This is a genomic window from Streptomyces sp. NPDC052682 (genome assembly GCF_040678435.1).
Taxonomy (GTDB): Bacteria; Actinomycetota; Actinomycetes; order Streptomycetales; family Streptomycetaceae; genus Streptomyces.
On the sequence record NZ_JBFATS010000003.1, the window covers coordinates 56,634 to 111,470 of the forward strand.

General features: G+C 71.5%; 55 protein-coding genes, 2 tRNA genes, 1 pseudogene and 1 riboswitch (2 of these 59 running past the window's edge). Of the genes and pseudogenes, 27 read left to right on the forward strand and 31 right to left on the reverse strand.

Going from position 1 to position 54,837, the window contains the following annotated elements:
* A protein-coding gene (locus AB0K80_RS05095) for a class I SAM-dependent methyltransferase (protein WP_365665955.1) crosses the window boundary here: on the reverse strand, nt 1-355 show its 5' portion. The gene continues 416 nt to the left of window position 1, outside the view; only the first 355 of its 771 coding nucleotides appear in the window; its start codon is at nt 353-355; the stop codon falls past the left edge of the window.
* 100 nt (nt 356-455) lie between these two features.
* On the opposite strand from AB0K80_RS05095, the gene AB0K80_RS05100 reads away from it, so the two are divergent.
* Complete coding sequence (locus AB0K80_RS05100; RefSeq protein WP_365665956.1) at nt 456-1,094, forward strand: CGNR zinc finger domain-containing protein; 639 nt, start codon at nt 456-458, stop codon at nt 1,092-1,094.
* Here AB0K80_RS05100 and sodX read toward each other — a convergent pair.
* The gene (gene sodX / locus AB0K80_RS05105; protein ID WP_365665958.1) at nt 989-1,435 is read right to left on the reverse strand and encodes a nickel-type superoxide dismutase maturation protease; all 447 of its coding nucleotides are present in this window, start codon (nt 1,433-1,435) and stop codon (nt 989-991) included. The genes AB0K80_RS05100 and sodX overlap by 106 nt on opposite strands.
* A 141-nt stretch (nt 1,436-1,576) precedes the next feature.
* On the opposite strand from sodX, the gene sodN reads away from it, so the two are divergent.
* The 3 genes and pseudogenes from sodN (at nt 1,577) to AB0K80_RS05120 (ending at nt 3,425) form a co-directional block, all read left to right on the forward strand.
* Nucleotides 1,577-1,972, forward strand: coding sequence for a superoxide dismutase, Ni (sodN, locus tag AB0K80_RS05110; protein ID WP_365665960.1), 396 nt, complete (start codon nt 1,577-1,579; stop codon nt 1,970-1,972).
* A 311-nt stretch (nt 1,973-2,283) separates the two neighbouring features.
* Entirely contained in the window at nt 2,284-2,676 is a 393-nt protein-coding gene (locus tag AB0K80_RS05115; protein WP_365665962.1) for a helix-turn-helix transcriptional regulator, read from the forward strand.
* Between the two features lie 40 nt (nt 2,677-2,716).
* Nucleotides 2,717-3,425 (forward strand): annotated as a pseudogene (locus tag AB0K80_RS05120) (VOC family protein).
* An 18-nt stretch (nt 3,426-3,443) separates the two neighbouring features.
* Here the strand turns inward: AB0K80_RS05120 and AB0K80_RS05125 are convergent.
* From AB0K80_RS05125 to AB0K80_RS05145, 5 genes are all read right to left on the reverse strand, one after another.
* A complete protein-coding gene (locus AB0K80_RS05125) occupies nt 3,444-3,734 on the reverse strand; it encodes a hypothetical protein (protein ID WP_365665963.1) in 291 nt (96 codons plus the stop codon).
* Between the two features lie 27 nt (nt 3,735-3,761).
* Complete coding sequence (locus tag AB0K80_RS05130; protein WP_365665965.1) at nt 3,762-3,998, reverse strand: hypothetical protein; 237 nt, start codon at nt 3,996-3,998, stop codon at nt 3,762-3,764.
* A 26-nt stretch (nt 3,999-4,024) separates the two neighbouring features.
* Nucleotides 4,025-4,651 (reverse strand): GNAT family N-acetyltransferase, encoded by a 627-nt coding sequence (locus tag AB0K80_RS05135; RefSeq protein WP_365665967.1) that lies wholly within the window; start codon nt 4,649-4,651, stop codon nt 4,025-4,027.
* Nucleotides 4,652-5,417: 766 nt separating this feature from the next.
* Nucleotides 5,418-6,581 (reverse strand): family 2 encapsulin nanocompartment cargo protein polyprenyl transferase, encoded by a 1,164-nt coding sequence (locus tag AB0K80_RS05140; RefSeq protein ID WP_365665969.1) that lies wholly within the window; start codon nt 6,579-6,581, stop codon nt 5,418-5,420.
* A gap of 99 nt (nt 6,582-6,680) precedes the next feature.
* Nucleotides 6,681-8,087, reverse strand: a complete 1,407-nt coding sequence (locus tag AB0K80_RS05145) for a family 2B encapsulin nanocompartment shell protein (RefSeq protein ID WP_365665971.1) — start codon at nt 8,085-8,087, stop codon at nt 6,681-6,683.
* 303 nt (nt 8,088-8,390) lie between these two features.
* On the opposite strand from AB0K80_RS05145, the gene AB0K80_RS05150 reads away from it, so the two are divergent.
* On the forward strand, nt 8,391-8,981 hold the full coding sequence (locus AB0K80_RS05150) for an N-acetylmuramoyl-L-alanine amidase (protein ID WP_365665973.1): 591 nt from the start codon (nt 8,391-8,393) through the stop codon (nt 8,979-8,981).
* 22 nt (nt 8,982-9,003) lie between these two features.
* On the forward strand, nt 9,004-9,900 hold the full coding sequence (locus tag AB0K80_RS05155; RefSeq protein WP_365665975.1) for a pyridoxal-phosphate dependent enzyme: 897 nt from the start codon (nt 9,004-9,006) through the stop codon (nt 9,898-9,900).
* Here the strand turns inward: AB0K80_RS05155 and AB0K80_RS05160 are convergent, their stop codons facing one another.
* A complete protein-coding gene (locus AB0K80_RS05160) occupies nt 9,901-11,499 on the reverse strand; it encodes a Na+/H+ antiporter (protein ID WP_365665977.1) in 1,599 nt (532 codons plus the stop codon).
* Nucleotides 11,500-11,559: 60 nt separating this feature from the next.
* Between AB0K80_RS05160 and AB0K80_RS05165 the strand changes: the two genes are divergently transcribed.
* The 3 genes from AB0K80_RS05165 (at nt 11,560) to AB0K80_RS05175 (ending at nt 13,662) form a co-directional block, all read left to right on the forward strand.
* A complete protein-coding gene (locus AB0K80_RS05165; RefSeq protein WP_365665979.1) occupies nt 11,560-11,820 on the forward strand; it encodes a UBP-type zinc finger domain-containing protein in 261 nt (86 codons plus the stop codon).
* Between the two features lie 256 nt (nt 11,821-12,076).
* Nucleotides 12,077-12,490 carry an anti-sigma regulatory factor gene (locus AB0K80_RS05170; protein WP_166002247.1) on the forward strand — a complete coding sequence of 138 codons (414 nt, stop codon included), beginning with the start codon at nt 12,077-12,079 and terminating at the stop codon, nt 12,488-12,490.
* A gap of 17 nt (nt 12,491-12,507) precedes the next feature.
* Nucleotides 12,508-13,662, forward strand: a complete 1,155-nt coding sequence (locus AB0K80_RS05175) for an RNA polymerase sigma factor SigF (protein ID WP_365665981.1) — start codon at nt 12,508-12,510, stop codon at nt 13,660-13,662.
* Between the two features lie 39 nt (nt 13,663-13,701).
* Here AB0K80_RS05175 and AB0K80_RS05180 read toward each other — a convergent pair whose 3' ends face one another.
* Nucleotides 13,702-14,142 carry a hypothetical protein gene (locus AB0K80_RS05180; RefSeq protein ID WP_365665983.1) on the reverse strand — a complete coding sequence of 147 codons (441 nt, stop codon included), beginning with the start codon at nt 14,140-14,142 and terminating at the stop codon, nt 13,702-13,704.
* A gap of 116 nt (nt 14,143-14,258) precedes the next feature.
* Here AB0K80_RS05180 and AB0K80_RS05185 point away from each other — a divergent pair, with 116 nt between their 5' ends.
* The gene (locus AB0K80_RS05185) at nt 14,259-15,227 is read left to right on the forward strand and encodes a diacylglycerol kinase family protein (RefSeq protein ID WP_365665985.1); all 969 of its coding nucleotides are present in this window, start codon (nt 14,259-14,261) and stop codon (nt 15,225-15,227) included.
* A 322-nt stretch (nt 15,228-15,549) separates the two neighbouring features.
* Nucleotides 15,550-15,807, forward strand: a complete 258-nt coding sequence (locus AB0K80_RS05190; protein ID WP_003992873.1) for a WhiB family transcriptional regulator — start codon at nt 15,550-15,552, stop codon at nt 15,805-15,807.
* Between the two features lie 201 nt (nt 15,808-16,008).
* Here AB0K80_RS05190 and AB0K80_RS05195 read toward each other — a convergent pair whose 3' ends face one another.
* Nucleotides 16,009-17,475, reverse strand: a complete 1,467-nt coding sequence (locus AB0K80_RS05195; RefSeq protein WP_365666588.1) for a PAS domain-containing sensor histidine kinase — start codon at nt 17,473-17,475, stop codon at nt 16,009-16,011.
* 449 nt (nt 17,476-17,924) lie between these two features.
* Nucleotides 17,925-18,578: a TetR/AcrR family transcriptional regulator gene (locus AB0K80_RS05200; RefSeq protein WP_365665987.1), complete on the reverse strand. Its 654-nt coding sequence runs from the start codon at nt 18,576-18,578 to the stop codon at nt 17,925-17,927.
* Nucleotides 18,579-18,673: 95 nt separating this feature from the next.
* On the opposite strand from AB0K80_RS05200, the gene AB0K80_RS05205 reads away from it, so the two are divergent.
* Nucleotides 18,674-19,426 (forward strand): SDR family oxidoreductase, encoded by a 753-nt coding sequence (locus tag AB0K80_RS05205; protein ID WP_365665989.1) that lies wholly within the window; start codon nt 18,674-18,676, stop codon nt 19,424-19,426.
* Between the two features lie 122 nt (nt 19,427-19,548).
* Nucleotides 19,549-20,334 (forward strand): glucosamine-6-phosphate deaminase, encoded by a 786-nt coding sequence (gene nagB, locus AB0K80_RS05210; protein ID WP_365665991.1) that lies wholly within the window; start codon nt 19,549-19,551, stop codon nt 20,332-20,334.
* Between the two features lie 456 nt (nt 20,335-20,790).
* Here the strand turns inward: nagB and AB0K80_RS05215 are convergent, their stop codons facing one another.
* From AB0K80_RS05215 to AB0K80_RS05230, 4 genes are all read right to left on the reverse strand, one after another.
* Nucleotides 20,791-22,317, reverse strand: coding sequence for a glycoside hydrolase family 3 protein (locus AB0K80_RS05215; RefSeq protein ID WP_365665993.1), 1,527 nt, complete (start codon nt 22,315-22,317; stop codon nt 20,791-20,793).
* A 7-nt stretch (nt 22,318-22,324) separates the two neighbouring features.
* The gene (locus AB0K80_RS05220) at nt 22,325-23,155 is read right to left on the reverse strand and encodes a carbohydrate ABC transporter permease (protein ID WP_365665995.1); all 831 of its coding nucleotides are present in this window, start codon (nt 23,153-23,155) and stop codon (nt 22,325-22,327) included.
* Nucleotides 23,152-24,147, reverse strand: coding sequence for a sugar ABC transporter permease (locus AB0K80_RS05225; protein WP_365665997.1), 996 nt, complete (start codon nt 24,145-24,147; stop codon nt 23,152-23,154). Before AB0K80_RS05225 ends, AB0K80_RS05220 begins: the two co-directional genes overlap by 4 nt.
* Before the next feature lie 77 nt (nt 24,148-24,224).
* A complete protein-coding gene (locus AB0K80_RS05230; RefSeq protein WP_365665999.1) occupies nt 24,225-25,490 on the reverse strand; it encodes an extracellular solute-binding protein in 1,266 nt (421 codons plus the stop codon).
* A gap of 345 nt (nt 25,491-25,835) precedes the next feature.
* Between AB0K80_RS05230 and AB0K80_RS05235 the strand changes: the two genes are divergently transcribed.
* The 6 genes from AB0K80_RS05235 to AB0K80_RS05260 all read left to right on the forward strand — a co-directional run bounded on the left by AB0K80_RS05235 (nt 25,836) and on the right by AB0K80_RS05260 (nt 32,963).
* Entirely contained in the window at nt 25,836-26,600 is a 765-nt protein-coding gene (locus tag AB0K80_RS05235; protein WP_365666001.1) for a GntR family transcriptional regulator, read from the forward strand.
* Between the two features lie 201 nt (nt 26,601-26,801).
* Nucleotides 26,802-27,068: a DUF3311 domain-containing protein gene (locus AB0K80_RS05240; protein WP_365666003.1), complete on the forward strand. Its 267-nt coding sequence runs from the start codon at nt 26,802-26,804 to the stop codon at nt 27,066-27,068.
* The gene (gene mctP, locus AB0K80_RS05245) at nt 27,065-28,693 is read left to right on the forward strand and encodes a monocarboxylate uptake permease MctP (RefSeq protein WP_365666005.1); all 1,629 of its coding nucleotides are present in this window, start codon (nt 27,065-27,067) and stop codon (nt 28,691-28,693) included. Before AB0K80_RS05240 ends, mctP begins: the two co-directional genes overlap by 4 nt.
* An 84-nt stretch (nt 28,694-28,777) precedes the next feature.
* A complete protein-coding gene (locus tag AB0K80_RS05250) occupies nt 28,778-29,284 on the forward strand; it encodes a GNAT family N-acetyltransferase (protein WP_365666006.1) in 507 nt (168 codons plus the stop codon).
* A gap of 78 nt (nt 29,285-29,362) precedes the next feature.
* Nucleotides 29,363-29,441, forward strand: a riboswitch (cobalamin riboswitch).
* Between the two features lie 145 nt (nt 29,442-29,586).
* Nucleotides 29,587-31,953 (forward strand): ribonucleoside-diphosphate reductase subunit alpha, encoded by a 2,367-nt coding sequence (locus AB0K80_RS05255; protein WP_365666008.1) that lies wholly within the window; start codon nt 29,587-29,589, stop codon nt 31,951-31,953.
* Nucleotides 31,953-32,963: a ribonucleotide-diphosphate reductase subunit beta gene (locus AB0K80_RS05260; protein ID WP_365666010.1), complete on the forward strand. Its 1,011-nt coding sequence runs from the start codon at nt 31,953-31,955 to the stop codon at nt 32,961-32,963. Before AB0K80_RS05255 ends, AB0K80_RS05260 begins: the two co-directional genes overlap by 1 nt.
* Here AB0K80_RS05260 and AB0K80_RS05265 read toward each other — a convergent pair.
* The gene (locus AB0K80_RS05265; protein WP_365666012.1) at nt 32,876-33,115 is read right to left on the reverse strand and encodes a hypothetical protein; all 240 of its coding nucleotides are present in this window, start codon (nt 33,113-33,115) and stop codon (nt 32,876-32,878) included. The genes AB0K80_RS05260 and AB0K80_RS05265 overlap by 88 nt on opposite strands.
* A 93-nt stretch (nt 33,116-33,208) precedes the next feature.
* Here AB0K80_RS05265 and AB0K80_RS05270 point away from each other — a divergent pair, with 93 nt between their 5' ends.
* A complete protein-coding gene (locus AB0K80_RS05270; protein ID WP_365666014.1) occupies nt 33,209-34,171 on the forward strand; it encodes a helix-turn-helix domain-containing protein in 963 nt (320 codons plus the stop codon).
* Between the two features lie 2 nt (nt 34,172-34,173).
* Here AB0K80_RS05270 and AB0K80_RS05275 read toward each other — a convergent pair whose 3' ends face one another.
* The 10 genes from AB0K80_RS05275 to AB0K80_RS05320 all read right to left on the reverse strand — a co-directional run bounded on the left by AB0K80_RS05275 (nt 34,174) and on the right by AB0K80_RS05320 (nt 44,289).
* Nucleotides 34,174-35,553 (reverse strand): cytochrome P450, encoded by a 1,380-nt coding sequence (locus tag AB0K80_RS05275; RefSeq protein ID WP_365666016.1) that lies wholly within the window; start codon nt 35,551-35,553, stop codon nt 34,174-34,176.
* The gene (gene cyc1, locus AB0K80_RS05280; protein ID WP_365666018.1) at nt 35,550-36,635 is read right to left on the reverse strand and encodes an epi-isozizaene synthase; all 1,086 of its coding nucleotides are present in this window, start codon (nt 36,633-36,635) and stop codon (nt 35,550-35,552) included. Before cyc1 ends, AB0K80_RS05275 begins: the two co-directional genes overlap by 4 nt.
* Before the next feature lie 283 nt (nt 36,636-36,918).
* Complete coding sequence (gene def / locus AB0K80_RS05285) at nt 36,919-37,569, reverse strand: peptide deformylase (protein ID WP_365666020.1); 651 nt, start codon at nt 37,567-37,569, stop codon at nt 36,919-36,921.
* 72 nt (nt 37,570-37,641) lie between these two features.
* Nucleotides 37,642-38,622 (reverse strand): hypothetical protein, encoded by a 981-nt coding sequence (locus AB0K80_RS05290; RefSeq protein WP_365666022.1) that lies wholly within the window; start codon nt 38,620-38,622, stop codon nt 37,642-37,644.
* Between the two features lie 139 nt (nt 38,623-38,761).
* Complete coding sequence (locus AB0K80_RS05295) at nt 38,762-40,006, reverse strand: HD domain-containing protein (RefSeq protein ID WP_365666024.1); 1,245 nt, start codon at nt 40,004-40,006, stop codon at nt 38,762-38,764.
* Nucleotides 40,003-41,367, reverse strand: coding sequence for an HD-GYP domain-containing protein (locus tag AB0K80_RS05300; protein ID WP_365666025.1), 1,365 nt, complete (start codon nt 41,365-41,367; stop codon nt 40,003-40,005). The genes AB0K80_RS05295 and AB0K80_RS05300 overlap by 4 nt, the downstream gene beginning before the upstream one ends.
* Before the next feature lie 185 nt (nt 41,368-41,552).
* Complete coding sequence (gene rsrA, locus AB0K80_RS05305) at nt 41,553-41,891, reverse strand: mycothiol system anti-sigma-R factor (protein ID WP_365666027.1); 339 nt, start codon at nt 41,889-41,891, stop codon at nt 41,553-41,555.
* A complete protein-coding gene (gene sigR, locus AB0K80_RS05310) occupies nt 41,888-42,577 on the reverse strand; it encodes an RNA polymerase sigma factor SigR (protein ID WP_365666029.1) in 690 nt (229 codons plus the stop codon). Before sigR ends, rsrA begins: the two co-directional genes overlap by 4 nt.
* A 256-nt stretch (nt 42,578-42,833) precedes the next feature.
* On the reverse strand, nt 42,834-43,463 hold the full coding sequence (locus AB0K80_RS05315; protein ID WP_365666031.1) for an alpha/beta family hydrolase: 630 nt from the start codon (nt 43,461-43,463) through the stop codon (nt 42,834-42,836).
* A gap of 10 nt (nt 43,464-43,473) precedes the next feature.
* Nucleotides 43,474-44,289, reverse strand: coding sequence for an SOS response-associated peptidase (locus AB0K80_RS05320; protein ID WP_365666033.1), 816 nt, complete (start codon nt 44,287-44,289; stop codon nt 43,474-43,476).
* A 50-nt stretch (nt 44,290-44,339) separates the two neighbouring features.
* On the opposite strand from AB0K80_RS05320, the gene AB0K80_RS05325 reads away from it, so the two are divergent.
* The 4 genes from AB0K80_RS05325 (at nt 44,340) to AB0K80_RS05340 (ending at nt 47,967) form a co-directional block, all read left to right on the forward strand.
* On the forward strand, nt 44,340-45,062 hold the full coding sequence (locus AB0K80_RS05325; RefSeq protein WP_365666034.1) for a M50 family metallopeptidase: 723 nt from the start codon (nt 44,340-44,342) through the stop codon (nt 45,060-45,062).
* A 120-nt stretch (nt 45,063-45,182) separates the two neighbouring features.
* A complete protein-coding gene (gene aroA / locus AB0K80_RS05330) occupies nt 45,183-46,499 on the forward strand; it encodes a 3-phosphoshikimate 1-carboxyvinyltransferase (protein WP_365666036.1) in 1,317 nt (438 codons plus the stop codon).
* Between the two features lie 11 nt (nt 46,500-46,510).
* Nucleotides 46,511-47,521 carry a ribosome small subunit-dependent GTPase A gene (gene rsgA, locus AB0K80_RS05335; RefSeq protein WP_365666038.1) on the forward strand — a complete coding sequence of 337 codons (1,011 nt, stop codon included), beginning with the start codon at nt 46,511-46,513 and terminating at the stop codon, nt 47,519-47,521.
* A gap of 122 nt (nt 47,522-47,643) precedes the next feature.
* A complete protein-coding gene (locus AB0K80_RS05340; RefSeq protein WP_188183305.1) occupies nt 47,644-47,967 on the forward strand; it encodes a multidrug efflux SMR transporter in 324 nt (107 codons plus the stop codon).
* Between the two features lie 16 nt (nt 47,968-47,983).
* Here the strand turns inward: AB0K80_RS05340 and AB0K80_RS05345 are convergent, their stop codons facing one another.
* Nucleotides 47,984-48,592, reverse strand: coding sequence for a TetR/AcrR family transcriptional regulator (locus AB0K80_RS05345; protein WP_365666039.1), 609 nt, complete (start codon nt 48,590-48,592; stop codon nt 47,984-47,986).
* 289 nt (nt 48,593-48,881) lie between these two features.
* Between AB0K80_RS05345 and hisN the strand changes: the two genes are divergently transcribed.
* The 3 genes from hisN to AB0K80_RS05360 all read left to right on the forward strand — a co-directional run bounded on the left by hisN (nt 48,882) and on the right by AB0K80_RS05360 (nt 50,699).
* Nucleotides 48,882-49,682, forward strand: a complete 801-nt coding sequence (hisN, locus tag AB0K80_RS05350) for a histidinol-phosphatase (RefSeq protein ID WP_365666041.1) — start codon at nt 48,882-48,884, stop codon at nt 49,680-49,682.
* Nucleotides 49,683-49,804: 122 nt separating this feature from the next.
* Nucleotides 49,805-50,206, forward strand: a complete 402-nt coding sequence (locus tag AB0K80_RS05355; RefSeq protein ID WP_365666043.1) for a CBS domain-containing protein — start codon at nt 49,805-49,807, stop codon at nt 50,204-50,206.
* Between the two features lie 76 nt (nt 50,207-50,282).
* Complete coding sequence (locus tag AB0K80_RS05360) at nt 50,283-50,699, forward strand: Fur family transcriptional regulator (protein WP_365666045.1); 417 nt, start codon at nt 50,283-50,285, stop codon at nt 50,697-50,699.
* A gap of 131 nt (nt 50,700-50,830) precedes the next feature.
* Here the strand turns inward: AB0K80_RS05360 and AB0K80_RS05365 are convergent.
* The 4 genes from AB0K80_RS05365 to AB0K80_RS05380 all read right to left on the reverse strand — a co-directional run.
* Nucleotides 50,831-50,904: transfer RNA gene (locus AB0K80_RS05365), tRNA-Met, on the reverse strand.
* 106 nt (nt 50,905-51,010) lie between these two features.
* On the reverse strand, nt 51,011-52,828 hold the full coding sequence (locus AB0K80_RS05370) for a tetratricopeptide repeat protein (RefSeq protein WP_365666047.1): 1,818 nt from the start codon (nt 52,826-52,828) through the stop codon (nt 51,011-51,013).
* Between the two features lie 206 nt (nt 52,829-53,034).
* Nucleotides 53,035-53,108, reverse strand: a tRNA-Met gene (locus tag AB0K80_RS05375).
* Between the two features lie 44 nt (nt 53,109-53,152).
* Nucleotides 53,153-54,837, reverse strand: partial view of a UPF0182 family protein gene (locus AB0K80_RS05380; protein WP_365666049.1) — the 3' portion only. The gene runs 1,276 nt beyond the window's last position; the window shows 1,685 of its 2,961 coding nt (coding positions 1,277-2,961); its start codon lies off the right edge, out of view — the gene reads right to left on this strand; its stop codon occupies nt 53,153-53,155.

The window sequence follows — 54,837 nt, forward strand, 5'->3', positions numbered from 1 at the left end:
AGGAGTCGTACGGGAGCTTCGCCGGCCAGTGCGGGTCCGTCAGGTCGGCGGTGACGAGGGTGACCCGGTCGTCGGCCGCGAAGGTGCCCTCGGCGATGGCCAGCAGCGCGGGGTCCAGGTCGACCCCGGTACTGGTGGCGTCGGGGAACCGCCGGAGCAGCCGGGCGGTGATGCTGCCGGTGCCGCACGCCAGGTCGAGCACGCGCGGGGCGGTGCCCACCAGGGCCTCCACCATGTCGAGCGTGATCCGGAACCGTTCCTCCCGGTCCGGCAGATACCACTCCTGCTGCCGGTCCCAGCTCTCCTGCCAGGCGTGCCAGTCGGCGGTGGCCGTGGTGGTGTCCGCGTCCGTCATCGAGCCCCTCCCTCGCGTCCGTACCGTAATACCCTGGAAGCGCAGTCAGCTGTTACCTGACCGTACGCACGACCATAAGGCCCCTTCGTAAGGACTACAAGTGGAACTGGCCTATTACTCGGACTATGCCGTGCGCCTCGTCAACACCGAGGAACCGGCCCGGGGCAAGGACTCCCTGACCTCCATCGAGGCGGTCCGCGACCTCTTCGGGGGCAACCAGTCGGCGGCCCGCCGGGCCACCGAGGCCGATGTGACGCGGTTCCGCTCGGTCCGGGCCCGGCTGCGCGCGGTCTTCGAGGCGGCGGACAGCGGCGACGAGACCCTCGCCGTGGACCTGCTCAACTCGCTCCTGCTCGAGTTCCCGGTGAGCCCGCAGATCTCCGGCCACGACTTCCGCGACGACGACGGCCGCCCGCTGTGGCACATGCACCTGGCGGACCACCCCTCGAACGCGACGGCGGGCTACGCGGCGATCGCCGCGATGGGGCTGGCCTTCCATCTCACCGAGTACGGCGTGGACCGCCTGGGCCTGTGCGAGGCGGCCCCGTGCCGCAACGCCTACCTCGACACCTCCACCAACCGCTCCCGGCGCTACTGCTCGGACCGCTGCGCGACCCGCGCCAACGTGGCCGCCTACCGGGCCCGCAAGCGCCTGGAGGCGGCCCGCCCCAGCCGGTCCGAGAAGACGGGCCGGGCCGCCGAAAGCGCCCAGCCCAGCAGCGCCAGCGGCGAGCGCTGATCCGGCTTGCGCGGCCGGTAGCGGAAGCGGACCCTGCCCAGCACCAGGTCGTCGGGGACGACCCCGTAGTCGGTGCTGTCGCCGCCGGCGTAGGAGTTGTCGCCGAGCACCCACCAGCCGCCCTCGCGCCGCTCGGCGGCCCGCTTGACGACGAGCAGGTCCTGCTGGAAGGGGTGGCGCAGGACGATCACGTCCCCGGGCCTGATCCGGGCCCCGTAGTGCACCAGGAGCAGGTCCCCGTGGTACAGCGTGGGCACCATGGAGGGTCCGGTCACCTCGGCCACCCCGAAGGGCGCCGCGGCCCCGCCCCGCTCCGGCTCCTGCGACAGCTCCGGCCTCACCCGGCACCTCCCGGTCGTTCCTCCACCAGTCTCAGTCTCACCCCGGACTTTTGTCCTAAGCCCATGGGGGCACTCGCCAAAACCGGTCGCCCACGGAGTAATGTCCCCCCTGAGAAGACGATCACGAGGAAGGATTGCTTCATGCTTTCCCGCCTGTTTGCCCCCAAGGTCACGGTCAGCGCGCACTGCGACCTGCCCTGCGGTGTCTACGACCCGGCCCAGGCCCGCATCGAGGCGGAGTCGGTGAAGGCCATCCAGGAGAAGATGGCCGGCAACGACGACCCGCACTTCCAGACCCGTGCCGCGGCCATCAAGGAGCAGCGCGCGGAGCTCGCGAAGCACCACGTCTCCGTGCTGTGGAGCGACTACTTCAAGGCCCCGCACTTCGAGAAGTACCCGGAGCTGCACCAGCTGGTCAACGACACCCTGAAGGCCCTGTCGGCCGCCAAGGGCTCGACCGACCCGGCCACCGGCCAGAAGGCGCTGGACTACATCGCCCAGATCGACAAGATCTTCTGGGAGACCAAGAAGGCCTGACGGCCGACCCGTGCGCGGCGACCGGCGATCGGTGCACCATCGCGAGGTCGGTGGGCATGGCGAGGGGCCCGGCCGGACACCCGGTCGGGCCCTTCGGCGTTCCCGGGGCCGCCCGGCGGAAGCACAGCGCCGCCTGCCGAACCCCGTGACGCAGGACGACGACCACGGCGACGGCGACGTCCAGCTCACCGCGGTGATGATGTGGTCCATTGCTGCATGCAGACAGCCGGGGGCCGCTGCGCGGGGAACCCCCGGCGAAGCCCGTTCGTGGTTCACGCAGGCGACTGGTGAGAACATGCGATCCTGCTGTGATGAGCCTGGAGGACCTGGTCCGGCTGCGGCAGGCCCGCGACCGGATCGACCGCGAGTACGCCGAGCCCCTCGACATCCCCGCGCTCGCGCGCACGGCCCTGATGTCGCCGGGGCACTTCCAGCGCAGCTTCCGCGCCGCGTTCGGGGAGACTCCGTACGGCTACCTCATGACCCGCCGTATCGAACGGGCCAAGGCCCTGCTGCGCCAGGGTGACATGACGGTGACCGAGGTGTGCCACGCGGTGGGGTGTACCTCCCTCGGTTCGTTCAGCGCGCGCTTCACGGAGCTGGTCGGCGAGACCCCGAGCGCGTACCGGGCCCGCGAGCACCAGGACGGCGCGGGCGTCCCCGCGTGTGTGGCGCGGGCGCACACCCGCCCCAGGCGCGGATGATCCGCCCGGGCTCCCCCGCCCGCGGCCTACGATCATGTCCATGAGCATCCGCTGGACGTACGCCTTCGTCGACCGGCCCCGGGAGCGCTTCGCCGCCGCCTGCGACTTCTGGACCGCCGTCACCGGCACCCGGCCCTCCGAACGGCGCGGCGGGCACGACGAGTTCGTCACCCTGGTACCGGAGGGCACCGACGCGTGCGTCAAGCTCGCACCTGGACTTCTGCGTGGACGACGTACCGGCGTTCGCCGCGACGGCGCTGCGGCTCGGTGCGGACATGGTCGCCGACCTCGGAACGCTGGCCGTCCTGCGCTCCCCCGCCGGGCAGCAGTTCTGCGCGGTGCCCTGGCAGGGCGAGTCGGTGCGGCCGCCCGTCGTACGGGGCACCCGGCTGGACCAGGTGTGCCTCGACATCCCGCCCTCCGCCTACGAACGGGACGTCGCCTTCTGGACCGCCCTGCTGGACGGCTGGGAGTCGCTGCCCGGTGCGCTCCCGGGGTTCCACGTGGTCAAGCCGCCGCCGGGGCTGCCCGTCCGGGTGCTGCTGCAACGCCTTCAGCAGGAACGGCCCGTCTCCGCGCACCTCGACCTCGCCTGCTGGGACATCGGGGCGGCGCGGGACCGGCACGAGCGGCTGGGCGCGGTGTTCGTGGGCGGCTTCGCCTCCTGGGTGGTGCTGCGGGACCCGGCGGGCGGCACGTACTGCCTGACCGGTCGGGACCCGCAGACGGGCGTGCTGCCGCGGGGATGAGGGCCCCCGGAACCCTGGTCAGCGGGCCGTCACATACGCGCACGCCACGACGACGCCGCGGTCGCCGGGGGTGCCGTCGCCCGGGCACAGGGTGGCGTAGTCGCCGTACCTCATGGGCTCCGGCAGCCCGTCCTCCGGCCCGGGCCGGGCGTCCGGCTCAACGAGCTCCCACCGGAGCCGCTGCGGCTCTGCCTCGTCCTGCAGCCACAGGGTGAGCCCGCCGGCGACGACCACCAGGGCCGCCCACACGCCCACGGCCCACCGCCACACCCGGCGCCGCCGGTCCCCCACCATCTCCCTGCCCCCCACGTCCACCCTCGACCGCGCCGCCTCACCTCAGGAGGGGTTCGCGGCGGCCGCTCCCGGCTTCTGTTCCCGTTCCGTCCCGGGCGCCGTCCCGGCCGGGGCGGGCTCGGCGCCTTCGGCGTCCTGCTCGGCGTACGCCTTGCACTCGGGGTTGCGGCACGGGCCGGACACCCACACCGGGACCCACGCGCCCAGCGTCTTGTGGCGCCGGACCACCGTCTCCACCGGCTGTCCGCAGACGGGACAGACGTGTTCCTCGCTGCCCATGCCCCCAGCGTAGGCCGGGAGGGGGCTCAGCGCTGCCCGCCGGACGGCCGGGGCTCGCGCCACATGGGCCACATCCGCGGGCCGTCCGGCAGGTCGAGGGGCTCGCCGACGAGTTCGTATCCGAGGCGTTCGTACAGCTTGCGGCTGCGGGCGTTGCTCGCCTCCAGGTAGGCGGGCAGCCCCTCGCGGTCGCAGCGGTCCAGGACGTGCTGGATGAGGGCGGTGCCGAGGCCCTCGCCCTGCCGCCCGGGGGCCACACCGATCATCCACAGGTACGCGTGGGCGCGCCCCGCGGGGTGGACGCCGGCGGTCAGCCGGGCGATCAGCTCGACCCGCTCGTTGTCCGGGTCCACCTCGGCGCGCAGCCGGGCGGGCCCTTCGTCGTCGTCGGCGTGCTCGGCGCCGGGCCCGTGCTCGGCCGCCGGTACGGACATCCACAGGGCACAGGCCGAGCCGTCCTCGGTCACGTCGACGCGCCCGTCGTCGAGCACGATGTCGGTGAAGGCCGCCATGAGCTTGGGATGGGCCGTACGGCGGTGCTCCGTGCCGGGGAACACCCAGCGGCTGACCGGATCCTCGTGGAAGGCCTCGTCCAGCAGCCGGACGACCAGGTCCCGGTCGTCCTCGCCCGCCGTCCGGATCGCCACACCCATGTCCCGCCCCTTCGTCCGTCTCAATTGGCCTTGATCGTAAGGCCGTTGCAGCCTAGCCGGGATCGCGGACGCCCGGCGCGGCCCTATCCGGCCGAGCCGGGCGGACGGAGAGGGACCCAGGTGAGGCGGCGGACAGCAAACGGGCGGGTCCCGCACCTCGTGGGGTAGTGCGGGACCCGCCGGGCCGGAGCGCCAGGGCCGTACGGGGTCAGGGGCCGCACGGCCCCGGCACTCCGGGGTCTTTCGAACCGGCCGGTTCCCGAGGCATTCCTGAACCGGGCCGATCTGGGGGCCCTGCCGGGCCCTGCTGCTACCAGGACCTTCAGGTCCTGGCCGACCTGTGGGGCCCGCCCCGCAAGGCCCTTCGGGCCCTCGGCCGGTCTGGTCCTGTGCGACCTGTGCCGACCTGCCTGGCCTTACGGCCCCGCCACCCTGCGGGCCTTTCCGTCCCCGGCCGATCTGCCCGGGCCCTTCCGGACCCTGGCCGACCGGCCGAGCCTTCCCAGGCCCTGGTCGGCCGGCCGAGCCTTCCGACCTGGCCGACCCCCCGGCCCTCTCAGGCCTTCCAGACCCCACCGACCAGCCGAGCCGTGCCACTCCGTCGGCCTGCAGGGCCTTTCGGGCCTCCGCCGACCTGCGGCCCCCGCAGGGTCCCGCGCCCCCTCCGCAGCCGATCAGAGACCTCCCTGGCCTCCCCCGGCCTGAGCCGTCTCTCGGCCCGACCGGCTGCGGAGGGGCCCGGCCTTCGCCGGGCGGACGCGGTCGGTCAGCTGCTGCGGCGGGTCACGTACTCGGCGAGGGCCAGCAGGCCCCCGGCCGCCTCCGGGTCGGGCACCGCGCGGGCCAGCTGCCGCATGGCCCGGGCCATCCGGTCGGCGGCCTGGTTCTGTGCCCAGTCCCGGCCGCCCGCCCGCTCGACGGTCAGGGCGAGGTACTCCAGGTCCTCCGCGTCGTCCTCCTTGTCACTGGGCGCTTCGTACAGCGCGGCGAGTTCTGCTGCGGCCGGGGTCCCCGAGGCGAGGGCGGCGACGACCGGCAGGGACTTCTTGCGGGCGGCCAGGTCCGCGCCGGCCGGCTTGCCGGTGCGGTCCGGGTCGCCCCATATGCCGATGACGTCGTCGATGAGCTGGAAGGCGAGCCCGGCCTCCCGGCCGAACGCGTCCAGCGCCGTCACGTCCGCCTCCCCCGTGCCCGCGTACAGGGCACCGATCGCGCAGGCGGTCCCCAGCAGCGCGCCCGTCTTGGCCTCGGCCATGGCGAGCACCTGGTCGAGGGTGACCTCGTCCGGGCGGCACCGCTCCAGGGCGGTGTCCGCGTGCTGCCCCGCGCACAGTTCGACGACACAGCCGGCAAGCCGGGCGGCGGCGGCCGGGGCCGCCGGGTGCGGATCCTCGGCGAGGAGGCGCAGGGCCAGTGCCTGGAGGGCGTCCCCGGCGAGGATCGCGTCCGTGTCACCGAACACGGTCCAGGCGGTGGGCCGGTGCCGCCGGGTGGCGTCCCGGTCCATCACGTCGTCGTGCAGCAACGTGAAGTTGTGCACCAGTTCCACCGCCGCGGCCGCCCGCACCGACGCCTCCCGGGCCTCCGGTCCGCCCAGCGCGGCGGCCGAGGCCAGGACGAGCGCGGGGCGGATCGCCTTGCCCGAGCCCCCCGCCGCCGGGGTGCCGTCCGCGTGCTGCCAGCCGAAGTGGTAGAGCGCGATCCGGCGCATCGAGGAGGGCAGCGTCCCGAGCGCCTCCCGCAGCACCGGGTCGACCGCCGCCCGGGCCCGCGCCAGAAGCAGCTCCGCCTCGTGCCCGTCGGCCGGCCCCGGGCGGCCGTCCTGCTGTCTGGCCACGCCCTGCCGCCCGGCCCGCGCCCCGACCGGCCGCAGCAGCGCGGCGCCGGGCGGCGTGGAGTCCGTCAGGGACTCCGTCAGGGACTCACCCATGGGACCACCTCGAAGGAGCGACGGAGGGTGGCGCTGGACGCGTACCCCCAGGGCTTACCCGCCTGGCCGGGCGGGGATGCGGCCGGCCTGCCAGGAAGGTCACCGCCAGCGGCCGATCTCGACGTTCTCCAGGACGCCCAGCGCGTCCGGCACCAGCACCGCGGCCGAGTAGTACGTCGTGACCAGGTACTTGATGATGGCCTGTTCGTTGATGCCCATGAACCGCACCGACAGGCTCGGCTCGATCTCGTCGGGGATGCCCGCGGCCCGCAGCCCGATCACGCCCTGGTCCTCCTCGCCGGTACGCATGGCGATGATGGAGGTCGTACGGGCGTCGCTGACCGGGATCTTGTTGCACGGGAAGATCGGCACGCCACGCCAGGTGGGGATGCGGTTGCCGCCGATGTCGATGGTCTCGGGCACCAGCCCGCGCTTGTTCAGCTCGCGGCCGAACGCGGCGATCGCGCGTGGGTGGGCGAGGAGCAGCTTGGTGCCGCGGCGCCTGCTGAGCAGTTCGTCCATGTCGTCGGGGCTCGGCACCCCGTCGTGCGGCTGGATCCGCTGGTCGTACTCGCAGTTGTGCAGCAGACCGAAGTCGCGGTTGTTGATGAGCTCGTGTTCCTGACGCTCCTTCAGCGCCTCGACCGTCAGCCGCAGCTGCTGCTCGGTCTGGTTCATGGGCTGGTTGTAGAGGTCGGCCACACGCGTGTGGATGCGCAGCACGGTCTGGGCGACGCTCAGTTCGTACTCGCGGGGCCTGGCCTCGTAGTCGACGAAGGTGTGCGGGATGTCCGGTTCGCCGGAGTGGCCGGCCGCGAGGTCGATCTCCTTCTCGCCGTACTTGTTGGTGGCCTGCTCGGGGGCCGAGCGGCGCTGTTCGAGCTGCTGGCGCAGGGAGTCGGAGCGCTCGGCGATCTGCTCGACGTGCTCGCGGGACAGCACGAGCACCGTGCAGGCGGTGAGCGCCCGGGCCGTGTACTCCCAGATGGCGTCCTCGTCGAGCAGCGCCCGGTCGCCGAAGTAGGCACCGTCGGCGAGGACTCCGAGGGACTCGTCGTCCCCGTAGGGGCCGGTGCCGATCTTCTCGACCCTGCCGTGCGCCAGCAGGTACACCTCGTCGTTCTGGCTGCCGAACGAGGCGATCAGCTCGCCCGGCGCGAACCAGCGCTGCTCACAGCGCTGCGCGAGTTCGGAGAGCACCTCCTGGTCCTCGTACGACCGCAGCGCCGGCAGTTCTCCCAGCTCGGCGGGGATGATCTCGACGCGGTCGCCGGTCTTCACGAAGGTCAGCCGGCCGTCGCCCACCGCGTAGGTCAGCCGTCGGTTCACCCGGTACGTGCCGCCCTGGATGTCCACCCAGGGGAGCATGCGCAGCAGCCAGCGAGAACTGATCTCCTGCATCTGCGGCACGGACTTGGTCGTGGTGGCCAGGTTCCGCGCGGCCGCGGTGCCGAGGCTCTGCTGCGGCCTGGTCTCCTCCGTGCGGACCTCTTCGCCTACCGACATAGAGAATTGCCCTCCCGTTGATGCCCGAAGCCCATGTGCCTGGGCATTCGATGTGCACGGCCCAGCCTTCCTCACGGAGCGTGGCGGTGCTATTACCCGAAAGAGCGGGAATGGATCTTCGAGTGGCTGGGCACACATGGGGACCCCGCCGACCGCCCTCGCGCACGCGGAGGTGTCCGGATCGGCTCGCACGCGGCTCGCGCACGGTCCGAACGGCTGGTTCTGAACGGCTCGTTCCGGTACAAGCCTCGTTACGAGGCGGCCGCGCCAGGCGGCTGTCGGGCACGCGTGAAGGAGGCGGCCATGGCCTTACCCATGTCCGCGAACGGTTTCCTGAAGGCGCTCAGAGCGGAGGGGCTGACCGTCGTCGAGGTCGGCGACTGGCGCGAGCACAACCGCAACCACAAGGGCCCGTGGGGCCCGGTCCACGGCGTGATGATCCACCACACCGTGACCCGGGGCAGCGCCCGCACCGTCGAGATCTGCCGCGACGGCTACGCCGACCTGCCCGGGCCGCTGTGCCACGGCGTCATCACCAAGGACGGCCGGGTGCACCTCGTCGGCTACGGCCGCGCCAACCACGCCGGGCTCGGCGACGACGACGTGCTGCGTGCGGTGATCGCCGAGAAGGCGCTGCCGCCCGACAACGAGACGAACACCGACGGCAACCGGCACTTCTACGGCTTCGAGTGCGAGAACCTGGGCGACGGTGAGGATCCCTGGCCCGAGGTCCAGCTGGAGGCGATCGAGAGAGCGGCCGCCGCGGTGTGCCGCCACCACGGCTGGACGGAACGGTCGGTGATCGGCCACCTGGAGTGGCAGCCGGGGAAGGTGGACCCGCGCGGTTTCACGATGACGGAGATGCGCGCGCGGATCCGCGACCGGCTCCAGTGACCGGTTGTCCGACAATGGGGGCGTGACCAGCCTGGACTTCCTCGGCCCCCGCCTGCCCTCCCCGCTCCAGGAGGTGCGGGACGAGCGCTTCGAGCGGCACGGAGTCCGGTTGCTGCTGAAGCGGGACGACCTGATCCACCCGGAGCTGATCGGCAACAAGTGGCGCAAGCTGGCGCCCAACCTCACCGCGGCGGCCGGACGCCCGATCGTCACGTTCGGCGGCGCGTACTCCAACCACCTGCGGGCCACCGCCGCAGCGGGCCGCCTCCTGGGGCTGTCCACGATCGGGGTGGTCCGCGGCCAGGAGCTGGCCGACCGCCCGCTCAACCCCTCCCTCGCCCGCTGCGTCGCCGACGGGATGCGGCTGCACTTCGCCGACCGGGCGGCCTACCGCGCGAAGGCGGAGCCCGCGACGCGGGCGGCGCTGCTGCGCGCGGCGGGCGCCACGCACGCGTACGTGGTGCCCGAGGGCGGCAGCAACGCGCCGGCCGTACGGGGCTGCCGTGCACTCGGTGCGGAACTGCGGGACGCGGCCGACGTCGTCGCCGTCGCCTGCGGCACCGGGGGCACCCTGGCCGGGCTGGCGGCGGGGCTCGGGCCGGTACAGCGGGCGCTGGGCGTGCCGGTGCTCAAAGGGGGCTTCCTGGCAGCCGACGTACGGCGCCTGCAGGAGAGGGCCTTCGGCGGGCCACGCGGTACGTGGGCCCTGGAGGAGCGCTTCCACTGCGGCGGGTACGGCCGTACGACACCGGAGCTGCACGCCTTCGCCGACGACTTCGAGGAGCGGCACGGGCTGGGGGTGGAGCGGCTCTATGTGGCCAAGATGCTGTACGCGCTCACCGCGCTGGTGGAGGAAGGGGCGTTCGCGAGGGGCACGGCCGTGGCCGCCGTGATCACCGGCGCGCCCTTCGCGGGCTGATCAGCCGGCCTCCCGGTACGCCGCCGCCTCCTCCAGGTCCAGCCTGCGCAGCAGGGTGCGCAGCATCTCGTCGTCGATGTAGCGGGCGTCCCGGAGCTTGACGAAGACCTCGCGTTCCGCGCTGATCACCTTCCTCGACAGGCGGCGGTAGGTGTCGTCGACGGTCTCCCCGGTGACCGGGTTGACCTGGCCGAGCCGCTCCCAGACGGCGTTGCGGCGGCGTTCCACGACACTGCGCAGACGGTCGGCGAGGGGGGCGGGAAGGGCGTTGCGCTCGTCGGACAGCAGTTCCTCCAGTCGCTGCTCGGCGGCCCGGGAAGCCTGCGCCTGGGCGTTGGCCTCGGCCAGCGTGGCGGCCTGCGCGTCGGGGACGGGGAACCTCAGCAGGCGGATCAGCGGGGGCAGGGTCAGGCCCTGCACGACCAGCGTGCCGATGACCGTGGTGAACGTCAGGAAGAGGATCAGGTTGCGCTGCGGGAACGGTACGTCGCCGTCGTGCAGGGTGAGGGGGATCGAGAAGGCGATGGCCAGGGACACCACGCCCCGCATGCCGGCCCAGGCGACGACGAAGGGGCCACGCCAGGTCAGGTCGCCCTCGCGTGCCCTGATCCGGGTGGAGGCGATCCGCGGCAGGAACGTCGCCGGGTACACCCATACGAACCGGGCGGCGACCACCACCAGGAACACGGCGAGCGCGTACCAGGCGGCGTCGACTCCCTCGTACTCGCCGAGCCCCCGCAGGACGACCGGCAGCTGGAGTCCGATCAGCGCGAACACCGCCGACTCGAGGACGAAGGCGACCATCTTCCACACCGCTCCCTCCTGCAGACGCGTGGCGAAGTCGACCTCCCACGCGCGGTGTCCCAGATGGAGCGCGACGACCACGACCGCGAGGACGCCGGAGGCGTGCACCTGCTCGGCCACCGCGTAGGCGACGAAGGGGATGAGCAGGGAGAGGGTGTTCTGGAGCAGCGCCTCCTTCAGGTGGGTGCGCAGCCAGTGGATCGGCACCATGAGCAGCAGCCCGACCCCGACCCCGCCGATCGCCGCGATCAGGAACTCGACGACTCCTCCGGCCCAGGTGGCGCCCTCCCCGACCGCGGCCGCCAGGGCCACCTTGAACGCGGTGATGGCGGTGGCGTCGTTGAACAGCGACTCGCCCTGCAGGATCGTGGTGATCCTCGACGGCAGCCCGACCCGGCGGGCCACCGCCGTCGCCGCGACCGCGTCCGGCGGCGCCACGACCGCGCCGAAGACCAGGGCCGCGGTCAGCGGCAGGTCCGGCACGATCACATACAGGGCCCAGCCGACGACGAAGGTCGCGAAGAGCACGTACCCGACCGACAGCAGCGTCACGGCCCGCAGCTGCGCCCGAAGGTCGAGGTAGGAACTGTCGGTGGCCGCCGTGTACAGCAGTGGGGGCAGCAGGAGCGGCAGCACGATGTGCGGGTCGAGGGTGTAGTCGGGCACCCCGGGGACGTACGAGACCAGCAGACCCACCGCGACCAGCAGCAGTGGCGCCGGCACCGGAGTGCGCCGGGCCGCCGCCGCGATGCCGGCACTGCCCGCCACCAGCAACAGCAGTGGCATCACATCCATCGTTCCCGCCCGCCCTCTTTTTTCCGCGGGCGTCCGTACGCCCGTCGTAATCTGGCAATCATGAAACAGTGCACGCACGCCGACGCGCTGCCGAGCCCCGAGCCCGAGCCGCTGAGCCCGGGCTGTCCGGAGTGTCTGCGGGACGGCACGGACCCCGTACAGCTTCGGCTGTGCCTGAGCTGCGGTCACGTCGGCTGCTGCGACTCCTCCCCGGGACGGCACGCCACCGAGCACCACAAGGAGTCGGGGCACCCGGTGATGCGGAGCTTCGAACCCGGAGAGGCCTGGCGCTGGTGCTTCGTCGACCACGTACTGGTGTGACCGTGCGACCCTGGATCGGGACGGTTCGACGGCCTGACGTCTGGGTACGTCAATCCGGCACCCCCTCATCCCATTTGGGTCCGCCCACCCTCTAGACACGGAGCGTGTCCGCAGCTTTACTGTGAGTGACGGCAGGGGTTGGGGTCCCGGGGACAGGAACGCCGACAGCGCGATAGCGTCACCGCTGAACCACCAATCGCGTTACCCGGGGGGCGACCCTCGGCCCTGAAACGCTTGTACCACCATGGAGGTGAGGGTGTCCCACATCGCAGGCGAGCCCGCGACCCAGGACTTCGTGGAAGTCCGGCTGCCGGCTGCGGGTGCCTACCTGTCGGTGCTGCGTACGGCCACGGCCGGTCTCGCGGCCCGTTTGGACTTCACCCTCGACGAGATCGAGGACCTGCGCATCGCGGTGGACGAGGCATGCGCGATCCTGCTCCAGCAGGCCGTGCCCGGCTCGGTGCTCAGCTGTGTCTTCCGGCTCGTCGACGACTCGCTCGAGGTCACGGTCTCGGCGCCGACCACGGATGGCCACGCCCCCTCGCGGGACACCTTCGCCTGGACCGTCCTGTCCGCCCTGGCGGGCAAGGTCTCCTCCGCCGTGGACGAGGACAAAACCGTTTCGATCAGCCTCTACAAACAGCGCGGCGCGGGACCCGGGCCGGCGTGAGGAACGGGGACGGGCCGGTGCGGGACGAAGAGCGCGGCACACGGGAGCTGCCGGCAGAGGGCACAGGCACGGGCGCGTGCACAGGCATGAGCAGGGGCGGTCCGGACGGATCCCGGCGCATGGCGGACGCCGTCGACGGAATCCCCGAGCAGGCCGCCCGGCCGCATCCGGAGGACGACTCCATCGAGGCCGTCCCGGGCGTCGGGCGACGGGATCGCAAGGGTGCCGTACGGAGCGCGCCTCCGGGAGGTCGTACCGGACTTCCCCAGGGAGTTCCCCCCACTCGCGCACAGTCGGGGGTGGCCAAGGAGGCGAGGGCTCGGGGAAGGGCGACGGGCGGGACGATGAGCGAGCACGAGCGAGATTCCGAGGACCAGGCAGTGCGGGTGCCCAGTGTGCCGAGCACCGCGCACGGCCCTCAGGACCGCAGCGAGGCGCGGGCCATGTTCCTCAAACTGCGCGAGCTGGAGAAGGACAGCCCCGCGTACGGGGAACTGCGCAACCAGCTGGTCCGCATGCATCTGCCGCTCGTCGAGCACCTCGCGCGCCGCTTCCGCAACCGCGGTGAGCCGCTGGACGACCTGACGCAGGTCGCCACCATCGGGCTGATCAAGTCCGTCGACCGCTTCGACCCGGACCGCGGCGTGGAGTTCTCCACGTACGCCACCCCGACGGTGGTCGGCGAGATCAAGCGGCACTTCCGCGACAAGGGCTGGGCGGTGCGGGTGCCACGCCGCCTCCAGGAACTGCGGCTGTCCCTCACGACGGCCACGGCGGAGCTGTCCCAGCTGCACGGCCGTTCCCCCACGGTCCACGAGCTCGCCGAGAAACTCCAGATCTCGGAGGAGGAGGTCCTGGAGGGCCTGGAGTCCGCCAACGCGTACTCCACGCTGTCCCTGGACGTCCCCGACACCGACGACGAGTCCCCGGCGGTCGCGGACACCCTCGGCGCCGAGGACGAGGCGCTGGAGGGTGTCGAGTACCGCGAGTCCCTCAAGCCGCTGCTGGAGGACCTGCCGCCGCGCGAGAAGCGGATCCTGCTGCTGCGGTTCTTCGGCAACATGACCCAGTCGCAGATCGCGCAGGAGGTCGGCATCTCCCAGATGCACGTCTCCCGGCTGCTGGCGCGCACCCTGGCGCAGCTGCGGGAGAAGCTCCTCGTGGAGGAGTGAGGGTGGTCAACGGGCCTTGCCGCTGTGCGTTGCCGGTCCTCACTTCTGTGCGTTGCCGGGTCCTCGGATCCCGAGGGCCCGGGTCGTCTCCGGGTTGACCAGCAGCACCAGCGAGGTGACGGCCACGGCGGCGAGCGCGATCCCCGCGGGGATCGAGACGCTGTCGGCCCGCAGCAGGTTGTAGGCCACCGGCAGCGCCAGGATCTGCGTGATCACCGCCGGGCCGCGGCTCCAGCTGCGGCGGGTCAGCAGCCCGCGTGCGGCCAGCAGCGGCAGCAGCGCGAGCACGAGTACCGTCACACCGCCCGTCACGGCCTGCTGCCGGTCGTCCGGGTGCCCGGCCAGACCCATGACCAGCAGCCAGATCCCGCCGACCACCAGCGCCAGCCCCTCCAGGGCGGCCAGCGCCGCGGCGTACGTCAGGCGGCGCGGACGGGGGCCGGTGGTGTCCGGGGTGGTGGGGGTCTGCTCGCTGCTCACTCCTGAAGAGTAGCCCTCCTGACGCACGCCCCCGTGGCGAGGTTCACCCCGGTCTCTCTTACCGGATCCCTACCTCGCGCTGTGCCCGGTACCGCCCAGTAGGTACTCTGCAATCCATGCGTGCACTTCTCGTGGTCAATCCGGCGGCAACCACCACAAGTGCGCGTATGCGCGATGTCCTGATCCACGCGCTGGCGAGCGAGATGAAGCTCGAGGCGGTCACCACCGAGTACCGCGGCCACGCCCGGGACCTCGGCCGGCAGGCGGCGGAGAGCGACGACATCGACCTGGTGGTGGCCCTCGGCGGCGACGGCACGGTCAACGAGGTGGTCAACGGCCTGCTGCACGCCGGCCCCGCCCCGGAGCACCTCCCCGGTCTCGCCGTGGTCCCCGGCGGCTCCACCAACGTCTTCGCCCGCGCTCTGGGCCTGCCCAACGACGCCGTGGAGGCCACCGGCGCCCTCCTCGACGCCCTGCGGGACGGCAGCGAGCGCACCGTCGGCCTGGGCCTGGCATCCGGCACTCCGGGCACCGAGGACGAAGCCGTGCCCGCCCGCTGGTTCACCTTCAACGCGGGCCTCGGCTTCGACGCCGGCGTGGTCGGCCGGGTCGAGCAGCATCGCGAGCGCGGCAAGAAATCCACACACGCTCTTTACGTGCGCCAGGTGGTGCGCCAGCTCTTCGGCGAGCCGAACCGCCGGCACGGCACGATCACCCTTGAGCGTGCGGGCGAGGACCCCGTCACCGATCTGGTCCTGTCCATAGTGTCGAACACCTCGCCGTGGACGTTTCTGGGTAATCGCCCGATCTACGCGTCACCTAAGGCCTCGTTCGATACCGGTCTGGATCTCTTCGGCCTCAGCCGGCTGTCCACAGCCGCGGTTGCCCGGTATGGCACCCAGTTGCTCACTTCGTCCCCGGAGCGCGGCCCCCGAGGTCGGCACGCGGTCACCCTGCACGACATGGACCAGTTCACCTTGCATTCGAAGGCGCCGCTCCCCCTCCAGATGGACGGTGACCACCTCGGGCTGCGCACCAGCGTGACGTTCACAGGCGTACGCCGTGCACTGCGTGTGATTGTGTGAGCAGAAGGGGCTAAAGTCCTTTCACTCGAACGTTTAGGCCAGGATCCACCCCATGGAAGTACGGCTGTGACCTAGTCGACACCGAAGAATCAAAAAAAACTTTCCGGAAGGGGTTGTATCCGCCGCTGAGGTTTGCGAGTCTCTACGTGGCGATCGGGACGGCCCGCAACACCGGCCTCCACAGATCACCGGAACCCCTCTTCAAACCACAGGACCTACGCCGGGTTACCCGGTGATCGGCCCTTCACTTGTTGAGGGATTCGTGAAAGCGTTCACATTCACAAGCAAGCCCTGCACGTAATACCAAGGAGAGGTAGCAGCCATGGACTGGCGTCACAACGCCGTTTGCCGCGAGGAAGACCCCGAGCTCTTCTTCCCCATCGGCAACACCGGTCCTGCGCTGCTGCAGATCGAGGAAGCCAAGGCCGTCTGCCGTCGCTGCCCGGTGATCGAGCAGTGTCTGCAGTGGGCGCTCGAGTCCGGCCAGGACTCCGGCGTCTGGGGTGGTCTCAGCGAGGACGAGCGCCGCGCCATGAAGCGTCGCGCCGCCCGCAACCGGGCCCGTCAGGCCTCCGCCTGACACCCCACCCCTGCTGACAGCCTGAGCTTGGCGGCGCGTACAGCGCGTACGCATCTCCCGCCCCCGAGCCGCAGCGCGCAGTTCCCCCGATGCGCTTGACAGCAGCAACGAGCATGAGCCTCGGACCGTGTGGTCCGGGGCTTTTTGCTGTGTGCGAAGACCCCGCCAGACCCTGCCAGGGTGGCCGGCCGTGGGCTGGGGCTACTTCTGTGACCGGACCGGGATGTCGAGGATCACCCGGGTTCCGCGCTCCGGCGCCGGCACCATGTCGAAGGTGCCGCCCAACTCGCCCTCCACCAGGGTCCGCACGATCTGCAGACCGAGGTTGCCCGCGGTCTTGGGGTCGAAGCCCTCGGGCAGGCCGACGCCGTCGTCCTGGACGGTGACCAGCAGGCGGGCCTCCTTGGTGGTGCCGCCGCGCACCGCCGACACCTCGACCGTGCCGGTGTCACCCTCGCGGAAGCCGTGCTCCAGGGCGTTCTGGAGGATCTCGGTGAGCACCATCGACAGCGGGGTGGCGACCTCGGCGTCGAGAATGCCGAAGCGGCCGGTGCGGCGGCCGGTGACCTTGCCCGGGGAGATCTCGGCGACCATGGCGAGCACCCGGTCGGCGATCTCGTCGAACTCCACGCGCTCGTCGAGGTTCTGGGAGAGCGTCTCGTGCACGATCGCAATCGACCCGACCCGGCGCACCGCCTCCTCCAGGGCCTCGCGGCCGCGGTCGGACTCGATACGGCGGGCCTGGAGGCGCAGCAGGGCCGCGACCGTCTGGAGGTTGTTCTTCACCCGGTGGTGGATCTCCCGGATGGTGGCGTCCTTGGTGATCAACTCACGTTCGCGGCGGCGCAGTTCGGTGACGTCCCGGAGCAGGACGAGGGAGCCGATACGGGTGCCCTTGGGCTTGAGCGGGATCGCGCGGAACTGGATGACCCCGTCGTTGGCCTCGATCTCGAACTCGCGCGGGGCCCAGCCGCTGGCGACCTTGGCGAGCGCCTCGTCCACCGGGCCTCGGGTGGGGGCGAGCTCGGCGGTGGTCTTGCCGAGGTGCTGTCCGACAAGGTCGGAGGCGAGGCCGAGACGGTGGTAGGCGGACAGGGCGTTCGGGGAGGCGTACTGGACGATGCCGTCCGCGTCGAGCCGGACCAGGCCGTCGCCGACCCGGGGCGATGCCTCCATGTCCTTCTGCTGGTTCGCGAACGGGAAGGCTCCGGCCGCGATCATCTGCGCCAGGTCGGAGGCGCTCTGCAGGTAGGTGAGCTCCAGCCGGCTCGGAGTGCGCACGGTCAGCAGGTTGGTGTTGCGTGCGATGACGCCGAGGACGCGCCCCTCCCGCCGTACGGGGATGGACTCGACCCGGACGGGGACCTCCTCGCGCCACTCCGGGTCGCCCTCGCGCACGATGCGCCCCTCGTCGAGGGCGGCGTCCAGCAGGGGGCGCCGGCCGCGCGGGACGAGGTGGCCGACCATGTCGTCCTGGTACGAGGTCGGGCCGGTGTTGGGGCGCATCTGGGCGACCGAGACGTACCGCGTGCCGTCGCGGGTGGGAACCCACAGGACCAGGTCGGCGAAGGACAGGTCGGAGAGCAGCTGCCACTCCGAGACCAGCAGGTGGAGCCACTCGAGGTCGGTGTCGTCGAGTGCGGTGTGCTGGCGTACGAGTTCGTTCATGGAGGGCACGTCAGCGAGCGTACCCGGGGGTTTGTACAGCCCTGAAATACGCGGATCGCCATGAGGCCCGTGAAACACCCGCGGGCCGCGGCGCCTGGGAGGGACCCTCAACCCTCCCGGCACCGCAGCCCGGAGCTATTTCGGCCGGGGGGTGTGCGGTCCCGTCGGCCGAAGGACGAGGAGCCGGGGCAGTCAGGGCAGAGAGCTCCGGTTCCTCGATCCGCCCTCCTGTGCGGGGAAGGCGGAGGCTTGCGTGTGTTTCGTTGGAGCGTGCGCGTGTATCGCTGTACTGCTCAGCGTCATTCCGTCGCATTCTGGACTGGACCACTGCGGGGTGTCCATGCGTGGGACGCTGTGCGTCGGTGTTGTTTCTCCGACCGTCCGGAGACGGCTCGGAGACAGTCGGAGACAGTCGAAGACGCCCGGATGCCGAGTGTCCACCAAGCAGCCTAACGCGTGTGCGTTCGTGTGCGGGGCCAGACGGCCATGGCAATGTCCGCGAGCGCTTGCAGTTCCTCCCGGCTCGCCCCGTCTCGCGCCTGTTGTGACATGCCCTGGATCATCGCGCCGGCGTGCCGGGCGAGTGCGGTGGGGTCGGTGCCGGCGGGCAGGGCGCCGGAGGCGACATCGTCCCGTATCCGGCTCTCGATGGCGGCGATGTTGGCGTTGCGCCGCTCCCGCAGCGACTGCTCGACCTCGGGGGTGGAGCAGTTGGCTGCGGCGTGGATGACCAGACAGCCGTGCGGATGGCCGGGCTCGGTGTAGACGGTGGCGGCTTCGCGCAGCATCCGCTCGACGGCCGCCCGGGCGGTGGGCTCCTCGGCCAGGGCGCGGTCGGTGAAGGCCCCGTACCGGGTGCCGTACTCGCGTACGACCTCCTCGAAGAGGGACCGCTTGTCGCCGAACGCCGCGTACAGGCTGGGCGCCCCGATGTCCATCACCCGTGTCAGGTCGGAGACCGAGGTGGCCTCGTAGCCGTGCTCCCAGAAGGCCATCAGGGCCTTCTCCAGCGCGGTCGCCCGGTCGAAGGAGCGGGGGCGGCCCCGCGGCCTGCCCTTCGCCCTGCTCACCCCGGTCGTCCGCGTGTCGTCGCCGCTCACCATGGAGTGCATTTTATAGCGGGCACTAGATAAATGTCGGCGGACCGGTGTACGGTTTTTCCGTAGCGACCGTTACGAAATTACGGAGGGGTGCGGACATGGGTGTGCTCACGGGCAGGACGGCGCTGGTCACCGGCGCGAGCAGGGGGATCGGGCGGGGGATCGCCGAGCGGCTGGGCCGCGACGGGGCGCGGGTCGCGGTCCACTACGGCAGGAACGAGACGGCGGCCAAGGAGACGGTCGCCGCGATCGAGGCGGCCGGCGGGTCGGCGTTCGCGATCGGCGTGGAGCTCGGCGTGCCCGGTGACGCCGAGGCGCTCTGGGCGGAGTTCGACCGGTACGCGGACGGGCTGGACATCCTGGTGAACAACGCCGGGATCGGCAACACGCACCCCATCGAGCAGATCGACGAGCGGGAGTACGACCAGGTCTTCGCGGTGAACGTGAAGGCGCCGTTCTTCCTCGTCAAGCACGGCCTGGACCGGCTGCGGGACGGGGGCCGGGTCATCAACGTCTCCTCGGGTCTGGCGCGGACCGCGCTCATGCCCGACAACATGGCGTACGCGATGACGAAGGGCGCGCTGGACGTGCTCTCCCGCGACCTGTCCAAGGTGCTGGGCCCTCGGGGCATCACGGTGAACTCGGTGGCGCCGGGGATCATCGACACGGACAACACGGCCGGGCTGCTGTACGGAACCGAGGACGGCTGGGCACGGGCCGCGGCGATATCGGCGCTCGGCCGGGTGGGCGAGACGGCCGACGTCGCGGACGTGGTGGCGTTCCTGGCCTCGGACGCGGGGCGGTGGGTGACGGGGAGCTGGGTGGACGCGACGGGCGGCTCACTGACGTGACGCATGGGTCCGGCGGTATCCGGCCAGGACCATTGCGGACAGCCCTCTGCTAGATTGGTCTAAACCACATTGCCCGTCCGGGTCCCTCGCAGCGCCCCTCTTCTCAGATCGGCAGGCCCACCGTGGAAGTTGTCATCGTTCCGGACGCCAAGGCGGGCGGCGAACTCGTCGCCGAAGCCATGGCACAGTTGCTCCGGCGCAAGCCCGACGCCCTGCTCGGCGTGGCCACCGGCTCGACTCCGCTGCCCGTGTACGAGGCGCTGGCGGCGAAGGTGCGCTCCGGTGCCGTGGACACCTCACGCGCTCGGATAGCCCAGCTCGACGAGTACGTGGGGCTGCCCGCCGACCATCCGGAGTCCTACCGCTCGGTGCTGCGCCGCGAGGTGCTGGAACCGCTCGGGATCGGCATGGACAAGTTCATGGGCCCCGACGGCACGGCGCAGGACGTGCCGGCGGCCTGCGAGGCGTACGACAAGGCGCTCGCCGACGCCGGAGGTGTGGACCTCCAGTTGCTCGGTATCGGGACCGACGGGCACATCGGGTTCAACGAGCCGTGCTCCTCGCTCGCCTCGCGCACCCGGATCAAGACGCTGACCGAGCAGACCCGGATCGACAACGCGCGTTTCTTCGACGGCGACATCGAGCAGGTGCCGCACCACGTGATCACGCAGGGCATCGGCACGATCCTGGAGGCCCGTCACCTGGTGCTGCTCGCCACGGGCGAGGGCAAGGCCGACGCGGTCGCCGCGACCGTGGAGGGGCCGGTCGCCGCGATCTGCCCGGCCTCCGCGCTCCAACTGCACCCGCACGCCACGGTGGTCGTCGACGAGGCCGCCGCGTCCAAGCTCAAGCTCGCGGACTACTTCCGGCACACATACGCCAACAAACCGGAGTGGCAGGGCATCTGAGACGCGCCGCTCGCGGGGCACCAGCAGAGCGGCGCGGCGGATGCCGGGGCGGTCGGGCGGGCATTCCGGGAGCTCAAGGGGTGGTTGACCGGAGGCGGCCTGGGGGTCGTCGGGCCGGGCCACGTGGGTTGGGCGGGGAACCCATGGGGCCGGGCTTGGGGAGTGGCCTGCCCGGGAGGCCGTTGCTCCTCCGTCCGGGAGCGGCCTGCACGAGAGCCTGACGACGATTGCGCCCAGAGCCGCGGAGCGGCCTCCCGGAGCCCCCCATAGTGGCTGGGCCTGCGCCTGGAGCGGCCGCCCGGGAGCCTCCCATGGCAGGCAGCCAAGGCTCATCGAGCGGCCTCGCGGGTACCCGACCCGCTGCCCAGGCGGGAGACCCAAGAGGGCGGCCTGGCAGCAAGCCGGGCAGGCCAGGGCATGCCAGGGCCAGCCAGACAGCGGCCCCGAGTGCCCTGCCTACACCCCCGCGATGACCTCCGCCGCCGCCCGGCCGCAGACGCGGGCCGCGCCGTGGGTGGCGAGGTGGAGGGCGCCGCGGGGGGCTGCCTGGGGGACCCCCATCTCGACCACGATCGTGTCGGGGCGCGCCGCCAGCAGGATGTCGAGGGCCGCGGCCATCCACGGGTGGCGGTGCTCGTCGCGGACGACGGCGACGACGCGGCGCGGGCCGGCCGCCGCGAGGGCCGCGTGCCCGGCCCGCTCCCCGTCGGCCCGGCCGTCCCCGTCCCCGTCCGCGCCAGGGCTCGCCGCGAAGTTGCCCGTCTGCGTGCCCGGCAGGAGGTGGCCGAGCTCCGCGGCCACGCCCCACGGGGTCTCGTCGCCGACCGCGATGTTGGCGACCGGGGTGAAGGCGGCGACGTACGGGGGTTCGGTCAGGGGGGTGAAGCTCGCCGCGCCGGTCACCGTCAGGGCGCGGCGGGCCGCGCGCAGGCCGACCTCACCGCCCGGGGCGGCTGCCGCGGGCGCGGCTCCGGTGGCCGTCCAGCGGGCCAGGCGGCGGACGCGTTCGGCCGCGTCGGCGAGGCGTTCCTCGGGGAGTTCTCCCGAGCGCACCGCGGCGACGAGGGCGTCCCGCAGCCGTCGGACCGTGGCGTCGTCGGCGAGGCCGCCGCCCACGCAGATCGCGTCGGCGCCGGCCGCGAGGGCAAGGACGCTGCCGTGCTCGATGCCGTAGGTGTCCGCGATAGCGCGCATCTCCATGCCGTCGGTCACGATCAGGCCGTCGTAGCCGAGTTCGCCGCGCAGGAGGTCGGTCAGGATCGGCCGGGACAACGTTGCCGGGCGGTCGGGGTCCAGGGCCAGGACCAGGATGTGGGCGCTCATCACCGCCCGGGTGCCGGCGGCGATGGCGGCCCGGAACGGGGCCAGCTCACGGTCGGTGAGGACCGAGGCGGGTACGTCGATGCGGGGCAGGGCGAAGTGGGAGTCCACCGCGGTGTCGCCGTGGCCCGGGAAGTGCTTGGTGCAGGCGGCGACTCCGGCCGACTGCAGGCCCTGGACGTAGGCGGCGGTGTGCCGGGCGACCAGGTCCGGGTCGGCGCCGAAGGACCGTACGCCGATCACCGGGTTGGCGGGGTCGGAGTTGACGTCGGCCGACGGGGCCCAGTCGAAGTTCACCCCGCAGGCGGCGAGCCGGCGGCCGAGCTCGGCGGCCACCTGCCGGGTCAGCTCCACGTCGTCGACGGCGCCGAGGGCGTGGTTGCCAGGGAACGAGGAACCGGTGCGGGCCTCCAGGCGGGTGACGTCGCCGCCCTCCTCGTCGACGGCGACCAGGACGTCGTCCCGCTCGGCGCGCAACTGGGCGGTCAGGGCGGCGAGCTGACCGGGTCCGGCGATGTTGCGGCCGAACAGGCCCACCGACGCCAGGCCCTCCCCCAGGCGGCGCAGCAGCCAGTCGGGGGCGGTGGTGCCGGTGAAGCCGGGCTGGAGGACGGTCAGCGCGTCGCGCGTGAGGGTGTCGGTGCCGCTGGCGATTGTCGTCATGGGGGCGTTATCCCTTCACGGCGCCCGCGGTCAGGCCGCTGACGGCCCGGCGCTGGAGGAAGACGAAGAGGATCAGGATCGGGAGGGCGAACAGGGACGAGGCCGCCATCGTGGCGCCCCAGTCGTTGCCGAAGACCGTCTGGAAGCTGGACAGCCACAAGGGCAGGGTCTGCGCCTGGGCTTCCTTGTTGAGAACGAGGACGAGCGCGAACTCGTTCCAGGCGGTGATGAATCCGAAGAGGGAGGTGGACATCAGGCCGGGGCCGAGCAGCGGCAGGATGACCCGGCGGAAGGCCGTCAGGCGGGAGCAGCCGTCGACCATCGCGGCCTCCTCCAGCTCCTTCGGCACGGCGGCGACGAAGCCGCGCAGCGTGAGGAGGGTGAAGGGCAGGATCATCATCGTGTAGAAGAGCGTCAGCGGCACGAGGCTGTTGAGCATCGACGCGTCCCGCACGATCATGTACATCGCGATGATCATGACCTCCCAGGGCGCCATCTGGGCCAGCATGAAGCCGATCACGAAGCCGCGCCGTCCCCGGAACCGCATCCGCGCCAGGGCGAACGAGCCCGCGAGGGCGATGACCAGCGAGAAGACCACCGCGAGGACGGTCACGACCAGCGAGTTGGTGACGAAGGTCCAGAAGTGGTCGACGCCGGTCGCGGTGCGGAAGTGCTCGAGGGTGACGTCGGTCGGGAACCAGACGGGGTCCTCGGAGATGATGTCGCCGGTCGGTTTGAAGGCCGTGGCGAACATCCAGTACACGGGGAAGACGAAGCCGGCGAAGAGCACGACGGCGGTGATGTTGGGCCACAGGCGGCCGACGAGCGAACGTCTCACAGCGCGGTCTCCTCTTCTCGTTCCTGCTTGAGCACGATCCTGAGGTAGGAGGCCGTCAGGCCGAGCAGGATCAGGATGGTCAGGACCGCGATCGCCGCGCCCATGCCGTAGTGCTGGTTGCCGACGCCCTCGATGTAGGCGTACACGGGCAGGATCTCGGTGAGCCGGTCGGGGCCGCCGCCGTTGATGGTGAGCACCTGCACGAACGCCTTGAACACCCAGATGATCTCCAGGAACGTCGTGGCGTAGAGGAAGGGCCGCAGGAACGGCAGGGTGACGGTGGTGAAGCCGCGCCAGGCGCCCGCGCCGTCCAGGGCGGCGGCCTCGTACAGCTCGGCGGGGATGGTGGTGGTCGCCGCGTAGAGGTTGATCGCGACGAACGGGATGGACTGCCAGACGATCAGCACGGTGACGACGAAGAAGGTCGACATCTGGCCGCTGGTCCAGCTGTAGTCGGCCATCGCGTGCCAGCCGAACCGGTCCAGGACCCAGTTGACGACGCCGAAGCGCTGGGCGAACAGCCACTGGTAGACCGTCGTGGCGGCCACGACCGGCATCGCCCAGGCCAGCACCAGGCCGATCATCAGCGTCACCCGCATGCGCCGGCCGAGGCGGGCGAGCAGCAGGCCGGTCAGCGCGCCCAGCACCATGATCAGGGCGACGTTGACCGCCGTGAACAGGATGGAGCGCAGGGTGACCCGCCAGAAGTCCTCGCCGGTGAGGACCTCGGTGTAGTTGTCGACGCCGTTCCACTCGGTGACGTGCTGGATCAGCTGCGCCATGTTGAGGTTCTGGAAGGACAGCAGCACGTCCTTCAGCAGCGGCCAGCCGAGCAGCAGCACGGTGGCCGCGCAGGCCGGCAGCAGCAACAGGTACGGAGCGAGCGCGCCGGCGCGTGACGCGGCTCGCGGGGGTGGCCCACCCGGTGCTGCGCCGTCCTTCGCCAGTGCGCCCGCCGGGCCGGAGGGCGGCCGTTCGGTCTGCACGGTCATGCTCGCGCTCTCTTCTCCTCGACCTGCGTGCGCCGGGGCGGGACCACACGCGGTGTTCCCGCCCCGGCCCGGCGTCGTCAGCTCCGCTGCGCCAGGCGCTTGTTGAACTCGTCCTCGACCTGCTGCGCGGCGGCGGCCGGGGACTTGCCGTTCAGGACGGCGGTCATGTACGTCTTGATCGGGTTGGGCGGGTTCTCGACCGCGGCCCACTCGGGGATCAGCGGTGTGGTGCCGCCGCCCGCGGCGGCCGGCGCGGCGGCCTCGGCAGCGGGGTTGCCCTTCAGGTTCGACTGCAGCGACTCCTTGTTGGGGATGACGCCGTTGAGCTTGGCCAGCCGGCCCTCGTACTGGTCGGACAGGGCGATCTTCAGGAACTCCTTGGCGAGCTCCTGCTTCTTGCTGCCCGCGGCGACGGCGAGGTTGGAGCCGCCGAGGAAGACGCCCTCGGGCTTGCCGGCCGTGGCGCCCGGGATGGTGAAGTAGCCGATGTCCTTCTCCAGTTTCGGGTTGGCCTTGGTGGCGATGCCGGCCTCCCAGCCCATGCCGATGAAGGCGCCGACGTTGCCCTTGGCGAAGACCTCGCCCTGCTGCGGGGTGGCCTCGTCCTTGTCCTTGGGGGCCTTGGACAGCGCCTGGAACTTCTTGTACGTCTCCATGGCGGCGGCGACCTTGGGGGCGGCGAGGTTGGAGACGTACCTGTCGCCGTCCTTCTTCACCAGCTCGCCGCCCTCGCCGACGACGAGACCGACGAAGTGGTACCAGTTCTGGCCGGGCAGGTAGATCGGCTCGGCGTCGGTCTTCTCGCCGATCGTCTTCAGGTCGGCGTAGAACTCGTCGCGGGTCTTGGGGGTGTCCTTGATGCCGGCCTCGGCCCAGATCTTCTTGTTGTAGAGGACCACGCGGTTGGCGAAGTACCAGGGCGCCGCGTACTGCTTGCCCTCGTAGATCGAGGAGGCGTTGAGGGACGGGGTCCAGTCGGCGCCGATCTCGGCCTTCAGGTCGGCGAGGTCCGCGAGGCCGCCGGTCTTGGCATAGGCCGGGGTCTGGGTGTTGCCGATCTCGAAGACGTCCGGCGGGTTCTCCTCCGACAGGGCGGTGGTGAGCTTCTGCTGGATGCCGTTCCACTGCTGGACCTTGAACTCGGCCTTCGCCTTGGTCTTCTTCTCGAAGGCGGCGGCCACGTCCTTCTGCCACTGGTCCGGGGAGGAGCCGTCCATCACCCACACGGTGAGGGTCTGGCCGGCGTACCCGTCCGCCCCCGCCTTGTCGTCGCCGCCCCCGCACGCCGCGATCGAGATCATCATGCCCGCGACACCGATCGCGGATATCAGCTTGCGCTTCACGCCACCCTCCTCAGGGATGCCACACCCCCCTGCCCAGGGGCCGGGACCTGGACCAATGGTGTAGACCAGTACGGGGAGCTTGGACCAGACCAGGAAGGGTGTCAAGGGTGACCGAACGGCCTCTGACCAGCCGTTATGGGACCTACATATGCAGGAACCTTTAAGTAAGAAGCCATCGAAAACCCGGGCCGGACAGGGCACACTGCCACTAGACCACTCACCTTGTGGACTAGACCAGAAGAGTCGGCGACGGTATACAGAAGGGATCACGCAGCGTACAGAGAGGATGCCGGTACGCTGCCTGCCACGAATGTGAGCCGCATACGGAGCCTGGGAAGGCGGAGCATGAGCACCGACGTCAGCAGTGCGGAGAACGAGATCGGGGCGACCGTCCGTACCGCACGCGTGCCCAAGTACTACCGCCTGAAGAAGCACCTGCTCGACATGACCGAGACCCAGGCGCCCGGCACGCCGGTGCCGCCGGAGCGCACGCTGGCCGCGGAGTTCGACACCTCCCGCACCACCGTCCGCCAGGCCCTGCAGGAACTGGTCGTGGAGGGCCGGCTGGAACGCATCCAGGGCAAGGGCACCTTCGTCGCCAAGCCGAAGGTCTCCCAGGCGCTGCAACTCACCTCCTACACCGAGGACATGCGCGCCCAGGGCCTCGAACCGACCTCCCAGCTGCTGGACATCGGCTACATCACCGCCGACGACCGCCTCGCCGAACTGCTCGACATCACGCCCGGCGGACGCGTCCTGCGCATCGAGCGGCTGCGCATGGCCAACGGCGAGCCGATGGCCATCGAGACGACCCACCTCAGCGCCAAGCGCTTCCCCGCGCTGCGGCGCTCACTGGCCAAGTACACCTCCCTCTACACCGCGCTCGCCGAGGTGTACGACGTGCATCTGGCGGAGGCCGAGGAGACCATCGAGACCTCCCTGGCCACCCCGCGCGAGGCCGGGCTGCTCGGCACGGACGTGGGCCTGCCGATGCTGATGCTCTCCCGGCACTCCCTCGACCGGGATGGCCGGCCGGTGGAGTGGGTGCGGTCCGTCTACCGGGGCGACCGCTACAAGTTCGTGGCCCGGCTGAAGCGGCCGCAGGACTGACCCCGGGTCCCCGCGGCAGCCGGGCCGCTGCGGGGCACGCCGGCCACGTCCCGCCCGGCGCGCACCGGGCAGATGGGCGCGCGAGGTCCTCCCACCGAAGAACGCGGACCGTTATGCGGACGAGGGGTTCCTTTCCCGCCGCACCCTGACCTAGATTTCCAGCGCATTGCACCGGTGATCACTGAGGGGACGGAGCCGCCGATGTCGAAAGCCCCAGAAGTCAGCAGAGGACCGGTGGTGACGCCCGTGCGCGTCGTCATCGCCCTCTGCCTCATAGCGCCGTTCGTGGCGATGCTGTGGGTGGGTTCCTACGCCAAGACCGACCCGGCCTTCCTCGGCATCCCGTTCTTCTACTGGTACCAGATGGCCTGGGTGCTGATCTCCACGGCGCTGACCGGCATCGCGTACCAGCTCTGGCAGCGTGACCGGCGCGCCCGCTCGGCGCACCAGGGAGGTGCGTCCGAGTGAAGGACGGCGTGAACGGCGTGGCACTCGCCGTCTTCATCTTCTTCTTCCTGCTCGTCACCGCCCTGGGCTTCCTGGCCGCGCGCTGGCGCAAGGCCGAGAACGAGCACAGCCTCGACGAGTGGGGCCTGGGCGGCCGGTCGTTCGGCACCTGGATCACCTGGTTCCTGCTCGGCGGCGACCTGTACACGGCGTACACCTTCGTCGCCGTACCGGCGGCGATCTACGCGGCGGGCGCGGCCGGCTTCTTCGCGGTGCCGTACACGATCCTGGTGTACCCGCTGATCTTCACCTTCCTGCCCCGGCTCTGGTCGGTCTCCCACCGCCACGGCTACGTCACCACCTCCGACTTCGTGCGCGGCCGGTGGGGCTCGAAGGGCCTGTCGCTGGCGGTGGCGCTCACCGGCATCCTGGCGACCATGCCGTACATCGCGCTGCAGCTGGTGGGCATCCAGGCCGTGCTGGACGTGATGGGCGTGGGCGGCGGCGAGAACACCAACTGGTTCGTCAAGGACCTGCCGCTGCTGATCGCCTTCGGTGTGCTGGCGGCGTACACCTACTCGTCGGGCCTGCGGGCGCCGGCGCTCATCGCCTTCGTCAAGGACACCCTCATCTACCTCGTCATCGCGGTGGCGATCATCTACATCCCGATCAAGCTGGGCGGCTTCGACGACATCTTCGCCAAGGCGGGCGAGGCGTTCGGCCAGACCAACCCGGCGACCGGCAAGCCGCGCGGGGCGCTGGTCCCGCCGGAGGCGGGGCAGTGGACGTACGCCACCCTGGCGCTGGGCTCCGCGCTCGCGCTTTTCATGTACCCGCACTCGATCACGGCGACGCTGTCCTCGCGCAGCCGTGAGGTGATCCGCCGCAACACCACGATCCTGCCGCTGTACTCGCTCATGCTCGGTCTGCTGGCGCTGCTGGGGTTCATGGCGATCGCGGCGGGCGTGAAGGTGCAGAACGGGCAGCTGGCCATCCCGCAGCTGTTCGAGACGATGTTCCCGGACTGGTTCGCGGGCGTCGCCTTCGCCGCCATCGGCATCGGCGCGCTGGTCCCGGCGGCCATCATGTCGATCGCCGCCGCGAACCTGTTCACGCGCAACATCTACAAGGACTTCATCAAGCCGGACGCGACGCCCGCGGAGGAGACCCGGGTCTCCAAGCTCGTGTCCCTGCTGGTGAAGGTCGGCGCGCTGGTCTTCGTCCTCACCATGGACAAGACGGTCGCCATCAACTTCCAGCTGCTGGGCGGCATCTGGATCCTGCAGACCTTCCCGGCCCTGGTCGGCGGCCTGTTCACCCGCTGGTTCCACCGCTGGGCGCTGCTGGCCGGCTGGGCGGTCGGCATGGTCTACGGCACGGTCGCCGCGTACGGGGTCGCCTCGCCGACCCAGAAGCACTTCGGCGGCTCGGCGAAGGAGATCCCGGGCATCGGCGAGATCGGCTACATCGGCCTGACCGCGTTCGTGCTGAACGTGCTGGTCACCGTGGTCCTCACGGTCGTGTTGAAGGCGCTGAAGGCGCCCGAGGGCGTCGACGAGACCAAGCCGGAGGACTACACGGCCGACGCGGGCGACCCGGGCGTGCAGGTGGAGCTGCCGCCGGCGACGGCGGGCTCCGCGCACTAGGGAGCAGCAGGGATACGTGAGCCCACGGGCCGCCGGAGGACATCCGGCGGCCCGTTGTCGTAGCGGTCCGGCACACTCGGCTCCATGGACATCGTGATCAGGCCAGCCGTCCCCGACGAGTACACCGCCCTCGGCGACCTCACCGCCCAGGCCTACCTCCGCGACGGCCTCCTGGACTTCGGGGAGAGCGACGCGTACCTCGGTGAGCTCAAGGACGTGGCCAAGCGGGCGGCCGCCGCCGAGGTCCTGGTCGCGGTGGAGGGTGACGCCCTGCTCGGCGGCGTGACCTTCGTACCGTCCGGCGGTCCGATGGCCGACATAGCCGGCCCCGGGGAGGCCGAGATCCGCATGCTCGCCGTCGCCCACACGGCCCGCGGCAGGGGCGCCGGGGAGGCGCTGGTGCGCGCCTGTGTCGACCGCGCCCGGGCCACGCCAGGCTGCGTCCGCGTCGTGCTGTCCACCCAGCGCACCATGCACGCCGCCCACCGCATCTACGCCCGGCTGGGCTTCACCCGCACCCCCGAGCGGGACTGGAACCCGCTCCCGGACGTCGACGACCTCACGCTCCTCACCTACGAGTTGACGCTGTGAAGTCGCCCGCGACACAACATATGGGGGCGTGATCCTTACGCGGCACTAGATGTATGCTCATGCTCGCTGTCGCCGCAGGGGAATCCGGTGCGAATCCGGAACTGTCCCGCAACGGTGTACTTGTGCATGTCCGTGCACAGGAGTCAGTCCGAGGACCTGCCGACAGCGCACCCGGCCGTCCGGCCGGTGTGCCCTGACGTCCGGGCCTCGTGGAATGGGCCGGTGGACGCGACGCCGTGTGCGCTCGTGTGCTGCCCCCTGCCCTCGGCGAGGCCCCTTGCCGAGCGAGGGAGAGCCCCCACGTGACCATCGCGCCCGCAGATCCGGCTTCAGCGACCCCGGATCCAGCAGCCCCGGCCGAGACCGACGGCCCCGGGGCCGCGCTGCTGCGGACCCTGAGCGAGCTGACCGCCGACCTCCCCGACGCCGACCCCGGCCGGGTCGCCGCAGCCGCGCTGCGCGGCCGGTCCGCGCAGGCGGACGAGACGGAGCTGCGCGAGCTGGCCACGGAGGCGGCGGCCGGCCTGATCTCCGAGGACCCCGCCTACTCCCGGCTCGCCGCGCGGCTGCTGACGATCGGCATCCGCGCCGAGGCCGCCTCGCAGGGCGTCACGTCGTTCACCGAGTCGGTCGCGGTGGGGCACGCCGAGGGGCTCATCGCCGAGCGGACGGCGGAGTTCGTACGGCTGCACGGCGCGCGTCTGGACGCGTTGATCGATCCCCGGGCCGACGACCGCTTCGGCTACTTCGGCCTGCGCACCCTGCACAGCCGCTACCTGCTGCGCCACCCGCTCACCCGCAAGGTCATCGAGACGCCCCAGCACTTCCTGCTGCGCGTGGCGGCCGGGCTCGCCGAGGACGACACCGGCCGGGCGGTGGAGGAGGTGGCGGCCCTGTACGAGCTGATGAGCCGCCTGGACTACCTCCCCTCCTCCCCCACCCTGTTCAACTCCGGTACGCGGCACCCGCAGATGTCGTCCTGCTACCTGCTGGACTCCCCGCTCGACCAGCTGGACTCCCTCTACGACCGCTACCACCAGGTGGCCCGGCTGTCGAAGCACGCCGGCGGCATCGGCCTGTCCTACTCCCGCATCCGCTCCCGCGGTTCGCTGATCCGGGGCACCAACGGGCACTCCAACGGCATCGTGCCGTTCCTGAAGACCCTCGACGCCTCGGTCGCCGCCGTGAACCAGGGCGGCCGGCGCAAGGGCGCCGCGGCGGTGTACCTGGAGACCTGGCACGCCGACATCGAGGAGTTCCTGGAGCTGCGCGACAACACCGGCGAGGACGCCCGGCGCACCCACAACCTCAACCTCGCGCACTGGATCCCGGACGAGTTCATGCGCCGCGTGAACGCCGACGCGCAGTGGTCGCTGTTCTCCCCCTCGGACGTGCCCGAGCTGGTCGACCTGTGGGGCGAGGAGTTCGACGCCGCCTACCGCAGGGCCGAGGCGGCGGGCCTGGCGAGGAAGACCCTGCCCGCCCGCGAGCTGTACGGCCGCATGATGCGCACCCTCGCGCAGACCGGCAACGGCTGGATGACCTTCAAGGACGCCGCCAACCGCACCGCCAACCAGACCGCCGAGCCCGGCCACGTCGTGCACTCCTCCAACCTCTGCACGGAGATCCTGGAGGTCACCAGCGACGCGGAGACGGCGGTCTGCAACCTGGGGTCGGTGAACCTCGGCGCCTTCGTGACCGACGGCGACCTCGACTGGGAGCGGCTGGACGCCACCGTCCGCACCGCCGTCACCTTCCTCGACCGGGTCGTGGACATCAACTACTACCCGACCGAGCAGGCGGGCCGCTCCAACGCCAAGTGGCGCCCGGTCGGGCTCGGCGCGATGGGCCTGCAGGACGTCTTCTTCCAGCTGCGCCTGCCCTTCGACTCGCCGCAGGCCAAGGCCCTGTCCACCCGCATCGCCGAGCGGATCATGCTCGCCGCGTACGAGGCGTCCGCCGACCTCGCCGAGCGCAGCGGCCCGCTGCCGGCCTGGGAGAAGACCCGTACCGCCCGGGGCGTGCTGCACCCCGACCACTACGACGTGGAGCTGACCTGGCCGGAGCGCTGGGCCGCCCTGCGTGAGCGGATCGCCACCGTCGGCCTGCGCAACTCCCTGCTGCTGGCCATCGCCCCGACCGCCACCATCGCCTCCATCGCGGGCGTGTACGAGTGCATAGAGCCGCAGGTGTCCAACCTGTTCAAGCGCGAGACGCTGTCCGGCGAGTTCCTCCAGGTCAACTCCTACCTGGTGGACGACCTGAAGAAGCTGGGCGTCTGGGACGCCCGCACCCGCGAGGCGCTGCGCGACGCCAACGGCTCGGTGCAGGACTTCGCCTGGATCCCCGAGGACGTACGGCGGCTGTACCGCACCGCCTGGGAGATCCCGCAGCGCGCCCTGATCGACATGGCGGCGGCCCGTACGCCGTTCCTGGACCAGTCCCAGTCCCTGAACCTGTTCATGGAGACGCCGACCATCGGCAAGCTCTCCTCGATGTACGCGTACGCCTGGAAGTCCGGGCTGAAGACGACGTACTACCTGCGCTCGCGCCCGGCGACCCGCATCGCCCGCGCCGCCCGAGCCGCCGTCCCCGTGCAGCAGCCGGCCCCCGAAGAGGCCGTCGCCTGCTCCCTTGAGAACCCCGAGTCCTGCGAGGCCTGCCAGTGATGCCCAGCAACCAGAACCTGCTCGACCCCGGCTTCGAGCTGACTCTGCGCCCCATGCGCTACCCGGACTTCTACGAGCGCTACCGGGACGCCATCAAGAACACCTGGACCGTGGAGGAGGTCGACCTCCACTCGGACGTCGCCGACCTCACCAAGCTCTCCCCCGGCGAGCAGCACCTCATCGGCCGCCTGGTCGCCTTCTTCGCCACCGGCGACTCGATCGTGGCGAACAACCTGGTGCTGACGCTGTACAAGCACATCAACTCCCCCGAGGCCCGCCTGTACCTGAGCAGGCAGCTGTTCGAGGAGGCCGTCCACGTCCAGTTCTATCTGACGCTGCTGGACACCTACCTCCCCGACCCGGACGACCGGGCGGCGGCCTTCGCGGCCGTCGAGAACATCCCGTCCATCCGGGAGAAGGCCGAGTTCTGCTTCAAGTGGATGGACTCGGTGGAGGAGATCGACCGCCTGGAAACCCGGGCCGACCGCCGCCGCTTCCTGCTCAACCTCATCTGCTTCGCCGCGTGCATCGAAGGCCTGTTCTTCTACGGCGCGTTCGCGTACGTGTACTGGTTCCGCAGCCGGGGCCTGCTGCACGGCCTGGCGACCGGCACCAACTGGGTGTTCCGTGACGAGACGATGCACATGTCCTTCGCGTTCGACGTGGTCGACACCGTCCGCAAGGAGGAGCCGGAGCTCTTCGACGACGCCCTGCAGCAGCAGGTCACCGACATGCTGAGGGAGGCCGTCGAGGCCGAGCTGCAGTTCGCGCGCGACCTGTGCGGTGACGGCCTCCCGGGCATGAACACCGACTCGATGCGTCAGTACCTGGAGTGCGTCGCCGACCAGCGGCTGACCCGCCTCGGCTTCGCCCCGGTGTACGGCTCCGAGAACCCCTTCTCCTTCATGGAGCTCCAGGGGGTTCAGGAGCTGACCAACTTCTTCGAGCGGCGTCCCTCGGCGTACCAGGTGGCGGTGGAGGGCACCGTCGACCTGGACGAGGACTTCTGACCCTCCGGGACCCTGCGGGCCTCCTGGGCCTCCCTGAGCTGGCGGTCGATGCGCCGGTCGCGCACGATGCCGATCACCGCGGGGAGGACCAGGAGGACCAGCATTCCGAGGACCGTGATCATTGCGGTCAGTGCCTGCGTGTATGTCTCCATGGACACCACTGTCGCGCGGTTCGCTCCTTACCGACAGTGGCAGGACTGCCGCACACCCTCGAATTACTGCCACGGCCGAGGCACACTGGAGGCATGCTCCAGAACGTGGCCGCCGTCCTGCTCGACGGTGTGAACCCCTTTGAGCTCGGCGTGGTCTGCGAGGTGTTCGGCACCGACCGCAGCGACGACGGGCTGCCGGTGTACGACTTCGCCGTCGCCTCCGCCGAGGGCCCGGCCCTGCGCAGCGACACGGGCTTCTCGCTGCGGGTCGACCACGGCCTGGACCGGCTGGAGTCGGCCGACCTGATCGCCGTACCGGCGGGATCGTGCTACGAGACGCGGGAGTTCCCGCCGGAGCTGCTGGACGCCCTGCGCGCCGCGGTGGAGCGCGGTGCCCGGGTGCTCAGTGTCTGCTCCGGAGTCTTCGTGCTGGCCGCGGCCGGGCTGCTCGACGGCCGGCGCTGCACGGTGCACTGGCGGCACGCCGACGCCCTGGCCCGGCGGTACCCGCACCTGGTGGTCGAGCCGGACGTGCTGTACGTCGACGAGGACCCGGTGATCACCTCGGCCGGCACCGCCGCCGGGATCGACGCCTGCCTGCACCTGGTCCGCAAGGAACAGGGCCCGGAGGTCGCCAACAAGATCGCCCGGCGGATGGTGGTGCCGCCGCACCGGGACGGCGGCCAGGCCCAGTACATCGAACGCCCGCTGCCGGCCGTGGAGGGCGACACCATCGGCGAGGTGCTGGCGTGGATGGAGCGGCACCTCGACCAGGAGGTCACCGTCGAGCAGCTCGCCGCCCGCGCCCACATGGCGCCGCGCACCTTCGCCCGCCGCTTCCACCAGGAGACCGGCACCACGCCCTACCGCTGGATCCTGCGGCAGCGTGTGCTGCTGGCCCAGCACCTGCTGGAGGCGACGGACGAGACGGTGGACGCGGTCGCGGGCCGAACGGGCTTCGGCACCGCGGCCGCGCTGCGCCACCACTTCGTACGGGCGCTGGGCACCACGCCGAACGCCTACCGCCGCACGTTCAGGGGGCCGGAGGCCGCCTGAGCTCAACCGGCCTGCCTGGGCACCGGCGTCAGCAGCAGCCGGTGCGGGCGCAGGGTGATGCCCACCCGGGTGGCCCCGTTGGAGCCGGGCACCTCCCGGAAGCGGTACTTGGCGGCCACGGCCGCCGTGATCAGCGTCAGCTGCGCCATGGAGAAGTGGTCGCTCGGGCACTTCCGGTTGCCGACACTGAACGGGTTCATGGCGTATTTCGGCACGTCCTCGGCGCGCTCCGGAAGCCACCGGTCCGGGTCGAAGTCGAGGTGGTGCGCGTACGACCTGGGGTCGCGCTGGATCGCGAACGGGCTGTAGATGATGTCCGCCCCGGCCGGAATGCGATACCCGCCCAGCTCCGTGTCGGTCACCGCCCGCCGCGTCAGAATCCACACGGCGGGGTGCAGCCGCATGGCTTCGACGACGACATTGTTGGTGTGGGTGAGCTTGCGGACGTCCTCGAATGCCACCGGACGCCCGCCGGTGACGGACCGGACTTCCTCGCAGATGCGGTCCGCGTGTTCCGGGTGCTCGGTGAGCACCAGCAGCAGCGACATGATCGTGGAGGCGATGGTTTCGCTGCCCGGGGTGAGGATCGCGACGACCTGGTCGTGGATCTCCTGTTCATCTATCGGGTCGCCATTCTCGTCCTTGGCCTCCAGCAAAGCCGTCAGCAAATCGTCCGGCTTTTGACCGGATGCGCGGCGCTCGGCGATGATCTCGTCGACGAGGGAATGCAGATCGGCCAGTGCCCGGTTGAATTCCCGGTTGGCCGGAAACGGCAGCTTGTACAACGGGCCGAGGGGGACCACCATCCGCCGGTACATCCCCCGGAAGACCACGGCGAGGGCGGTGCACAGCCGCTCCGCCCGCTCGTCCATGTACTTTCCGCGCAGCAGGCAGCGGGCCGCGACGCGCACGGCGACCCGGAACGCCTCGGAGGTGCAGTCGATGGTCTGCCCGGGCTGCCAGCGCTCGGTCAGCGCGTGCGCCTCCTCCTCCATGATCGGGCCGTAGGCGGGGATGGCGCCGAGCCGGAAGGCCGGCTGGATGGTGCGCCGCTGGCGGCGGTGGAGCGGGCCGTTGGCGGTGGCCACCCCCTTCTTGCCGAGCAGGCCCTCCAGGGACTCCCACAGCGGCCCGGCGATGATGTAGTCCGGGCTCAGGGCGACGGCGCCGGTGAGCTCCGGGGTGGTGGGGGCGTAGACGGTCTTCGGTCCCAGCTTGAGGCGTACGACGTCGCCGTGGTCCCGCAGTTGGGACATGAAGGCCAGCGGGTCGCGCACCAGTTTCCAGCCGTGGCCGAGGCCGGGCACGCCACCGCCCGCGACGGGCGGCTCACGCAGCTCCGCGGCCGCAGCCGCTTCGGGTGTGACGGACTCGACGGTCATTTCTCACCTGCCGCTTCGTTGTTGACGTAAGGGGGCGTGGACCGGTCGTCCCAGCTGTCGACCATGTACCGGCCGGACTCGTGGTGGAACCAGTAGACCGAGCTGAACCAGTTCCGCATATTGCCGACACAGGCCCGCACGGCGGAACTAAGTTCCTTTCCGCGTACGGTGCCGTCGGCGAGGGCGTCGGCGAACTCCAGGGCCTCCTTCTCCGCGGTCAGGAATGCGGATATGCATTCCTCGACGCGGCGCCTGACTTCCCCGATCGCCTCTTCCAGCGTCATTTGCTCATGGGTGATGAGACTGATGCCGAGATTGTGCACCTCGTCGCCCGCGATTTCCTTCGGCAGCGAGCACAGGTCGTTGTACCAGGCGGCGAATTCCTGGCTCAGCAGCGCCGCCCGGCGGTACGCCGGGTGTTTCCTGACCCGGTCCGGGAGTTCGCATCCCGCGCTCGGCTCCAGCAGGTCCGTCCAGATCCAGTGCGCGAAGGTGAGCCGGCGCAGGCGGAGGTACTCCTCGACGGTCGGGACGACCCCCTCGGTGCGGTTGCGGAACTCCCGGTCGTACGCCTCGATCACCGCGTGGAAGTGACGTGCGAAACGCGCGTTCCAGGTCTCGGGCAGGAACGCGTACAGCCGCAGCACACTGTCCGCGAGCCCGGCGACCACGGGGTCCTCGTGGTGCAGATGGTCCCGGGGGGCGTCGAGGGCGCTGTGCAGCCGGTCCCTCAGCCGCCGCCAGGAGGCGGCCCGGCCGTGGACGATGTCGCGGTCGTGCCGGTCGTCCCAGACGAAGAACCACGCGCTGTAGTCCGCGATCGCCTGGAGGACCTCGTCGGCGGCACCGAGGTAGTAACCCGCCATGAGGTCGGTGTAGCACAGGCCGTCGGCATATTCCTCCACCTTGTCCGCGGGCATGAGCCGCTTTTCCAGGAGCCACGCCCGGGTCTTCTCCTGGAGCCTCGGCCAATACGGGTGAAGTCGCCGGGGAAACGCCGCCTCGATCACGGGGAGTGCGAGCGACGGTGGAACAGCGATCCCGGTCGGTGTCGATGTGGTGCCGTGTGACAAAGCATGCACGAACAAACCCCTCTCAGCCGCCAGTCGGCGACACGCCCCTCCCGCTGTGCCGGGCGTGCGCCGTTGCGTAGCCCCGCTCATCCCATTCAGCACCACAACTGACCGTTCTGGGAACGGATTTGCTTCATTCACCACCCCGCGGGTGCCGAGAACCTCCTGTTGCCTGACTGGAATCGGATCACTGGCGGAGCAGGAGCGATCGAACGTGCGACGGACAGACGAACGGCGCCTGGCCGGGAAGGGATTCCTGACCAGACGCCGTGCGGGTGGGGATGGTGAGGTGTCAGTCGTTGGCGACCACGGGGTAGCGGGGCTCGTTCTCGGCCATCTGCCGCAGCGCGTCCTTGCGCTCCCGCTTGGAGAGCCGGTCGATGTAGAGGTAGCCGTACAGGTGGTCCGTCTCGTGCTGCAGACACCGTGCGAAGTAGCCGGTGCCGCGCACCTTGATCGGGTTGCCCTTCTCGTCCTGGCCGGTGACCTCGGCGTAGTCGGGCCGGGCGAGCGGCGCGTACGCGGTGGGCACCGACAGACAGCCCTCGTTGCTGTCGTCCAGCCGGCGCTGGTCGGCGGGCAGTTCGACGAGCTTGGGGTTGCAGACCACGCCGACGTGCCGCACGCCCTCGTCGTCCGGGCAGTCGTAGACGAAGACCTTCAGGTCCACCCCGATCTGGTTGGCGGCCAGGCCCACGCCCTCGGCGGTGCGCTGCGAGGCGAACATGTCCGCCACCAGCTGCTGAAGCTCCTCGCCGAACTCGGTGACGTCCTTGCACTCCCGGTGCAGCACCGGGTTGCCGACCACGGTGATCGGCCGCGAGGTGCCCCGCTCCCGCCAGGCCGCCTCGCGCTCCTCGCAGTCCTCCGTGTCGATGACGTACCCCTCGTCGTCTACGGGGAGCACGCCCGCGTGCTGCTGATCGGTGTCCTGCTGAGCCATGACCGACGTACGCCTTCCTTCAAAACCGGGGGGAGAACCGGGGATGTCGTGCTGATACAGGGTACGGCGAACTCAGCAGACCTCTTCCAGATCCCGCCAGTCCCGTGAGTCCGGGCTGTCCGCGACCCAGCCGTCCAGCAAGCCCCGCACCAGCGAGGCCGGCGCCGCGATCCCGCACTCGCGCTCGGGAACCCACAACTGCCCGTCCGTCCGGTGCCCGAGCGGCCCGGGATGCCCCGGCTCACTGTGATCGTGCGGGTCGAGATGCTCCCCGTCGCCCTCGTCGGAGGGCATCCGTGACTCCGAGCACATCCGGCACAGCAACCGCACGGACGAGGACCAGTCCTCGGCGGCGAAGCCCGCGTCCGCGGCCAGCTGCTCCAGGGCGTCGCGGTCGGCCTCGGTCGCCGCCTCCAGCAGCACGACCCAGGTGGGCACGGGCGAGGGCGCCCACAGCTCGATCTCGTCGAAGACAGGGTAGGTGTGCCCGGCTGCGGTGGTCCGCTCCCCGTGCGGCACGCCGTCGTGCAGCACGACCTCGCCCCAGCGCCGCCCGGAGGACGGCAGCGGAATCGACAGCACCTCGATGCGGGCGGGGTCGAGCCGCCGCCCCCACACCACTTCGGCCTCCCCTTCCGGGGACAGCCGTACGGCCGCGCTGCCGAGGTTCATGCCGACCGGCTCGCCGGAGCCGGTGGCGCTGCCCGGCACCCGCAGCCCGTAGGCCTGCCAGGCGCGCCGGGCCAGCGGCCAGTCCTGCAGGGCGGTCGCGGCGATGCCGACGTTCCACCAGTCGGGCGCCCCGGCGTCCCGGTCCAGCAGCGCCACCGCCCGGAGGCCGGCCGCCCGGGCCTGCTCCCAGTCGTGCCGGAACTTGTGCAGCAGGGCAAGGTTGAACCAGGACTCCGACAGCCAGGGCTCCAGATCGGCGGCCCGCGTCAGCAGCGCGCCCGCGTCCTCGTACCGCCCGTCGCCGATGAGCGTGAACGCGCGGTCCGTGGCCTGCCGCCAGGTGGCGGAGGGCCGGTGTCGTCCCTTGCCGAAGATCCTCACGATTCCCGCCTGCCAGTTCCGTGCGGTGGGCCGGCCCTGCCTGTGTCCGCTCTCCCGGACAGCCCCCGGTCAGCCCCCGGACACCCTTCTCCTTCGCATCCAACCACGTACGGCCTCACGGGCGCTCATTACCCATGGGTTACCCCGTGACGGGGAGGGTCAGACAGCCCCGGGCGAGTACCCGGGCCAGGGATTCCACCACTTCGGGCGCGTACTGTCCGCCGGTGGCCAGCCGCAGTTCCTCCAGCGCCGCGAGCGGCCCGCCCGGCCCGCCGTCCCGGGCCTTCTCCTCGTACGCGTTGACCGCCCGCACGATACGGGCCGCCAGGGGCTGTTCCCGGTACGGGTCGGCCTGCCGCTCCACGACCACCGCCACCCGGGGATCCACCCCGGTCTGCCGTACGACGGCCCCGCCGAGCAGCGCGATCCGCCGCTGCTCCGCCTCGGGCAGCGCGGCGGTGGCCCCGGCGGGCACCGGGTCGACGAGGCTGAGCTGCCCGATGTCGTGCATGAGGGCGGCGTACTCCAGCACGGTCAGTTCCGGCTCGGTCAGGCCCAGGTCGCGCCCGACGGCCTGGCTGAGCGCGGCGACGCGCCGGGCGTGCCCGCTCGGGGTGCAGCCGGCGATCTCGGTGGCCCGGGCGAGGGAGGCGATGGTCTGCCGGTAGGTGGCGCGCACGGCCGCGTAGCGGCGGAAGGAGAGCTGGGCGAGCAGCAGCGGCACGGAGAACACGGGCAGCGCCCACAGACCCATGACGGCGACCGCCAGCGCCATCACGGCGCCCGTGGCGATGACGGCCGTACCGATGCCGGGCACGGCCCGCAACTCGTCCCGCAGCACCGGCACGAACGGCCACCCGGTGCGGGCGTGGGCCAGCGCGGCGGCCAGCACCGCGTCGTACAGCGCGGTCAGCGACAGCAGCGCGAGCAGCAGCAGGGCGTAGGCGGGGCCGACCCAGTCGGTGAGGGCGCCGCGGTCGTACAGCGGCTGGAAGCACACGGCGACGAACCCGACGGTGAGCGCCCGGCGCGCCAGGTGGTCCACGGTGGGCCCCTGGCCGCGCGCGATGTGCGGCACGCTGCCGAGCAGCGAGGCGGTGAGCACCACGGTGACGACCTGGGCGGCACCGTGCCGGGTCGGCTGCCCGGCGTCGGCTCCCAGCAGCGCGTACGACAGGGCGCCGGCGGCGCCGAGCGGCGCGGCCTCCCGGACCCGCTCGCCGTTCCACCGGATGCCCTCGCCGACGGCCACGAGCAACCCGAAGGCGAGGGCGACGCCGCGTTCCTCCAGGCCGGACCAGAGGGTGGCGGCGAGCGAGCCGACGGCGAGGAGACCGGCGCAGGTGTGGACGAGGCGGAGCAGCAGGGGCCGGTGCGCGTTCATCGCTGCGCTCCGGGCCGGGTGGCCACCGGCGGGGCGGGCGCGGGGAGCTGAGGCGGATGGGCGTCGTCGGCGGTGACCGCCGGACGCCAGCCGTACCGGCCGAGCGCCCGGACCAGGGCCTCGACCATCACCGGGTCGAACTGGCTGCCGGCGCACCGCCGGAGCTCCTCCAGGGCCACTTCGACCGGCCGGGCCCGGCTGTAGGACCGGGTGGAGGTCATCGCGTCGAAGGCGTCCGCGACCGCGACCACCCGCGCCGACTCGGGGATCTGGCTGCCGACGAGCCCGTACGGGTATCCGCTGCCGTCCAGCCGCTCGTGGTGGTGCAGCACGGCCGCCCTGGCCTCGCCCAGGAAGGAGATGCCGCGCACCATCTCGTGCCCGTACTCGGGGTGCAGCTCGATCACCCGCCGCTCCTCGGGGGTCAGCGGGCCGTTCTTGGTGAGCACGCGGGTGGGTACGCCCAGCTTGCCCACGTCGTGCAGGATCCCGGCGAACCGGATGACCTCGATCCGCTCGTCGTCCATGCCGAGTTCGCGGGCGATCATCACCGAGGCCTGCCCGACCCGCTCGCTGTGTCCGCGCGTGTAGCCGTCCTTGATGTCGACGGCCTGCACGAGCGCCCGGATCGTCGCCTGGTGCGCGGCCCGCTCCCGGTGGTACTGGGCGAACGCCCACCAGGAGACGCACATCGGCAGCAGCACGAGCAGCGCGGCGACGGGACCGTACGGGCTGCGCCACAGCACGGCCATCATCAGCCCGGCGAGTCCGTGCACGGCGATCGGGGCGAGGGAGCGCGGGAACAGGCCCCGCCAGGCCCGGCGCACCGGCACCCTCCCCCACGGCCCGAACGGCGTGGGCGGTGCCCCCACGCCCGCGGCCAGGATGCCGCCGTCCAGGAGGGCCAGGACCACCCAGAAGGCCAGCACCGCGGCCCCGGTCGGTCCGAGGGCGTGCGGGACGTCACCGGCCGCGACCGCGTCCCGGCCGCCGAGCGCCCCGTGCACCCGGGCCGCGGCCCACACGCCGAGGGCGAGCTGGGCGGCGCGCCAGATCCGCCGCAGCAGGAAGGGCCGCTGCGCGACGTGCGACAGCAGCGCGCCCGGCAGCGGGACGAGCGCGGCGGCGGGCGCCGGCAGCAGGAACGCTCCGGCGAGCAGCACCGGATAGAACGTGCCCGCCGGGTGGGAGATCCCGACGAACCGGGACCGGGCCAGGCGCTCGCAGCCGGCGTAGAGCACGGCCAGCAGCACCACGACCCACCAGCGGAACCGGACCACCGGCAGCGGCAGCAGGCACAGCACGGCGCATGCGGCGACACAGACGACGTAGATGCGGGCGCGTGCCGGTACCGCCTCCATGGAGCCCCTCCCCGACCGGCCGAGCCTGTCGATGTGACCTGCCTGTCAGGCATCGGAGCCTAGGGCGGTCCCCGGGGGCTCCACGGGTCGATAACCCGTGGATTAGCACGTTCGAGTGACGAGTTCCGGCCGGGGATCCGGGCCTGTCCGTACGGCCGGCCGGGCAGAGGGGAGGTGCCGGGGTGTCAGGACTCCCGCGGCGTGGCAGGCGCGGCCCGGGGCACCTCGGGTGCGGGCGCGGCCACCACGTCCTGGTCGGGCACGGCCTGCCCGGAGCGGATCAGCTCGATGCGTCCCATGACCTTGGCGCGCAGGTCACCCGGTACGTCGTCATGCCCGCAGCACCGCTTGACCAGCTTCTTCACGGCCTGTTCGAGCCCGTACTTCTCCAGGCAGGGCGAGCACTCCTCGAAGTGGTGCTCGAACTTCACGCAGTCGGCATCCGGCATCTCACGGTCGAGGAACTCGTAGAGATGATCGAGGATTTCGCTGCAATCCGTCTCGTGCGGCTCACCGCAGCTCATGACCCCGAGCCTTTCGCTTCGTTCGACTCTCCGGCGCCGGCCGGGACCAGCCCCCGCTCGCGGGCGTAGTCCTCGAGCATGCCGCGCAGTTGACGGCGGCCCCGGTGCAGCCGGGACATCACCGTACCGATGGGTGTCCCCATGATGTCGGCGATCTCCTTGTAGGCAAAGCCCTCGACATCCGCCAGGTACACGGCGATGCGGAACTCCTCGGGGATCGCCTGGAGGGCTTCCTTCACGTCCGAGTCCGGCAGGTGGTCCAGCGCCTGCGACTCCGCGGAGCGCAGACCCGTCGACATGTGCGACTCGGCGCGGGCGAGCTGCCAGTCCTCGATCTCCTCGGCCGCGCTGCGCTGCGGTTCGCGCTGCTTCTTGCGGTAGGAGTTGATGAAGGTGTTGGTCAGGATCCGGTACAGCCACGCCTTGAGGTTGGTGCCCTCGCGGAACTGGTGGAAGGACGCGTACGCCTTGGCGTACGTCTCCTGCACCAGGTCCTCGGCGTCGGCCGGGTTGCGCGTCATGCGCAGCGCGGCCGAGTACATCTGGTCGAGGAACTCGAGCGCGTCCCGCTCGAAGCGCGCGCTGCGCTCGGCGGTCGTCTCCGCGCCCGTGCCGCTGCCCTGGCCCTCGGGCTGCTCCGCCTGGCCGTGTTCGGTCCCTGCGTCGGTACCGGGAACCGGACCCACCTCCTCAAGTGATCTCGTGAAACCGAAACCAGTCTCACCCGAATCGGAGGATAGACGACGATCCGGTCCGCCCGCCGCTCGAACAGGAGCGGTCTTGGCCGCGTGCAGTACCGTCCACTCCAGGTCGGCACGGCTGCTGCGGCTCGGGCAAGTGAGCGAACCCATGCGGCGGACTTCCTCTCCCACGACATCGGTGCCGGTGTCCGGCACGTACGTCCGCCACAACAGTGGGGTGGGCCCTGGCATTCCCGAAGTTTTACCCCAGTGATCCGGTCCACTTCACCACCGCGTCCGTGATCCCCTGCAGGGCCTCGTCCTGGGTGATCTCCGCCCGCTTGGGGACGGCGAAGCCGTGATCGCCGTACGGCACCTCGACCAGGTCGTACGGTCCCTCCGGGAACTCCTCGGGCCTGCCGAACGGGTCGTTGCCGCCCTGGACGACCAGGGTGGGCACCCCGGAACCGAGCAGCTCGCCGGCGCGGGACTTCTCCGGCCGGCCCGGCGGGTGGAGCGGGAAGCTCAGGGCGAGGACGGCCGCGGCCTGCAGCTCGGTCGCCGTGCGGCAGGCCACCCGGGCACCGGCGCTGCGCCCGCCGCTGATCACCGGCAGGCCGGGCGCGGCCAGCGCGGGCCACAGGCCCCGCCAGCCGGTGTCCAGCGTCTTCGGCGCGGGGGCGACCTTCTTCCCGGCCACCCGCCAGGGCTGCTCGACGAGGGCGACGCTCACGCCGTGACCGGGCAGGACGGCGGCGAGCGCCTGGAGGTCCCGGGCCTCGACGCCGCCGCCCGCGCCGTGACCGACCGCCAGCACGAACCGGGCCCTGCGGGCCGGGTGCCAGGTGATGCGGGCCGTGCCCGCCTCCGTCTCGATGGTCTCGGATGTCACGTCTTCCACATCAGAAGAGTGTGCCCTCTTCGGGTCCGGCCAGCTCCTTCAGCAGCTGAGGGCCGTTGTTGCGCACGTTGCTCACGGCCGTGGAGACGGGGTAGGCCCGCATCAGCCCGGGCGGCGGCGGGGCCAGCAGGGCGCGCAGGTCGTCGGGGTCGGTGAGGGACGGGTCGAGCCAGGCGTCCCAGCGGTCGGGCGTGAGCATGAGCGGCATCCGGGGGTGGATCTCGGCCAGCGAGCGCGGGCCCTCGGCCGGGGCCACCGCCAGGGGGGTCCGCTCCGCCTCGGTGGTGATCACCGAGCAGGTCACCCACCAGGCCTGCGGATGGTCGTCGGGCAGGGTCCTGTCCCGCCAGAACTCGTACAGCCCGGCCATCGCGAACACCGACCCGTCGGCGGGCAGCACGAAGTAGGGCTGCTTGCGCGGACGCTTGCGCCGTCCCTCGACCTCCAGTTCGCGCTCCTGGCTGCCGGTGACCCACTCGTAGTAGCCGTCGGCGGGGATGATGCAGCGCCGGGCGGCGAAGGCCCGGCGGAACGACGGCTTCTCGTGGACCGTCTCCGCGCGGGCGTTGATCAGGCGGGCTGCGCCCTCGGGCGTCTTGGCCCAGGACGGGACGAGGCCCCAGCGCAGGCGGCGCAGCTGGCGAACCGGGCGCGGGTCGTCCGCGTCCTTCACAGGGCGGTCCAGGACGGCGTAGACCTCCTTGGTCGGCGCCACGTTGTAGTCGGGCTCCAGGGTCTCCTCCGGCTCCCACTTGTCGACCTCAAAGATTCCTGCGAGATCCTCTGGCCCACGACTGGCCGCATACCGTCCGCACATGCGTGCCACACTGCCAGATCCCACCTGACCCCAGGGAGCAATCGCCGCACATGGACAGCATCGCAACCGCCTCCCTCGCCTCCCTCTGGGACGAGGTCTCCGGCACCCAGCCCGACCCCGACCTGTGGGTGGTGATCGCGACGCTGGTCGCCGCGCTCGCCGTGGTCGTCCCGCACGGCCTGTGGCGCATCTCCCGCAACGCGATCACCATCGCCCACGAGGGCGGGCACGGGCTCGTGGCCCTGCTGACCGGCCGCACGCTGACCGGCATACGGCTGCACTCCGACACCAGCGGGCTGACCGTCAGCCGCGGCAAGCCGTACGGGCTCGGCATGATCCTCACGGCGGCGGCCGGGTACACCGCGCCGCCCCTGCTGGGTCTCGGGGGTGCCGCGCTGCTGGACACCGGCCGCATCACGCTGCTGCTGTGGCTGGCCACATTCCTCCTGGTGGCGATGCTGGTGATGATCCGCAACGCCTACGGGGCGCTGACCGTGTTCCTCACCGGCGGCACGTTCGTGGTGGTGTCCTGGCTGACCGGACCGCAGGTGCAGGCGGCGTTCGCGTACGCGGTGGTGTGGTTCCTGCTGCTGGGGGGTGTGCGGCCGGCGTTCGAACTGCAGGCGAAGCGGGCGCGCGGGGGTGCCGGGGACTCGGACGCGGACCAGCTGTCACGGCTGACGCACGTCCCGGCGGGGCTGTGGCTGTTCCTGTTCCACGCGGTGTCGTTGTGCTCGCTGCTGGGCGGGGGGCGCTGGCTGCTGGGGGTCTGACCGGCCGGTCCGCCGGGCGGGCGGCCGCGCCGGCGGGCGGCTTTGCCGCGGGTGCGACCGGCCCCCACGGCGCCGCCCCGCACCACGGCCTGCCCACCCCCCTCCTTATAAAGTGGGGCCATGGCCTCGAACCCCGCACACACCGCCCTCTGGCCCGCCCCGCACGCGAGCGGAGCCGTCGACGCGACGGTCCACGTGCCCGGGTCCAAGTCGGTCACCAACCGTGCCCTGGTGCTCGCCGCCCTCGCCTCCGAGCCGGGCTGGCTGCGCCGCCCGCTGCGCTCGCGCGACACGCTGCTGATGGCCGGTGCGCTGCGGGCGATGGGCGTGGAGATCGAGGAGGGGGTCGGTCCGGACGGGACCGGAGAGGCCTGGCGCGTCCTGCCGAACGTGCTGCGCGGCCCGGCCACCGTCGACGTCGGCAACGCGGGCACGGTGATGCGCTTCCTGCCGCCGGTCGCCACGCTCGCCGACGGCCCGGTCCGCTTCGACGGCGACCCGCGGTCCTACGAGCGTCCCCTGAACGGCGTCATCGACGCGCTGCGGCAGCTCGGGGCCCGCATCGACGACGACGGACGCGGCGCGCTGCCGCTGACCGTGCACGGCGGCGGCGCCCTGGACGGCGGCACGGTCGAGGTCGACGCGTCCTCCTCGTCCCAGTTCGTCAGCGCCCTGCTGCTGTCCGGCCCGCGCTTCAACCAGGGCGTGGAGGTCCGCCACACCGGAGCGACGCTGCCCTCCCTGCCGCACATCCGGATGACCGTCGACATGCTGCGCGCGGTCGGCGCCCAGGTGGACACGCCCGAGTCGGGCGGTGAGCCCAACGTGTGGCGGGTGACCCCGGGCGCCCTGCTCGGCCGGGACCTGACCATCGAGCCGGACCTGTCCAACGCCCAGCCGTTCCTGGCGGCGGCGCTGGTGACCGGCGGCAGGGTCGTCATCCCGGACTGGCCGGAGCGCACCACCCAGCCCGGTGACCGGCTGCGCGAGATCTTCACCGAGATGGGCGGCTCGTGCGAACTGACCGACTACGGGCTGGTGTTCACCGGCTCGGGCGCGATCCACGGCATCGACGTGGACCTGGGCGAGGTCGGCGAGCTGACGCCGGGCATCGCGGCGGTCGCGGCCCTCGCGGACTCCCCCTCGACCCTGCGCGGCGTGGCCCACCTGCGCCTCCACGAGACGGACCGTCTGGCCGCGCTGACCAAGGAGATCAACGAGCTCGGCGGTGACGTGGCGGAGACCGCCGACGGGCTGCACATCCGCCCGCGCCGCCTGCACGGCGGGATCTTCCACACCTACGAGGACCACCGCATGGCCACGGCCGGCGCGATCATCGGCCTCGCGGTCGAGGGCGTGCAGATCGAGAACGTGGCGACGACCGCCAAGACCCTGCCGGACTTCCCCGAGCTGTGGACCGGGATGCTCGGGGCGTAGGGACATCCGCGATGCGCCGTTACGGCAAGCACACCGACGAGGACGACATCCGCACGCGCCCCGGCCGCCGGGGCACCCGGCCCCGTACGCACATCCGCCCCAAGCACGAGGACGCGGCCGAGGGCATGGTCCTCACCGTCGACCGGGGCCGGCTGACCTGCCTCGTCGACGGCCGGACCGTGCTGGCGATGAAGGCCCGGGAGCTGGGCCGCAAGGCGGCGGTCGTCGGTGACCGGGTGGCCCTGGTCGGGGACCTGTCCGGCAAGAAGGACACGCTGGCGCGGATCGTGCGCATCGAGGAGCGCAGCTCCGTCCTGCGCCGCACCGCCGACGACGACGATCCCTACGAGCGGGTGGTCGTCGCCAACGCCGACCAGCTCGCCATCGTCACGGCCCTGGCCGACCCCGAGCCCCGCCCGCGCCTGATCGACCGCTGCCTGGTCGCCGCGTACGACGGCGGCCTGGACCCCCTGCTGGTGCTCACCAAGTCGGACCTCGCCCCGCCCGACAAGCTCCTGGAGCTGTACGGCGACCTCGACATCCCGTACGTCGTCACCAGCCGCGAGGAACTGGAGAACGGCGATGCGGCGGACCGGGTGCGCGCGCACCTGGACGGCAAGATCACGGCGTTCGTGGGCCACTCGGGCGTCGGCAAGACCACGCTGGTGAACGCGCTGGTCCCCGAGGAGCGCCGCCGTACGACGGGCCATGTGAACGCGGTGACGGGACGCGGCCGCCACACCACCACCTCGGCGCTGGCGCTGCCGCTGTGGGGCGCCGACGGCTGGGTGGTCGACACCCCGGGCGTGCGGTCCTTCGGCCTCGCCCACATCGACCCGTCCCGCGTCATCCACGCCTTCCCCGACCTGGAAGCGGGTACGGAGGGCTGCCCGCGCGCGTGCAGCCACGACGAGCCGGACTGCGCGCTGGACGCGTGGGTGGCCGAGGGGCACGCGGACCCGGCCCGGCTGTACTCGCTGCGCAGACTGCTGGCCACGCGGGAGCGGACGGAAGGGGACTGACCTCCGCGTTGTTTGTCATGGCGTGCGGACGGTAAGTGCATAATCGCACCAAGCCGGAGCCAAGGAACGGCAAAGCGGCATGGCGAGCGGTCACACAGCGTGGGGCAACGGGAGGACGACACATGGCGTGGCTGCTGGTCATCGTGGCCGGATTGCTCGAGACCGGCTTCGCCGTCTGCCTGAAGCTGTCGCACGGCTTCACCCGGCTGTGGCCGACGATCGCGTTCTGCGCCTTCGCCCTCGGCAGTTTCGGTCTGCTGACGCTGTCCTTGAAGAAGCTCGACGTGGGACCGGCGTACGCGGTGTGGACCGGCATCGGGGCGGCGGGCACGGCGATCTACGGCATGGTGTTCCTCGGTGACCTGGTCTCGACCCTCAAGATCGTGTCGATCAGCCTGGTGATCATCGGCGTGATCGGTCTGCAGCTGTCGGGCTCGGCGCACTGACCTCCACCGGCCTTCGTCACACCGGCTGCCGCTGGAGGGCGCCGCGCACCAGGCCGGCGACCCCGCCCTCGCCCGGCGGGGCGGCCACGCAGGACAGAGCGAGCCGGACGGCCAGTTCACAGCAGCGGGCCAGCTCCGCGGTGTCCGACCTGGGTGTGCCGGGCCCGGCCAGCGCGGCCACCGCCCGGTCCCGCACGAGCGCGACGAAGTCGCCCGGCGAGGGCAGCGGGCCGTCGGCGCGGCGCTGGGCCGGTACGACGGAGGAGGACGGCACCGCCGACAGCGTCGGCGAGGGCAGCCGCTCGCTCCAGCAGCCGGTGAGCAGGGCGCGGACCAGGGCGTTCTCGCGGGCCGCCGAGGTCAGCCACTCGGCGATCGCGGTCAGCCGCTCGCGGGTGTCGCCGTGTCCGGCCAGAGCCCGGTCGACCCCGGCGAGACACCCGTCCGCCTCCCGCCGCACGAGAGCCCGGGCGAGCCCGTCCTTGCTGCCGAACTCGTTGTACAGCGTCTGCCGGGAGACTCCGGCCGCCGCGGCCACGTCCACCATCCGCACCGTGGCCCACGGCCTGCGCTCCAGCGCCGTGTAAGCGGCGTCCAGCAGGGATTCCCGCGCTGCAGGCATCATCGCCTCCCCTTGGGGCGAGCGGCTCTGCGCCCAGATTTGACGCCCCCGGAGGCACTGTCAACCCTGCGCGCAGGGGGCTGCTGACAGGCCGACCCGGCGCCTTGGCGAGCGCTCCTGTCGTGGGCCCGCCGGCCACCCGGCCGCGGGCCATCGTGCCGCCCCGGGGGGCGCGGGTGGGCGCGGCGGCACTGCGCTGCGCCGGGTCGCGCACCCATCGGCGGCAGACCGGCGCCGAGCACCCCCGACCCCCGCTGGCCCCACCCCCACCTCGACGGATACCGTTCCTCACATGCCCGACTACCTCGACGACCTGCGCCTCGCCCACGTCCTCGCGGACGCCGCCGACGCCGCGACGACGGACCGGTTCAAGGCCCTCGACCTCAAGGTCGAGACCAAGCCGGACATGACGCCGGTGAGCGAAGCGGACAAGGCCGCGGAGGAACTCATCCGCGGCCAGCTGCAACGCGCCCGCCCGAGGGACGCGATCCTCGGCGAGGAGTACGGCATCGAGGGCACCGGCCCCCGCCGCTGGGTGATCGACCCGATCGACGGCACGAAGAACTACGTACGCGGCGTCCCCGTCTGGGCCACCCTCATCGCCCTGATGGAAGCCGGCGAGGGCGGCTACCAGCCCGTCGTCGGTGTCGTCTCCGCCCCGGCCCTCGGCCGCCGCTGGTGGGCGGCGAAGGGCCACGGCGCCTTCTCCGGCCGCAGCCTCACCAAGGCGACCCGCCTCCAGGTCTCCCGCGTGGCGCAACTGGCCGACGCCTCCTTCGCGTACTCCTCCCTCAGCGGCTGGGAGGAGCAGGGCCGCCTCGACGGCTTCCTCGACCTCACCCGCGAGGTGTGGCGCACCCGCGCGTACGGCGACTTCTGGCCGTACATGATGGTCGCCGAGGGCTCCGTCGACCTGTGCGCCGAGCCGGAGCTGTCCCTGTGGGACATGGCCGCGAACGCGATCATCGTCACGGAGGCGGGCGGCACCTTCACCGGCCTCGACGGCCGACCCGGCCCGCACAGCGGCAACGCGGCCGCCTCGAACGGCCTGCTCCACGACGAGCTGCTGGGGTATCTCAACCAGCGCTACTGAACGCCCCTTGTTGACTCCCGCTTTACCTGCCACCCTGGGGGTCCCGCCATTTGTGAACTTGTGAAGCGCTCAACGAACGCTCCCGACCGACGGCGGGCACACCCCAGGAGGTGGCTGCATCCATGCTCGTCCGCGACGCCATGAGCACGGTGGTCCTCACCATCGGCCCCGACCACACCCTCCGCCAGGCCGCCGCGCTGATGTCCGCCCGCCGGGTCGGCGCGGCCGTCGTCCTCGACCCGGACGCCGGCGGCATCGGCATCCTCACCGAACGCGACATCCTGAACTCCGTGGGTCTCGGCCAGAACCCGGACACGGAGCGCGCCCAGGACCACACCACCACGGACGTCGTGTTCGCCGCCCCGGTCTGGACTCTGGAGGAGGCGGCCCGCGCCATGGCGCACGGCGGCTTCCGCCACCTCATCGTGCTCGACCGCGGCGAGCCGGCCGGCGTCGTCTCGGTGCGCGACATCATCCGCTGCTGGGCACCCGTACGGCACCGCGTACCCGCCCCATCACATTAGATGGCTTCTAAAACGAGGAACGTTCCAAAATCACACCCATTCAGGATCTGGCCCTCGTGCTGTTAAGCTGGTCGGTATGAGTGACCTTCTGGAACGGCTGCGCGGACGCGGATGGCGGATGACCGCGCAGCGGCGCGTAGTGGCCGAGGTCCTCGACGGCGAACACGTGCACCTGACGGCCGACGAGGTCCACGCCCGGGCTGTCGCCAAGCTGCCCGAGATCTCCCGGGCGACCGTCTACAACACGCTGGGCGAGCTCGTCTCCCTCGGCGAGGTGCTCGAGGTCACCACCGACAAGCGCGCCAAGCGGTACGACCCGAACGCCCACCGCCCGCACCACCACCTGGTCTGCGCGCAGTGCGGCGCGATCCGCGACGTCCACCCGCAGGGCAACCCGCTGGCCGACCTCCCCGACTCGGAACGCTTCGGCTTCACGGTGTCGGACGTGGAGGTCACATACCGCGGCCTGTGCCCCAACTGCGCGCAGGCGTAAGGTTCACCGCTTCACCGAAGGCCCCGGCACGGGTGTGTGCCGGGGCCTTCCGCTGTGACCGGCGCGCTCACCGGCGACCGCGAACACACCGAGGGCCGAAGCCCTTTCGGACTCCGGCCCTCGATCTTCAGTAGCGGGGACAGGATTTGAACCTGCGACCTCTGGGTTATGAGCCCAGCGAGCTACCGAGCTGCTCCACCCCGCGTCGGTGAATGCAACGTTACGTCAAGACCGCGGACAGAAGCAAATCGCTTGTCCGGGCCCCGCTGCAGGCAGTCCCGGCAGCGCGGTGGGCCCGGCATTCCCACCGGTCACGCGGACAGCTCCTGCACCAGCGCGTCGCGCAGTCGCGCCGCCCGCTCCGCGACGGACTCCGGCCCCAGCGCCACCGCGCGGTCGGCCCACCGCTGCCCCTCGGCCAGCTCTCCCCGACGCGCGTAGAGCAGGGCCAGCCGCAACGCCGCCCGGCCGTGCCCGGCCTCGGCCGCCCGGGTCCACCACACGACCGCCTCCGGCTCGCTGCCCTCCCGGGCCAGCAGCAGCCCGAGGTTGAACGCGCCGTTGCGGGACCCGGCTTCGGCGGCCTCCCGGTACCACCGGGCCGCCTCCGCAACATCGCCACGGGCGGCGGCGAGCATCCCGACCCGCACCTGGGCGCGCCGGTGCCCCTGGGAGGCCGCCCGCTCGTACCACTCCTCGCACTCGCTGCGCTGGTGGACGGGCTCCCCCAGTTCGTGGGTGGGCTCCGGCGGACGGCGCGCGTCCAGCAGGGTGGCCAGCCGGTATGCGGCCTCCGCGCTGCCGCCCCCCGCCGCGCAGCGCAGGTACCGTTCGGCCTCCTGCTCGTCGCCGTCCCGCAGCCGTGCGATGCCGACCTGGAGGGCCGCCTCCGTGTGCCCGGCCACCGCGGCCCGCTCGTACCACCGCAGGGCGGCCGGGTGCTCGCCCCGGCCGGCGTACAGGATGCCGAGGTTGAAGGCGGCGTCCACGCTGCCGGCCTCGGCGGCCTTGGAGAACCACGGCTCCGCGCCGGTCTCGTCGCCGCCGCGCAGCAGCAGGATCGCCAGCGCGTTGGCCGCCTCCCGGTGCCCGGCGTACGCGGCCCGCCGGTACCACTGTTCGGCCTGTGTGGTGCGCCCCTGCTCGGCGCAGAGCAGGCCGAGGTTGTACGCGCCGTTCACATCGCCCGCGTCCATCGCGGCCCGGTACCACCGCTCGGCGGTCTGCGTCTCGCCGCGCTCGGCGTGCAGCGCGCCCAGTGCGTTGGCGGCGTTGCCGTCGCCGTCCTGGGCGGCCCGCAGCCACCACACGGCGGCGTTCTCGGTGTCGCCGGCGTCCCGCAGCAGGAACCCCAGCGCGCAGGCGGCCCGCGCCTCCCCGTCCTTGGCGGACGTCAGGTACCAGCGGCCGGCCTCCTTCAGCTCGCCGCGCTTCTCCAGGATCGCCCCCAGGTGCAGCGCGGCCCGCCGGTGGCCGCGCGCGGCGGCCTGCCGGTACCACTGCTCGGCCTCGTCCAGCAGCCCGTCGCCCTCGTCGTCGCCCTCCTGGGCGGCTGTGCGGTCCAGGGTGCGCGCCAGCCGGTACGCCGCCTCCCGGTGCCCTCGCTCGGCCGCCGCTCTCATCCACCGCCGGGCCTCCGGGTCCCCCCGGTGTTCCAGCAGGTCGGCGAGCGCGTACGCACCGAGGGCATGGCCCTGTTCGGCGGACTGGCGCAGCCAGTACTCGGCGGCGGGTTCGTCGCCGCGCTCGCGGTGGTGCCGGCCGAGCGCGTGAGCGGCGGCGGCCGACCCGGCCACGGCGGCGATGCGCCACCATCCGGCGGCCTCGTCGGCGTACCCGCGCTGGTGCAGCAGGACCCCGAGGTTGTTGGCGGCGGCGCGGTCGCCCGCGGCGGTGGCGGCGCGCAGGTGGGGTTCGGCTCCGTCGAGGTCGCCCCGGCGCAGCAGCATGGCCCCGAGGACGCTCATCGCCTCGACGTCACCGGCCTCGGCGGCGAGCCGCTGGCGCAGCTCCTCCGCCGCCTCGTCAGCGACCTCTTCGGCCTCGTCCGGGGTGGTCTCCTCCCGGGTGGAAGGCTGCACAAAACGCCCTGTCTCGAACAGAGTTGCCTTGTCCCCCATAACGTCCATCGTCGCACCACCTGCAACCTGGGTACACCTGGTATACCGCAGTCAGTGAGGTCACTTCAGCGTTTTGTCGACATGCCCACAGAGAGACAAGTCAAACACAGATCTCCCAACTGGCCCTGTCAGCGCTGCCGTCGACCGGGTCAGCACATGCGTTCACACATCACGAAGGCCCGGATTCCTTGTGGAATCCGGGCCTTCGCTATCAGTAGCGGGGACAGGATTTGAACCTGCGACCTCTGGGTTATGAGCCCAGCGAGCTACCGAGCTGCTCCACCCCGCGCCGTTGCTGGTCAACCGTATCACGGCGCGGGACGGGCTATTCGATCACCCGGTGCCCCGGCTGCTGGGGCTGGGGCTGGGGCTCGGACTGGAGCCGGCCTTCCCGCCGCCCTGGCCCCGCTCGGCCCGCGCCTGCGCCTCCTCGGCCCGCTGGAGCGCCTCCTCCAAGGCCTTCTGCGCCCGGCCGTAGGCCTCCCAGTCGTTCTCCCGGAGGGCCTTCTGGCCGTCGTCGAAGGCCTTCTGGGCGTCGTTCAGCGCCTCCTGGACCGTCGGGTTCCCGGACGTGGGCGGTGGTGTGGTGCCCTCGTCCTCGCCCGGCGGTTCGTCCGGCGGGGTCTTCCCCTGCGCTCCGAAGACCTTGTTGAGGGCCTCGTCGAGGGTGTTCTCGAAGGCGGTCTCGCCTCCATAGGTCACCAGAACCTTGCGCAGCAACGGGTACTTCAGTCCACCGCCGCGTACGTAGACCGGCTCCACGTACAGCAGTCCTCCGTCGAGCGGAACCGTCAGCAGGTTGCCGTACTCGACCTCCGAGTCACCGCCTCTGAGCAGCCTGATGGACTCGGCGATGTCCTCTTGGGAGTTGAACTGGCTCTGGACCTGCTTGGGGCCGTTGACCGTGGTGTTGGTGGGCAGTTTGAGGATTCTGATCGTGCCGTAGTCAGGGGTGCCGGCCTCGGCGTCGACCGCCATGAACGCGCTGAGGTTGTCCCGGCCGTTGGGCGTGAAGGTCGTCGTCAGCGAGAACGCCTGTTCCTTCTGGTCGGGCATCCTCATGCTCAGGTAGTACGGCGGCACCGCGTTGCCCGCCCGGTTGGTCGGGTCGTCCGGCACCTGCCACACCTCGCTGCCGCTGAGGAAGGTCGTCGCGTCCTTCACGTGGTAGCGGGTGAGCAGCTCGCGCTGGACCTTGAACAGGTCCTGCGGGTAGCGCAGGTGCGCCATCAGGTCACCGGAGATCTTCGACTTCGGCTCCACCGTGTCGGGGAACGCCTTCATCCAGGTCTTCAGGACCGGGTCCTTGGTGTCCCACTGGTAGAGCTTGACCTCGCCGGTGTACGCGTCGACGGTCGCCTTCACCGAGTTGCGGATGTAGTTGACCTGGTTCTGCTGCGCCACCACCGCGCGGTTGTCGTTCGTCGCGGTCAGCGAGTCGGCCGTGGTGTCCCCGAGGGTCGTGCGCGAGGAGTACGGGTAGCCGTTCGTCGTCGTGTACGCGTCGACGATCCACTGGATGCGGCCGTCCACGACCGCCGGGTAGGCGTCGCCGTCGATGGTCAGCCACGGGGCGACCGCCTCGACGCGCTCCTTGGGCGTGCGGTTGTACAGGATCCGCGAGCCGTCGCCGATGGCGCCCGAGTAGAGGATCTGCGGCTCGCCGAACGCCACCGCGTACGCGGCCCGGTTGACCGGGCTGGAGAGGTTGACCCCGCTGTCGCCCTGGTAGCTGGTGGTCTTCTCGCCGCTGTCGTCGGAGTAGTCGATCTCCTTCTGGGGACCGCCGACGATCGAGTACGTGGTGGTCTTCTCGCCGTAGTAGATCCGCTGCTCGTACGTCCCGAGGTCGCCCTTGGAGGGCAGGTCCGACTCGGTGAAGACCGGGCGGCCCTGGGGGTCGGCGCTGGTGCCCTCGGCGGCGACCACGCCGTAACCGTGGGTGTAGCGGAAGTGGTTGTTGATCCAGTTCTTCTTGGGGATGCCCGCCAGGTTCAGCTCGCGCAGGCCGATGACGG

What these genes read in the sequence shown, in the direction of transcription:
- sodN (WP_365665960.1), top strand. Translation starts at nt 1,577, where the DNA reads ATGCTTTCCCGCCTGTTTGCCCCCAAGGTCACGGTCAGCGCGCACTGC.
- AB0K80_RS05115 (WP_365665962.1), top strand. Translation starts at nt 2,284, where the DNA reads ATGAGCCTGGAGGACCTGGTCCGGCTGCGGCAGGCCCGCGACCGGATC.
- AB0K80_RS05130 (WP_365665965.1), bottom strand. Translation starts at nt 3,998, where the DNA reads ATGGGCAGCGAGGAACACGTCTGTCCCGTCTGCGGACAGCCGGTGGAG.
- AB0K80_RS05135 (WP_365665967.1), bottom strand. Translation starts at nt 4,651, where the DNA reads ATGGGTGTGGCGATCCGGACGGCGGGCGAGGACGACCGGGACCTGGTC.
- AB0K80_RS05140 (WP_365665969.1), bottom strand. Translation starts at nt 6,581, where the DNA reads ATGGGTGAGTCCCTGACGGAGTCCCTGACGGACTCCACGCCGCCCGGC.
- AB0K80_RS05145 (WP_365665971.1), bottom strand. Translation starts at nt 8,087, where the DNA reads ATGTCGGTAGGCGAAGAGGTCCGCACGGAGGAGACCAGGCCGCAGCAG.
- AB0K80_RS05150 (WP_365665973.1), top strand. Translation starts at nt 8,391, where the DNA reads ATGGCCTTACCCATGTCCGCGAACGGTTTCCTGAAGGCGCTCAGAGCG.
- AB0K80_RS05160 (WP_365665977.1), bottom strand. Translation starts at nt 11,499, where the DNA reads ATGGATGTGATGCCACTGCTGTTGCTGGTGGCGGGCAGTGCCGGCATC.
- AB0K80_RS05165 (WP_365665979.1), top strand. Translation starts at nt 11,560, where the DNA reads ATGAAACAGTGCACGCACGCCGACGCGCTGCCGAGCCCCGAGCCCGAG.
- AB0K80_RS05185 (WP_365665985.1), top strand. Translation starts at nt 14,259, where the DNA reads ATGCGTGCACTTCTCGTGGTCAATCCGGCGGCAACCACCACAAGTGCG.
- AB0K80_RS05190 (WP_003992873.1), top strand. Translation starts at nt 15,550, where the DNA reads ATGGACTGGCGTCACAACGCCGTTTGCCGCGAGGAAGACCCCGAGCTC.
- AB0K80_RS05195 (WP_365666588.1), bottom strand. Translation starts at nt 17,475, where the DNA reads ATGAACGAACTCGTACGCCAGCACACCGCACTCGACGACACCGACCTC.
- AB0K80_RS05200 (WP_365665987.1), bottom strand. Translation starts at nt 18,578, where the DNA reads ATGGTGAGCGGCGACGACACGCGGACGACCGGGGTGAGCAGGGCGAAG.
- AB0K80_RS05205 (WP_365665989.1), top strand. Translation starts at nt 18,674, where the DNA reads ATGGGTGTGCTCACGGGCAGGACGGCGCTGGTCACCGGCGCGAGCAGG.
- AB0K80_RS05215 (WP_365665993.1), bottom strand. Translation starts at nt 22,317, where the DNA reads ATGACGACAATCGCCAGCGGCACCGACACCCTCACGCGCGACGCGCTG.
- AB0K80_RS05225 (WP_365665997.1), bottom strand. Translation starts at nt 24,147, where the DNA reads ATGACCGTGCAGACCGAACGGCCGCCCTCCGGCCCGGCGGGCGCACTG.
- AB0K80_RS05235 (WP_365666001.1), top strand. Translation starts at nt 25,836, where the DNA reads ATGAGCACCGACGTCAGCAGTGCGGAGAACGAGATCGGGGCGACCGTC.
- AB0K80_RS05240 (WP_365666003.1), top strand. Translation starts at nt 26,802, where the DNA reads ATGTCGAAAGCCCCAGAAGTCAGCAGAGGACCGGTGGTGACGCCCGTG.
- AB0K80_RS05250 (WP_365666006.1), top strand. Translation starts at nt 28,778, where the DNA reads ATGGACATCGTGATCAGGCCAGCCGTCCCCGACGAGTACACCGCCCTC.
- AB0K80_RS05260 (WP_365666010.1), top strand. Translation starts at nt 31,953, where the DNA reads ATGCCCAGCAACCAGAACCTGCTCGACCCCGGCTTCGAGCTGACTCTG.
- AB0K80_RS05265 (WP_365666012.1), bottom strand. Translation starts at nt 33,115, where the DNA reads ATGGAGACATACACGCAGGCACTGACCGCAATGATCACGGTCCTCGGA.
- AB0K80_RS05270 (WP_365666014.1), top strand. Translation starts at nt 33,209, where the DNA reads ATGCTCCAGAACGTGGCCGCCGTCCTGCTCGACGGTGTGAACCCCTTT.
- AB0K80_RS05275 (WP_365666016.1), bottom strand. Translation starts at nt 35,553, where the DNA reads ATGACCGTCGAGTCCGTCACACCCGAAGCGGCTGCGGCCGCGGAGCTG.
- def (WP_365666020.1), bottom strand. Translation starts at nt 37,569, where the DNA reads ATGGCTCAGCAGGACACCGATCAGCAGCACGCGGGCGTGCTCCCCGTA.
- AB0K80_RS05295 (WP_365666024.1), bottom strand. Translation starts at nt 40,006, where the DNA reads ATGAACGCGCACCGGCCCCTGCTGCTCCGCCTCGTCCACACCTGCGCC.
- AB0K80_RS05300 (WP_365666025.1), bottom strand. Translation starts at nt 41,367, where the DNA reads ATGGAGGCGGTACCGGCACGCGCCCGCATCTACGTCGTCTGTGTCGCC.
- rsrA (WP_365666027.1), bottom strand. Translation starts at nt 41,891, where the DNA reads ATGAGCTGCGGTGAGCCGCACGAGACGGATTGCAGCGAAATCCTCGAT.
- AB0K80_RS05320 (WP_365666033.1), bottom strand. Translation starts at nt 44,289, where the DNA reads ATGTGCGGACGGTATGCGGCCAGTCGTGGGCCAGAGGATCTCGCAGGA.
- AB0K80_RS05325 (WP_365666034.1), top strand. Translation starts at nt 44,340, where the DNA reads ATGGACAGCATCGCAACCGCCTCCCTCGCCTCCCTCTGGGACGAGGTC.
- aroA (WP_365666036.1), top strand. Translation starts at nt 45,183, where the DNA reads ATGGCCTCGAACCCCGCACACACCGCCCTCTGGCCCGCCCCGCACGCG.
- rsgA (WP_365666038.1), top strand. Translation starts at nt 46,511, where the DNA reads ATGCGCCGTTACGGCAAGCACACCGACGAGGACGACATCCGCACGCGC.
- AB0K80_RS05340 (WP_188183305.1), top strand. Translation starts at nt 47,644, where the DNA reads ATGGCGTGGCTGCTGGTCATCGTGGCCGGATTGCTCGAGACCGGCTTC.
- AB0K80_RS05345 (WP_365666039.1), bottom strand. Translation starts at nt 48,592, where the DNA reads ATGATGCCTGCAGCGCGGGAATCCCTGCTGGACGCCGCTTACACGGCG.
- hisN (WP_365666041.1), top strand. Translation starts at nt 48,882, where the DNA reads ATGCCCGACTACCTCGACGACCTGCGCCTCGCCCACGTCCTCGCGGAC.
- AB0K80_RS05355 (WP_365666043.1), top strand. Translation starts at nt 49,805, where the DNA reads ATGCTCGTCCGCGACGCCATGAGCACGGTGGTCCTCACCATCGGCCCC.
- AB0K80_RS05360 (WP_365666045.1), top strand. Translation starts at nt 50,283, where the DNA reads ATGAGTGACCTTCTGGAACGGCTGCGCGGACGCGGATGGCGGATGACC.
- AB0K80_RS05370 (WP_365666047.1), bottom strand. Translation starts at nt 52,828, where the DNA reads ATGGACGTTATGGGGGACAAGGCAACTCTGTTCGAGACAGGGCGTTTT.